Source organism: Frateuria defendens, assembly GCF_001182895.1.
GTDB classification, from domain to species: domain Bacteria; phylum Pseudomonadota; class Gammaproteobacteria; order Xanthomonadales; family Rhodanobacteraceae; genus Frateuria_B; species Frateuria_B defendens.
In genome coordinates this window covers 1-54,359 of the sequence record NZ_LFQR01000030.1, presented here as the reverse complement: position 1 = coordinate 54,359, position 54,359 = coordinate 1, and the positions used below count along the sequence as shown (strand labels likewise).

Below are 54,359 nucleotides of genomic sequence, written 5' to 3'. Positions count from 1 at the left end.
GCCGCCGCGGCCTCGAAATAGCGCCGCGCCCGCCCCGCCGGGCTTTTCCCTACGGAAGCGCATGGCGGCCCGCGCCATTTAGAATGCACGGTTTCATCGCGCAACAAGGGACTCCCCGTGATCATCCATCCCAAGGTTCGTGGCTTCATCTGCATTACGGCGCATCCGGTCGGCTGCGAGAAGAACGTGCTCGAGCAGATCGGCATCACCAAGGCCGGCGGCAACGCGGCCTCGGGCCCCAAGCGCGTGCTGGTGATCGGCGCCTCCACGGGCTATGGGCTGGCCTCGCGCGTCACCGCGGCCTTCGGCTACGGTGCGGCGACGCTGGGCGTGTTCTTCGAGAAGCCCTCCAGCGAGGCCAAGCCCGGCACCGCCGGCTGGTACAACGCCGCCGCCTTCGACAAGCTCGCCAAGCAGGCCGGCCTCTACGCGCGCTCGATCAACGGCGACGCCTTCTCCAACGAGACCCGCGCCCGCGCGATCGAGATGATCAAGCAGGAGATGGGCGGCCCGATCGACCTGGTGGTCTACTCGCTGGCCTCGCCGGTGCGCAAGCTGCCGGACACCGGCGAGGTGGTGCGCTCCTCGCTCAAGACCATCGGCGAGACCTTCACCGCCTCCTCGGTGGACACCAACCGCGACACCGTGATCCAGGCGACGGTGGAGCCGGCGACCGAGCAGGAGATCCAGGACACCGTCACCGTGATGGGCGGCGAGGACTGGGCGCTGTGGATCGACGCACTGAGCCAGGCCGGCGTGCTGGCCGAGAACGCCACCACCATCGCCTACAGCTACGTGGGCACCGAGATCACCTGGCCGATCTACTGGCACGGCACCCTGGGCCAGGCCAAGCAGCACCTGGACAACACCGCCAAGGCCCTGCGCAGCCGCTACGCCGCGCAGGGCCTCCATGCCTACGTGGGCGTGATGAAGTCGGTGGTGACCCAGGCCAGCGCCGCCATCCCGGTGATCCCGCTCTACGTCTCCATGGTGTTCCGCATCATGAAGGAAAAGGGCATCCACGAAGGCACCATCGAGCAGATCAACCGCCTCTTCCGCACCGCCCTCTACCGCGAGGACGGCCAGGCGCCGCAGACCGACGCCGAAGGCCGCCTGCGCCTGGACGACTGGGAGCTGCGCGAGGACGTGCAGAACGCCTGCAAGGCGCTGTGGCCGACGGTGACCACCGAGAACCTGCGCGAGGTCACCGACTACGCGGGCTACAAGCACGAGTTCCTCAAGCTGTTCGGCTTCGACCGCCAGGACGTGGACTACGACGCGGACGTGAGCCCGGACGTGCGCTTCGACGTGGTCGAGTCCTGAACCCCGGCGGGCGGCGCGCCCGCTGCACGATAAAAAGCCCGGCCCTCCACGGCGCCGGGCTTTTTTGTACCCACGCCTTGCCGGCGCGGCGCCTCATGCAAGGGGTCGGTCGCCCTGGCTGCCCGGCGCCCGCCTCGGCCACCTCGCCGCCTGCCACACGATGAGCAACGACAGCACGACCTCGATGGCGCCGAGGAAGAGATAGAACACCCAGGCGCCCGGCATCGAAACCAGCATGACGCCCGCGTAGAGCAGACCCAGCACGATGTTCAGCGCGCGATTGACAGTGGGCCCCAGCGCCAGCGAAAGGAAGATCATCAGGCTGGGCACGGCCATCAGCGCGGCGGTGCCCAGCAACACGCCCTGCGTGGTCGGGCCGAGCGGCCCCATCCGGCCTTGCAGCATGCTCTGCAGGTGGCCGGGCTGGAACAGGCCGAAGTAGTCGCCGTAGACGTAGCAGAACATCAGGCTGGTCCACAGGGCCGCGAGCTTGAGCTTCACGGGAACCGGGACATTCTCCAGAGCCGGCCGAGCCATTTTCTTGGGACTCATGCGCTTCCTCGTCGCCAGCTGCCTCCGCCGGCGCGACCGGAAGCGCGCCGACCTTCCCCGAAGCAGGCCCGATGCCACGTGTGCCGTGGCGCCCGCCCGCGCAGACTGACTATGCATGCAAGAAAGGTCGCCAAATGCGGGCCTTTCTTGGATCAAATTGCTTATGCCTTACGCCGAAAAACATCCATCGCCACTCCCCGAACCCTTAGATAGGAACAATATGGCTCGTGCAGTGCGGTCGTCGGTGCCAACCATACTGGCTTGCAATCTTTCTGCCGACTCCCTAGCTATTTGCTGATATTGACCAGGCATGCGGCAGTAAAGCTGAGCGGCCAGCATCAAGTGAACCCTTAGTGTTTGTTTTGACCTCTCAGCGATAGCCGCAGCGTCCCGCGCGTCGCCATTCTGGTCGACCAACTGATTGGCGAGGTTCTTCAGCTCTGTCGCAGCAATGCCTGGAGCTCCTCCCGTCAGCTCTACGTATTGGCGAAGCGGCGCCCCTCCGACATACAAGCCAATAAAGAAGGAAACCCCAATTGACAGTAAAATCGTTAAGCCAAAAAGCAGATTTCTAGACATAAAGCAACCTCATGGCTGAATATGGGTGACATAGCATCCGCTTAACTGGCCTCCGATGTAGGAGCAAATGAGCCATGCCTCGCCACCTACCGAATAGCTCCCTCCAGCTGGGTTGGCGCCACCACCGGAGCCAACGACGACACTACTGGAACTTCCTCCCCCAACGTTCGGAGTCGTGTCTGGTAGCGCGTTGCCGTAGCGGTCTTTGGCACTTCCCTTTACGTAATCACAAGCGCTGGGAGCAAGTGGGTTGATTTGAAAGGTAGCTACGTCACCATTACCAAACACCGGCGAAACCATGATTCCATGACCAAAGTAAGATTTTAGAGCCAGGGCCATACCGCTCGTGCCGCTCATCATCTTACTTGAAAAGCCTGGATTCACCGCATCTTCTTCTGCCCATACTCTTGGGCATACCTGCTCCATGCCCCCTATGGCGTTCGCATAGGAGGCAAATACCTCGCTTTGGAGGTCGGCGGAAGATACATTAAATAAAACATGATTTCCGTGTGCAGCCACCATGCTTCCAAAGGCAGGCTCTTGCTGCGTGCTTTCGATATAGTCCGAAACAACAGGCTGAACTGCCAATGACTGAGCCATCGCAGCCTCGGCATCCTCGGATGAAATAACCAAAGGGCGCTCAGAAGCGACAATGGCACCACTGGAAGCAATTCGTAGCGGAGTTCCGCCCCCAGAACCCTGAAGCCACATCTGATAAACTTTTCCTGTATTCGGATTTCCAACGTTCACCTGCGTGCGCACTTGCTGCGAGCCATACCACGAGCGTGCTGCCGCCTGGAATTGAGCGTCGGTAGTGCAGGAAGGACAAATCACCCAATTGTCCACGACCGATGCGTGAACTGCCGCGAGACTGCTTAATAGCAAGAGCGCCATAACCGCCAAGTAACGCATCACCCTCTCCTTGTGATTGCAGCCGAAAAAACAATGCACTCACTTTTGTGAGAAAGATACTTCTGGTTTTCTTATCCTGCTGTAGGCACAGGACTACATGTATCCGTAGATCCTTTTTCGGTATCGCGCACGACGGCCACGTTCCTAGCGGATTAAGGTTTGGCCGCGCCGATTCCCCCGTGCGCCCGCACCGCATGCCGCTCCGCCAGCAGCGCCGCCACATCGGCCAGCGACAGGCCGCGGGCACGCAAGGCCACGGTGAGGTGGAAGATCAGGTCGGCGGCTTCGCCCAGCAGCTCGCCATCGCCTTGCGCCACCGCGGCCAGCGCGGTTTCCACGCCCTCCTCGCCCACCTTCTGCGCGATGCGGCGGATGCCGCCGTCGAACAGTTTGGTGGTGTAGCTGCCGGCGGGACGCTCGGCGTGGCGGCGCTCGACCAGGGTGTCGAGTTCGGCGAGGAAGCCGAGCGGTGGGCGCACGGTGTCGCCGAAGCAGCTGGAGGTGCCGGTGTGGCAAGTGGGGCCGTGCGGCTCGGCCTGCACCAGCAGGGTGTCGGCATCGCAGTCGACGCGGATGGATTTCAGCACCAGCACGTGGCCGGAGCTCTCGCCCTTGGTCCACAGGCGCTGCTTGCTGCGGCTGTAGAAGGTGACGCGGCCGCTGGCCTGGGTGGTGGCCAGCGCCTCGGCGTTCATGTAGCCGAGCATCAGCACCTCGCCGCTCTGCCAGTGCTGCACGATGGCCGGCAGCAGGCCCTCGCCCTTGGCCCAGTCGAGCTGCTCGGCGGTGACGATGGGGTCGCTCATGGAAGATCCTTGCAAATCGGGTTACGGGCGCACCACGTCGCCCTGCCCGCGCAGGTAGCGCTTGAGCTCGGGGATGGCGATGGCGCCGGAATGGAACACGCTGGCGGCGAGCGCGCCGTCCACGTCGGCCTCGGCGAAGGCGGCGTGGAAATGCTCGGGCGCGCCGGCGCCGCCGGAGGCGATCAGCGGCACCTGGCACACCGCGCGGGCCACGCCGAGCTGCTCCAGGTCGTAGCCGCGGCGCACGCCGTCGCTGCCCATGCAGTTGAGCACGATCTCGCCGGCGCCGCGGTGCTGCGCCTCGATGATCCAGTCCAGCGTGCGGCGCGCCAGCGCCTGCGTCCTGGACGGGTCGCCGGTGTACTGGCGCACGCGCCACTCGCCGTCGGCGTCGCGCAGGCTGTCGATGCCCACCACCACGCACTGCACGCCGAAGGCCTCGGCCAGCTCGTCGATGAGCCCGGGACGCTCCAGCGCCGGCGAGTTCACCGAGATCTTGTCGGCGCCGGCGTAGAGCACCGCGCGCGCCTCCTCCACCGAGCGGATGCCGCCGGCGACGCAGAACGGGATGTCGATCACGCTCGCCACCCGCTCCACCCAGCCGCGGTCCACGCCGCGCCCTTCGGGGCTCGCGGTGATGTCGTAGAACACCAGCTCGTCGGCGCCCTCGTCGCGGTAGCGCAGCGCGAGATCGACGATCTCGCCCATCACCACGTGGTCGCGGAAGCGCACGCCCTTGACCACCTTGCCCTCGCGCACGTCCAGGCAGGGAATGATGCGGCGACTCAGCATGCGGGGGCTCCCCTTGTCGTCCAAGTGGGTCGCAGTGCCGGCCATGGGCTGGCACCCCGAGGGGCCGGTGCGGTTTGCCTACATGACGTCGTCATCGTTCGAACTTGTACCGACATACGATCACTCACTTCTCATGATCCTGCGGGCAGACCGTACCGGCGCGGCCCGCTTGGGCGACAAGGGGAGCCCCAAGTGCCTCCTCGATGGTGAAGCGACCTTCCAAGAGCGCGCGGCCCAGGATCACGCCGCGGGCCCCGGCTTCGCGGGCGGCGCGGATGTCCTCCAGCGAGCGCACGCCGCCGGAGGCCTGCACGGCCAGCTGCGGCACCGTCTCGGCGAGGTGGCGGTAGAGGTCGAGGTTGAAGCCGGCCAGCATGCCGTCGCGCTCGATGTCGGTGCACAGCAGGTGGCGCGCGCCGCGCGCGGCGTACCACGGCGCCAGCTCGTCCAGCGTGCGCGATTCGGTCTCGGTCCAGCCGGCGCTGGGCAGGGTCCAGCGGCCGTCGAGGCGGCGCGTGTCGAGCGCGATGGTGAGGCGTTCGCTGCCGTACTCGGCCAGCCAGCCAGCCACGCGCTCGGGCTCGCGGATCGCCACGCTGCCCAGCACCACGCGGCACACGCCGGCGTCGTAGAGGCGGCGCAGGTCGTCCTCGGCGCGCACGCCGCCGCCGGCCTGGATCTGCATGCCGCCGCCGGCGATGGCCTCGATCACCGCGAGGTTGTCGAGGTTGCCGGAACGGGCGCCGTCGAGGTCCACCAGGTGCAGCCACTGCGCGCCGGCCGCCGCGTAGCGGGCCGCCTGTTCGCGCGGGTCGGCCCCGTAGGTGGTCTGCTGGGCGTAGTCGCCCTGCTTGAGGCGCACCACGCGGCCACCGCGCAGGTCGATCGCCGGAATCACTTGAAACGTCATAGCGCGAGGAAATTCTTCAGGAGCTTGGCGCCGGTGGAAGCCGAGCGCTCGGGGTGGAACTGCATGCCGTGGAAGTTGCCCGCCGCCACCACGGCCGAGAACGGGCCGCCGAAATCGCAGGTGGCGAGCGTGTAGTCGCCCACCGGCACGGCGTAGCTGTGCACGAAGTAGGCCCAGTCGTCTTCGCCCAGGCCCGCCAGCAGGGGGTGCTCGCGCCGCCCCTGCAGGCGGTTCCAGCCCATGTGCGGCACGCGCAGGCCCGGCGCCTCGGTGAAGCGGCGCACGGTAGCAGGGACCAGGCCGAGGCATGCGGTGTCGGCTTCTTCCGAGTGCGCGCACAGCAGCTGCATCCCCAGGCACACGCCCAGCACCGGCTGGGTCAGAGCGCGGATCACCTCGACCAGTTCCAGTTCGCGCAGGCGCGCCATGCCGGGGCCGGCGGCGCCCACGCCGGGCAGGATCACCTTGTCCGCCGCGCGGATCGCCGCGGCATCGGACGTGAGCGCCGCATCGACGCCGAGCCGCTGCAAGGCATAGCGTACCGAGCCGATGTTGGTGCCGCCCGAATCGACCAGGACCACGGCCATTACAACGTCCCCTTGGTGCTGGGCAGCTCGCTGCCCTCGCGCCGGATCGCCTGGCGCAGGGTGCGGGCCACCACCTTGAAACAGGCCTCCACCATGTGGTGCGCGTTGTCGCCGCGCACCGACAGGTGCAGGTTGGCGCCGAGCGTCTCGCACAGCGAGCGGAAGAAGTGCGGCACCAGCTCGGTGGGCACCTCGCCCACGCGCTCGCGCGGGAAGCTGCCCTCGAACACGAAGTACGGCCGGCCGGAGAGGTCCAGCCGCGCGTCGGCGGCGCTCTCGTCCATTGGCAGCGAGAAGCCGTAGCGGCCGATGCCGCGCTTGTCGCCCAGCGCCTGCTTGAGCGCCTGGCCCAGCGCCAGCGCGCAGTCCTCGATGGTGTGGTGCTCGTCGATGTGGGTGTCGCCCTCGCAGGTCAGCTCCAGCGCGAAGCCGCCGTGCTTGCCGATCTGCTCCAGCATGTGGTCGAAGAAGCCCAGGCCGGTGTGCGCCTTGGGCTCGGCCACGCGGTCCAGGTCCACGCTCACGGTGATGCGCGTCTCCTTGGTGTTGCGCGTGACGGTGGCGGTGCGCGGCGCGTCGAGCAACGCATGCGCCACCGCTTCCCAGCCCAGGCCCTGCGGGCCGACGCGGTAGCCGCGCACGCCCAGGTTGGCGGCGAGCTGCAAATCCGTCTCGCGGTCGCCCACCATCGCCGAGGCGGCGCGGCTCCAGCCGTCGTCGGCGAGGTAGTGGCGCAGCATGCCCACGCCGGGCTTGCGCGTCTCCAGGCCCTCGTGCGGGAAACTCTTGTCGATCAGCACCTCGCGGAAGCGGATGCCCTGCGAGGCGAGGATGCGCATCAGCAGGTCGTGCGGGCCATCGAAATGGGCCTGCGGAAAACTGTCGGTGCCCAGGCCATCCTGGTTGGTCACCATCACCAGTTCGTAGCCGGCGGCCACGCAGCGCTGCAAGGCGGCGATCACGCCGGGCAGCAGGGCCAGCTTCTCGTAGCTGTCGATCTGCTCGTCGGCCGGCTCCTCGATCAGGCAGCCGTCGCGGTCGAGGAAAAGGATCTTGCGGCTCATCAACGTCCACTCACTGCCGAAGAGGCGGCCTGCCCCGCGGCGGCCGTGCGGTTCAATACGTCGAGCACGCGGTCGTTCTCCGCCGGCGTGCCGATGGTCAGGCGCAGCGCGTCGCCCAGGGTCGGGTACTTGCGCACGTCGCGCACCACGATGCCGGCATCCAGCAGTTGCCGGTAGACCGCGCCCGGGTCGTCGAAGCGCACCGCGAGGAAGTTGGCCTGCGAGGGCAGCACTTCGCGCACGCCGGGCAGTTTCGCCAGGGCCGCGGCCATGCGCGTGCGCTCGGCCAGCACGGTCGCCACATGCGCGAGCGCCTCGGCCTGGCCGGCCGGCGCCAGCACCTCCAGCGCCGCGCGCACGCACGGCAGCGGCAGCGGGTACGGCGCCATGATCCGGCGCAGCAGGCCCACCACCTCGGGGTGGGCGATCAGCGTGCCGACGCGCGCGCCGGCCAGCGCCCAGGCCTTGGACAAGGTGCGCAGCACGGCCACGTGGTCATAGCGATCGACCAGGCCGATCGCACTCGGCACGCCCTCGGCGAACTCGAGGTAGGCCTCGTCCACCACCACCACGGCCTTGCCCTGCAAGGCCACGGCGAGGCGCTCGATCTCGGCCGGCTCGACACCCTGCCCGGTCGGGTTGTTGGGCGCGCAGACGAACACCAGCTTCACCGCCGGCGTCCAGGCGGCGAGCACCGCGTCCACGTCGAGGCGGTACTGTGCGTCCAGCGGCACCTCGACCACCGCCGCGTCCTGCACGCGGGCGCTGACGGCGTACATGCCGAAGGTGGGCGGGTTGATCAGGATCGCGTCCTGGCCGGCGCGGCAGAAGGCGCGCACCAGCAGGTCGATGGCCTCGTCGCTGCCGCGGCCCACCAGCACCTGTCCGGCGCGCACACCGTAGAGCGCGGCCAGCGCGGCGACCAGCGCGGCCGGCTGCGGGTCGGGGTAACGATTGCAGCCGAGGGCTTCCTCGCCGACCGGCGGCCAGGCGGATTCGTTGGCGTTGAGCATCACCTGCCCGCCGCTGGCCTCGACGCGGGCCGAGGCGTACGGCTGCATGGCGCGGATTTCGGGGCGGGCGAGGTCGAGCACGCTCATGCCGTCGCCTCCAGCGCCGCCAGCCGCAGCGTCACCGCGCGGCGGTGCGCCTCCAGTTGTTCGGCCGCGGCCAGGGTGGCGGTGCACGGGCCGATGGCGCGCAGGCCGTCGGCGGAGAGTTCCTGCACCGTCACCTGCTTCTGGAAACTCGCCACCGACACGCCGCTGTAGCTGCGCGCATAACCGTAGGTGGGCAGCACGTGGTTGCTGCCGCTGCAATAGTCGCCCACCGACTCGGGCGTCCAGGCACCGAGGAACACGGAGCCGGCGCTCTCGATGCCATCGAGCAGCGCGCGTGGCGCAGCCACCTGCAGGATCAGGTGCTCGGGCGCGTAGCGGTTGCTCACCGCCACGGCCTGTTCGAGCGAATCCACCTCGATCAGCCGGCTCTGCACCAGCGCGCGCTCGGCGATGGCCGCGCGCGGCAATTCGGCGCGCAGCCGCTCCACTTCGAGCGCCGCCGCATCGATCAGCGCGGCCGACGGGCTCACCAGGATCACCTGCGAATCCGGGCCGTGCTCGGCCTGCGAGAGCAGGTCGATGGCGACGAAGCTCGGATCGGCGTCGGCGTCGGCGATCACCAGCACCTCGGACGGGCCCGCTGGCATGTCGATGGCGGCGCCCTCTGGGTCGCCGGAAACCTGCAGCTTGGCCTCGGTGACCCAGGTGTTGCCGGGGCCGAAAAGCTTGTCGCACTTGGGCACGCTGGCGGCGCCGTAGGCCATCGCGGCGATCGCCTGGGCGCCGCCGAGCTTGAACACGCGGTGCACGCCGGTGACGCGCGCGGCGTACAGCACCGCCGGGTCGCAGCGCCCGTCGCGGCGCGCGGGCGAGCACAGCACCACCTCGCGGCAGCCGGCGATGCGTGCCGGCACGCCGAGCATCAAGGCGGTGGAAGGCAGCGGCGCGCTGCCGGCGGGCACGTACAGGCCCACCCGGGCGATCGGGCGCTGCATGCGCTCCACCCGCACGCCCGGCGCCGTCTCCACGCCTACCGGCTGCGGCGCGGCGGCGCGGTGGAAAACCTCGATGCGCGCGGCCGCCTCGCGGATCGCGGCCTTGAGCGCCTCGTCCAGCGAAGCCTCGGCCTCGTCGAACTCGACCGCACTCACCTCGATCTGCGAGAGCTGCGCGCCGTCGTATTTGGCGCTCAGTTCGAGCAGCGCCTCGTCGCCGCGCGCACGCACGTCGGCGACGATCCGCTCCACGCCGCGGCGCAGCTCGTCCGCGCGCGACTGCGCCGGGCGAGCCAGTGCTTCGCGGCGCGCCGCTTCGTCGAGTTCGTTCCAGTTGATGCGTTTCATGCCATCAAGACCTTGCTGCGGCCCGCCGTCAGGCGAGCATCTTCTCCACCGGCAGCACGAACATCTCGCGCGCGCCGGCCTTCTTGATCTCTTCCAGCTCGCGCCAGCTCACCTCGCCGGCGCACAGCGCCTGCAGCATCAGCTGGTCGGGCTGCCCGGCCACCGGCAGCAGGGTCGGCTGCGGGCCGCCCGGCAGCAGGCGCACCACCGCATCCAGCGTGTGGCGCGAGGTCTGCAACAGCAGCAGGCGCGATTCGCGCACCTGGATCACGCCGTCCAGCCGCTTGAGCAACAGCTCGATCAGGTCGCCGCGCTCGTCGGTGGGCAGCGCCTTGGGGCCGGCCAGCACCGCCTCGCTCTCCAGCAGCACATCGGTCTCGCGCAGCTGGTTGGCCACCAGGGTACCGCCACTCTGCACCAGATCGCAGATGAGGTCGGCAGTGCCGAGCTTGGGCGCGATCTCCACCGAGCCGGCCAGGGTCACCACCGAGGCGTCCACGCCGTTCGTGCGCAACCATTCGCCGAGCAGGCCCGGGTAGGAGGTGGCGATGCGCAGGCCGGCCAGCTGCTGCGGGCCCTGGTAGTCCATCTCCTGCTGTACGGCGATGGAGAGCCGGCAGCGACCAAAGCCCAGCTCGCGCCATTCCGCCAGCGGCGCCGCGTCGTCGCGGCCGGCAGTGAGGCGGTATTCGTCCAGCACGTTGCGGCCGACGATGCCGAGGTCGCACACGCCCTGCGCGATCAGCCCCGGGATGTCGTCGTCGCGCACCAGCAGCAGGTCGACCGGCTCGCCCTCGCCGAAGCAGAACAGCTTGTCGCGGCTCTGCCGGAAGGTGAGCCCGCAGCGCTTGAGCAGCTCCAGCGCGGGCTCGGTGAGCCGGCCGGATTTCTGCATCGCAATGCGCAAACGATCGCGCGTCTTCATGTTCTTGTTTTCCTCGTTGCCGCGCGACGCTTGGCGCCGCGTGCCGCCGCGGCCAGGTAGCCGCCGTTGCCTTGGTTCAGATAGCGCGCCACCCGCCCGATGGTGGTGATGCTCACCGCCGTGCGCTCGTGGATCTCCCGGTACGACAGCCCTTCGAGCAGGTACGGCACCACCCGCCAGCGGTCCACCATCACCTCCAGCTCCGCTGGCGTGCACAGGTCGCGCAGGAAGGCCAGCATCTCGTCGGCGCTTTTCAGCGACAGCAGGGCCTCGCAGAGGCTGAGCTCGACCGACTCGGCCGGGGTTTCGGGATCCAGCGAGCGACGCTTCATAATGTACTAACGCGCTAACACAATGGAGCGCATCTTACAGGCCATGACGGGAGCGCGGCAAGCCGGCCTCGGCGGGCGGTTCATGCGGCATCGGGACACAGTGCGCGGATGCCGGCCGGGTTGAACGCCAATTCCAAAACGGCTGGCCACGGCGCAGATGTGGACCGGTGCCGGCAAGCCTTGCAACCAGCTGACAGGCGGGGTTTCCCGGCACTCCGGTCAGGTCCACTCCCAACCCATAGCGCCCCCTTTACATTCCTCCCGGTCGACACGAAGGCTCTACGAGCAGGGACGTTTTTCCGTCCACGTGACCGTCAGATTTTTCCTTTGTACGCCATCAGAACCGCTCCAGGCTGTTGCATACTAATGTAAACAGGAGCGGCCAGATGAAACGGACAATCGCGGCTTTGTTGGGGGTATCTGCATTGTTGGTTTCCTGGGAAGCGCCAAGCAGTCAAATCGCTCCCCGGATGTCCGGCAAGGTGTCGGCGCCAGAATGTGTGGATGCAATGGCCATTGCTAAGCACATGTACGCATCCACCTCTACATACGTTTATGCACCCCTTCAACTGCCAGACCATCTGTCCAGCACGATGATACTTGGCGCTAAGGATGTAGATATCTCGGGTGGTGACGCGCTCGCCGATGAAACCGATCACTTCGAAAGCCCGCGCGGCGGTCAAAATGCCCCATCAAACCCAAAGATTCATTGGGGCAAAGATGCCACCCCTGCCGGGCGCATTGTCCTAACTTCTGATAGCGCTGGCTGGCGTGGGGATATGTACTCGCTCTACGTTCTCCCGAATGACGTAACGCCATCGCAACTCCGTGATGATGTCACTGAAAGTAACTCACAACACCACTACTCACCTTTGGTTGATAGTAGCTGGCGAACGCCACTCGTATTTTGGTCCAAAATCACCCAAAAACCTTGGATCATCGTGGTGGATGAGCCTTACGAACAGCTCGGCCAATGGCAGGTACTTTTGGCCACCAGCAACAGCTATCAATCAACTTGTCTGATCAAGTTCTGGCCGGATCAAGGCAAGGCCAGAGCGCCACGCATTCTGCCCAAAGAAGTCAGAGAATTCGCCAGCCTTCTAGACCAGACACTTGGTTATGAGCCCGAGCAAGGCACGCTGCAGCCCACCGCCAGGCTTCGTATGAACTCCCAGCATATCTGGAGAAATGCTGCATATCGCCCCTGGGCCCTGTCGGAAAGTGATACCTACAACTCCAAGAAACAGGTTGACGACGGACTACTGCAATGGTCACACACGGAGCCTTCGCACGCCCGCATGTATGCACGAATTCAACGCATGTACCCTGCCGCGGAAGCAGCCCTATCAAGATACTACGGATCCAAGTTCAAGCTATCACATAAGCAGGCAAAGCAAGTTGCGCACTGGGTTCTAGATGTGGCCTATCGATCCAATTTCGTATTCAGTGGCGGCAACCCGAGTTTTATGCCGAAAGAGCACGTCGCCTTGAATCCCTGGATTATTCATTGATCTGTTGGCGATAAGCGGATAGCAATGTCCGGCTTCGACCCAAGGCGTAAATGGCCGAAGGCCAGCCGGGAGCAGCCAACCCGCCCGCACGCACCATCACTCAGCCGCGAAACGCCCGCCGCCGCACCAGCTCGCACACGGCCCGCACGTCGCCGTCCATCGCACGGTCGCGGTGCATGAAGGCGATCTGCTCGCGCAGGTTGGCATGGGCGCGCTGCACCGCCTCGCCGGGGTGGAAGTCGCCGACGGCGGCCAGCGCAGCCATCAGTGCCTGCACTTCATCGACGAACTGGGCGTACCTGGGGTGATCCACCCGCGGCGCATTGGCGATCTTGCCCGCCAGCGCCTGCCAGTCGCCGCGCGCGGCCAGGCGGCGGGCTGCGTTGAGCATCTCCTGGCGGAAGTCCAGCGCCTGCGCGGCGGTGTAGAGCTCCAGCGCCAGCACGTGGCCGAGGTCTTCGGTCATCTCCAGCACGTGGCGCGCCTCGTTGGTGCCCATGGAGACGTGGTCCTCGGCGTTGGCGCTAGTGGGCACCGAGTAGACGCTGGCCGGGTGCGCGCGCGTGGCGAGGTCGTTGACCAGGGCCGCGGCGGTGTACTGCACGATCATGAAGCCCGAATCGGTGCCGTCCTCGTTGCCGGTGAGGAAGGCCGGCAGGCCGTCGTTGGTGGCCGGGTCCACCAGCTTGGCGAGCCGCCGCTCCGAGATCGAGGCCAGCACCGGGATGGCCGCCTTCACGTAGCTCATGACCAGCGCCAGCGGCATGCCGTGGAAGTGGCCGGCGGAGATCACCTGGTCCTCGATGAAGCGCGGGTTTTCCGCGTCCGGGAAGATCAGCGGGTTGTCGGTGACAGCGTTCAGCTCGATGTCGATCACCCGGCACGCCTGCGCCCACGCATCGCGCACCGCACCGTGCACCTGCGGCATGCAGCGCAGGCAGTAGGCGTCCTGCGGCTGGTGCTTCTTGCCGCCCTTGAACGGCAGGAAGCGCGCGTAGAACGCCTCGCGCCCGTGGCGCTGGTTGGCCGGCACCCAGTCCCAGCCGATGTCGAAGCTGAGCGCCTGATCCTCCGGCTCGCTCCACGCCTCGGCTGACCACGGCTTGAAGCGCGGCACCAGGTGGTAGGGAATGTCGAGCAGGGTCGAGCCGGCCAGCAGCCCACGCACATGCTCGGCCGTCTCCGCCTGCCCCGGATGCGGGCGCAGCGCGTGCACCTCCGGCCGCAACGCGCCGCTGCGGCCGGCGAAGGCGTCCAGCGTCATCGCCGCGGCGAGGTCGGCGGTGTCGAGCAGGTATTCGAGCGCATCCAGCGCCAGCACCGCGGTGGCGAGCATCTGCGCGGTGCCGTTGTTGAGTGCCAGCCCCTCCTTGAAGGAAAGCCGGATCGGCGCGAGCCCCGCGCGCGCCAGTGCCAAGGCGCCCGGGAGCCGCTCGCCCAAGTGGAACGCCTCGCCGCCGCCCAGCAGCACGATGGCCAGGTGCGAGAGCGGCGCGAGGTCGCCGCTGGCGCCCACCGAGCCCTTCTCCGGCACCACCGGCACCACGCCGGCGTTGAGCAGCGCGGCCAGCGCCTGCAAGGTCTCCACGCGGATGCCCGAGTGGCCGCGCATCAGGGTGTTGATGCGGATGGCGAGCATCGCCCGCACCACCTCTTCGGCCAACGGCTTGCCCACGCACACGGCGTGGGTGGTGATGAGGTTGTGCTGCAACTCCTCCAGCAGCGTGCCCTCGGGCCTGTGCGGATGGCCGCCCGGCAATTCGTCGCGCAGGCGGTGCGCGCCGAGCAGCTTGTCGGCGTTGCTGCCGAAGCCGGTGGTGACGCCGTAGATGGGCTCGCCGCAGCTGACCTTCTCGGCCAGGAAATCCGCCGCACGCCGCACGTGTTCGAGCTGGGCGGGATCGAGCTCCACCGCCGCGCCGCCGCGCGCCACCGCCACCAGTTGCTCACGGGTGAGACTGTTGCCGTCCAGCCATATCGTCTTGGCAGTCATGCGTGCTCCGCGCGTGGCGGTTGGGTTGTGGGGCGGCGGGCGCGGCACCGGGACACCCTGTCCAGGCCGCCGCCCGTGCCGGCTTCGCGCCGCGGGGCCGGCCTTCGCCGGCGCCCGTGCAAGCTCAGGCGCCGATGACCTCGGCCTGCGCCAATTCCACGCGCAGGGTCTTGATCAGCTCGCTGCGTGGCACCTCGAACTGGTCCTCGCGGCGCAGGTCCTTCACCGTGACCACGCCCTTGGCCAGCTCGTCCTCGCCCAGCACCAGCACGAAGCGCACGCCGGCGCGGTCGGCATACTTGAACTGCTTGCCGAGCTTGCCGCCCTCCAGCACCACCTCGGTGGCGATGCCGGCGGCGCGCAGTTCGTTGGCGACGGCAAGGTAGGCCGGCAGCTGTGCCGCGTCCATCTGCGTCACCAGCACGTCCACCGTGCTCTGCGCGGTGTTGACGAGCCCGGCGTCGCGCAGCTGCCAGTAAAGGCGCGTGAGGCCGATGGAGATGCCCACGCCCGGCAGCTTCGACTTGGTGTACTGGCCGGCGAGGTTGTCGTAGCGGCCGCCCGAGCAGATCGAGCCGATCTGCGGGTGCTCGTTGAGCGTGGTCTCGTAGACGGTGCCGGTGTAGTAGTCCAGGCCGCGCGCGATGGAGAGGTTGAGCGCGTAGTGCGTCTCCGGCACGCCGAAGTCGCGGATCAGGCCCAGCACTTCCTTGAGCTCCGCCCGGCCCTGCTCCATCGCCTCGGGGCCGGGGCCCAGCGCGTCGAGCCTGGCGAAGGCGTCGGCCAGCGAGGTCGAGCGCACCTGCACGAAATCGAGGATCTTCTGCGCTACCTGGGCGGAGAGGCCGAAGCCCTCGCCGGTGAGCGTGTCGCGCACGTAGTCGGCGCCGCGCTTGTCCAGCTTGTCCACCTCGCGCAGCACCAGGGTCTGCCGCTCGCCGTCGGCGACTCCCAAGCTCTCGAAGAAGCCGCGCATCAGCTTGCGGTTGTTGAGCTGGATGGTGAACGGGCCGATGTCCAGCTCGCGGAACACGCTGTAGATCACCGCCGGCACCTCGGCGTCGTAGCGCACGGACAGCGAGTCCTTGCCGATCACGTCGATGTCGCACTGGTAGAACTCGCGGAAGCGGCCGCGCTGGGCGCGCTCGCCGCGGTACACGCGCTGCATCTGGTAGCGGCGGAACGGGAAGGAAAGGTCGTGCTCGTGCTCGGCTACGTAGCGCGCCAGCGGCACGGTGAGGTCGAAGCGCAGCGCGAGGTCAGGCTTCTCGCCCCCGCTCTTGTCGGCCGCGCTCAGCGCGCCGGTGGACTGCACGAAATACACCTGGCGCTCGGTCTCGCCGCCGGTCTTGGTCAGCAGCACGTCGGCGTACTCGATCACCGGCGTCTCGACCGGCAGGAAGCCGAAGCGCTCGTAGTTGCGGCGGATCGTGTCCAGCATGCGCTGGAAGGCAATCTGGTCGAGCGGCAAAAGCTCGAGCACACCGGGCATGGTGCGGGCCTGGGTAAGCGCCATGAAATCCTCTGCTGACTATGACGGAGAGCCGTGGGACGGCAGCCCTATAGGTTAGCAGATGGGCGCCGGCAGCCCGGCCGCGCCCGCTGCGAAAAATCTTCGCCGCCCTGTTGCCATGCCGCGAGAAGGCCACTAAGATACGCGGCTCCCACGGGGTGTAGCTCAGCCTGGTAGAGCGCTACGTTCGGGACGTAGAAGTCGCAGGTTCGAATCCTGTCTCCCCGACCAAGATTCAAGCAGTTACAACGCTTGGCGATGAAAGGCCCGCCCTCAAAAGCGGGCCTTTTTCGTGCCCTTTTGGCCGGAAATTGGCCGGGGTATATCTCGGGCATGCTGCGGCTTGTCTGAAGCCCGGGCCGAAATTTGGCCGGACTCGCGCGATGCTCCTGCGCTGACTACCCCTTCGCCGTGAATCGTTCCACCTCCGCATCCCGGCCGAACACGGCCTTCCCGAGCATGCGCCACTCGGACGGTGAAACGCGATCCGCCACGATGGCATGCGGATGGCTGAGCGCTCCAAGCCGCCCGATACGGAACTCACTCTTGAACGGTTGCCTATCGACCTTGACGAAGGCCGTGATGTGAGGGAAGTAGAACCGGTAAGCATTCACCCCTTCCCATTTTTCACGGAACGGGGAGACGATGACTGAGCCATCCAACGTTGGGACAACCCGAAGCACCACCTGATAGTCCGATAGGTCGGTGGGCTCGGCCGACAAGAGTGTTCGTCGCAGGCGCTCCGCATGGTAGTCGCCCACATCCACATGCTTGAACACGTCGTGGGGTGACAAGTGGGCAAACGATTTCGCTGTAGATGCCGCTTTGGTTCCGAACAACCCGCTTATCCTGGTCGGCCAGCATCAGCAACAACGGCGCCTTATCTTCTTTCTGCCGTCCATACAGCATCAACGCTCTCGGAATGATGTGGGAGCGCGAGAGTTTCGGTACATCCTGATGGCAGAGATCACACTTCATTGTGGATGCTCCTTGCTTCAGCAAAGGCCAGGTTCAACTTTGGAAGGGTGCCACGCCGAGGCAACGCCAGCGGCGTGGCTTTCGCATCAACCGGCCTTGGCTACCCTCTTCTTCCGCCTGCCTATGGATGCCAGAAGGCCGGCTAGTTCGCCGCTCCTAGGCATAGCTTCCTTTAACTCCTCCGTGGATATCCGCTGCTCATCCAGAAGACGAGCAATGTCGTCCTCCCACTTGAGGACTCGATGCGCCTTCAAGAAGTCCCCTATAGCCTTGAAGTCCTTGAAGGGTGTCTGCTTGGCTCCGTTCATCACCAGCAAATCATTCGCGCTTACTGGCCCCGTAGTCGTTGAAAATGGCATGACGCCCAAGATGGCAATGATTCGAGCCAGAATCTCATCCTTCGCACTTCCTGATTAGCGTCGAACCTCAGTGGCAAGTCGCGTGATTTGCGACGGCCGCGGAGGATGCTGAAGCCATGTTCACGACGGGAGTGTGAGTCATGGCGTCCTAATTATTGAGCGGCCGGAGGCATCTGCCCCAGACGCGAAGCTACAGCATCTTTGCGTCGAATCCATCAGTGTGGGTGGGGGTAAATAATCCATGGCCAATCCCAATACCCAGCTGCAAGCCGCCATTGCCCTGTTTGCAGCGCAACCCGGCATCACGCCGGATCAGGAAGCGCAGCTGCGCGCCGCCATCACCCAGGATGCGCAACTGCTGCAACAGTTGAATCAAGATGCGGCCAACGGCCAGCTCAAAGGCTTTGCATTGCCGCAAGCCGGAGCGGCCCCCACTCTGGCAGGCACTTACGACATGGCCTCTGGCGTGGTCACACTGCCTGCCACCAGTTTCCAACCGACAGGAACCGCGCCCAGCGCCGACCTTACCGCCACATTGCGCGTGCAGGACATGTCACTGCGCCATCACCCCTTGCCGGCACCCTGTCAGCCGGCATCGGCAAAAAGCGCCGTAGCGATCAATAAGCCCGCGCCGGCTGCGCCTAACCTGGGCATATACGGTGAGCGAGCCGCGCCTCGGCGGGCGGTTCGCCACGGCTGCGCCTGCAAGGAAACCGAAAGGCGAGCGATCCATCCTCCCGCCCACAGGAGAGACCAGGCCATGACCCGAACGCCCCCGAACATCGTCTCGTTCGCAGCGGCCGCGCCCAGGCGGCCCGATACCGCGATGGCCGAGGCCGCCGCACTTGCGCCCCCTGGCGAGCACGCCGAAGCGATGGTCTTCGGCCTGGCGCCCGATGCCCTCACCATCATCCAGGTCGCCGTGGCGATCGAGCCCGACCCCGGCACGGCGCTGGCCTGGTTCCGGCGGGTGTGCATCGAGGAACTGGGCGGCTTCACCGCCGAGCAGCTCGTGCTGCGTGGGCAGAGCGGGCGCGTGATGGCTTTCCTCACCGCGATCCTGCGCGGGGAACGCGGATGAGCGCGCGACGCCCGGAGGCAGGCGCTGCGTCCACGATGGCGCGCGTGGAACGGGACCTCGCCGCGAGCACGCAAGCCTACGCAACCGCCGCCGAGGAGATCGCGCACCTGCAGCGTCTGCTGGAAAAGGCGATACAGAACGCCCTGCTGGTGCTGGAGCATCGCCACCCTTCGATCGCGCAGCTGCTGCTCGAAAGCATCGGCGACCGCCCGCGCGCCGCGCGCTGGATGTGCATGCACCAGCGCGCGCTCGGCGGCAAGAGCGCCTGCGAGGCGCTGGCCGACGGCGACGAGGACGCGGTGTGGGAGCTGGTGGCCGGCCTCGGCGGCGTCGAGGCCGGCAGCGGCTCGATCCGCACGCCGATGGCCTACTGATAGTGATTGGAGGCATGGCGCCCCGGAGAATGGGGCGCCATAGCCGGGCTCGCCTCACCGCACCGAGCGCCGCCCTGCCCCGCTCATCGGGCACGACGCATCGCCGGGCACGCCAAGACGGCCGCGGCTCATGGCCGCGGCCGTGCCCGCCTCGCGCGTCAGGCGGACTGGCGGGTCGCCTCGAACAGGAACCAGGTGCGCCGCTCGGCCTGGTCGATCCAGTTCTCCAGCAGGCTCGCGCTCGCCACGTCGCCGCTCTCGTCGCACAGCGCGTGCGTCTCGCGCATGGAGGCCGCGAGGCGCAGGTTGTCCTCGCGCAGCTCGGCCAGCATGTCGGAGGGCGTGACGAAATCGGCGTCGTTGTCCGACAGGCGCTGCAGGCGCGAAGCGTGGCCGACGGAGCGCACCGTGGTGCCGCCCAGCTTGCGCACGCGCTCGGCGATCTCGTCCACCATGCCGATGATCTCCACGCCCTGCTCGTCCAGCAGCAGGTGGAAGTCGCGGAAGTGCGGGCCGGACATGTGCCAGTGAAAGTTCTTGGTTTTCAGGTAGAGCGCGAGCACGTCCGCCAGCAGGGCGTTGAGCCCGCCGCTCAGGTTGGCCACGGTGTCGTCGGAGAAATTGCTGCGCGTGTGCAGCGGCGCCTTGCGCCGCGCCAGCGTGTCTTGCTTGCCCATGATGGCTCCCGTTGCAGGGGGTGGAAGGCGACGGGGCCGGGCCCGCGCCGCCGGGGAATGACGCGGCGGCGCGCGGCTAGGCCAGCAGCCCCGCGTCCAGGGAAATCTCGGCCTTGAGCAGCTTGGAGACGGGGCAGCCCGCCTCGGCCTCGCGGGCGATGCGCAGGAAGGTCGCCGCGTCCGCGCCCGGCACCGCCGCCCGCACCGTCAGGTGCGAGGCGGTGATGGCGTAGCCGTCGGCGAGCTGCTCCAGCGTCACCGCGCAGCGGGTCTCGATCTTCTCCGGCGCCAGCTTGGCCTGCCCCAGCAGCAGCGACAGCGCCATGGTGAAGCAGCCGGCGTGCGCCGCGGCCACGAGCTCCTCGGGGTTGCTGCCCGCCTTGCCTTCGAAGCGGCTGCCGAAGCCGTAGGGGTAGCCGTCCAGCGCGTGGCTCTCGGTGGTGATGGCGCCCTGGCCGTCGCGGATGCCGCCCTGCCAGGCCACCGATGCGGTGCGGGTGATCTTCATGTCGCTGCTCCTCGGCGGCCGCGCCGCCCCAATGCGCCCGATCCTGGGGTCTTGCGCCCGTGTGCTCTTGTACGCGGCGGAGACGATGCCGCTGCACCACGTACCAGAACGGCCGGCGCCGTCCAAGATTCGCGTCACAGCCTGCCGCGCGCGCATCGCTCGGCACCACCCCCAAACGGGTGAATCGGCATGCCCGGAACGGAGGGCGCGCGCCTGCGCGAAGCACGCGCGCGCCACGTTCCGCTTGATCGCCCCGCCATCGCGGCGGGCGCCACGTTCAAGCCATTCCCGCCCGGAATGACTGATGTTCCCGCCACCCCGGTTCTGCGGCGGCGACGCGCTCCCTAGCATGCCGGCCGTTCTCCTTGATTTGGAATTCGCCATGTCCAGCCATCCCGCACCCTCACCGCACCTGTCCAGGGCAACGCTCTTCGCCATGGCCCTGGCGTCGGGCCTCGCGGTAGCCAACATCTATTACAACCAGCCCATGCTGGGCGTCATGGGCAACAGCCTGGGCGACCCGCGCGTCGGCGGCTGGATCCCCACCCTGACCCAGTTGGGCTATGCGGTCGGCCTGCTGTTCCTGCTGCCGCTCGGCGACATGCTGGAGCGCCGCCGCCTGATCGTCGTGCAGTTCCTGGTGCTGGCCGCGGCCCTGATGGTGGCGGCGCTGGCCCCGGGCCTGGCCGCGCTGGCCGTCGCCTCGGTGCTGGTGGGCGCGGCGTCCACGGTCGCCCAGCAGATCGTGCCGTTCGCCGCGATCCTCGCCGCGCCGGAGAAGCGCGGCGCGGCCATCGGCAGCGTCATGAGCGGCCTGCTCACCGGCATCCTGCTCAGCCGCACCCTGGCGGGCGTGGTGTCCAGCCTGGGCGGATGGCGCACCATGTTCTGGCTGGCCGTGCCGATTGCTCTGATGGGCGCGATCCTGATGGGGCGTTCGCTGCCGGCCCACCACCCGCGCCAGCCCCTGCGCTACGGCCAGCTGCTGGCCTCCCTGGGCAAGCTGTGGGCAGGCGAGCCGGTGCTGCGCCGCGCGGCGGTGACGCAGGCACTGCTGTTCGCCTCGTTCTCGGCCTTCTGGACCACGCTCGCCCTGCGCCTGGCCCAGCCGCCGCTCAACCTCGGCGCCGCCGCCGCGGGCCTGTTCGGCATCGTGGGCGCAGTGGGCGTGGCGATGGCGCCGGTCGCCGGCCGCGTCGCCGATCGCAGGGGGCCGGCGCCGGTCATCGCGCTGGGCGCGGTCGCGACCCTCGCGGCCTGGGCGATCTTCGGCACCTGGTCGAGCCTGTGGGGGCTGGTCGCCGGCGTGGTGGTGCTGGACTTCGGCGTGCAGATCGCCCTGGTCTCCCACCAGCACGTCATCTATGGCCTGCACCCGGAGTACAAGAGCCGCCTCAACGCCCTGTTCATGACGGTGATGTTCGTGGGCGGCGCGCTGGGCTCGCTGCTCTCCTCGGCGGCCTGGCACCACTACGGCTGGGCGGGCGTCTCGATTCTCGGCGGCGTGCTGCCGGTAGGCGCGCTCGCGGTGAGCCTGCTGCGCGGTCGCAGCGGCCGCCTGGCCCACACGGTGCAGTGAGGAGGGCCGAGCCATGAGTCTTCGCATTGGTATGGTAGGGGGTTCGGTGGGCGGCCTGTTCGCGGCCGTCCTCCTGGCACGGCAGGGGCACCGGGTCACCGTGATGGAACGCGCCCGCCATGGTCTGGCCCGGCGGGGCGCCGGCCTGGTGGTGCAGGAGCCGGTAACGCGCATCCTCCGCCAGGTGGGGCTGCCCCGCCTGGCGGAGAAGGGTGTGTGGGCCGCCGAGCGCATCATGCTGGACGCGCACGGCGCGGTGACCTCGCGCGAGGCCAGCCCGCAGATGCAGATGTCCTGGGACCTGCTCTACGACGGCTTCCGCAAGCTGCTGCCCGAGCACCTCTACCTCACCGGCGCCACGGTCGGCGAAGCCGTGCCGTCCCCCGACGGCGTGCAGGTCGTGCTGGAAGACGGCCGCGCGTTCGGGTTCGACCTGCTGATCGGCGCCGACGGCCAGGGCTCCATGGTCCGCGGCCTCGTGGCCGGCAACGGGGCGGAGGAGCGCATCCGCCCCGACTATGTCGGCTACGCGGCATGGCGCGGTCTGGTGCCCGAGGCGGCCATGCCGCCGGACGCCGCGGGCGAGCTCTTTGGGCGCATGGCTTTTCACAATGGCCGCGGGATGCACGCCCTGGGTTACCTGATACCCGGCGCCGAGGGTGAGACCGCCGTAGGCGAGCGACGCTACAACTGGGTGTGGTATCGCCCGTTGTCGCCCGAGGCGTTGCAGGACCTGCTGGCCCATGCAGGGCGCGCCGGCGCGCTGTCGCTCGGCCCCGGCGAGCTGCCCGCGGACATCCGCGCCTCGTTGCAGGCCGATGCCCGCGCGCAGCTCCCGCCCCAGTTCGCGGCCGCCGTGGCGGCACAGGCGCAGCCGTTCGTGCAGCCGATCTACGAGTACGAAACCCCGCGCATGGTGCGCCAGCGGATCGCGCTGCTCGGCGATGCCGCCTTCATCGCGCGGCCGCACACGGCGATGGGCGTGGCCAAGGCCGCCGGCGATGCGATGGCGCTGGCCGCCGCGCTGGACGGCCGCCCCGTGGACGAGGCGCTGGCCGCCTACGAACGCGCCCGCCTGCCGCAGGGCCGGGCCATGGTCGACTACGGGCGCCGTCTTGGCCGCTCGCTGTCGATGTCGCCGTGAGCGACCGCGTCCGGCGCGAGCAACTGCTCCACGTAGTCCGCGAAGGCCCTGGCCTTCGCGGAGGGCAGATGCCCGGACGGGTAGACCGCCCAGGCATCCACCGGCGGCTGGGACCAGTCGCCCAGCACCTCCACCACCTCGCCCCGAGCCAGCTCCTCGGCGAACACCCAGGTCGAGATCGAGGCCATGCCGAGGCCGGCCAATACCGCTTCGCGCAGGCCCTCGGCGGCGCTGACGGTGAGGCGGCCGTCGAGAGGCACCTGCACGCTCTCCTCGCCGCGCCGGAGCTTGAGGCTGCGAGGCGTCCGGGACTGCGTGTAGATCACGAAGGCATGCCGCGCGAGGTCCGCCGGCTCGCGCGGCACGCCGTGGCGTTCGATGTAGCGGGCGGAGGCCAGCACGACCCGCCGCGAGCGGGCCAGGCGGCGCGCCGTCATCGAGGAATCGTCCAGGGAGCCGACGCGCAGCGCCATGTCCACGCCTTCCCGGAGCAGGTCGACGTGCCGGTCGTCGAGCACGATGTCCAGCGCCAGCCCGGGATGCGCGGCGAGAAACGGCCCGAGCCGGGGGATGATCTGCATCCGCGTGAAGGTCACCGGGGAGCTCACCCGCAGCACACCCGCCAGGGCCGCGCCCTCCCCGCGCGCGGCCAGCTCGGCTTCGTCCACGTGCAGCAGCGCCTGGCGCGCGTGCTCGTAGTAGAGGCGCGCCGGCCCGGTGGGGTTGAGGCCCCGCGTGGTGCGCACGAAGAGGCGCGTGCCAAGGTGCCGCTCCAGCTGCGCGACCGATTTCGACACCGCCGGCTGCCCCAGCCCCAAGCGCTTGGCCGCGGCGGAAAAGGACCCCGCCTCCATCACCGCGACCAGAATCTGCAGCGTCGACAAGCGGTCCATCGGAACTCCGAACTCCATACACAACGCAAGACAAGGACTCGCCCGGAAGGCGCATGCGGGCAAGGCGCGCCGTGACGCACGGCGCCGAGCCGAATTACCCATCTTACGCAATGCGCGATGCCTCGAACGGGGGATTCTCCGCGCAGGCGCCGCCCCGTCTACTCACGCCATGTCGATCCTCGTAGTCAGGACGCCTTCCCCCCCGTAGTGCGCGGCTCAGGAGACGCCTATGAACAGACGGCAGAAGATCCTGGCGGGCATCGGCGCGGCCGGCTTCATCGGGATCGGCCTGTTTCTCGCGCTGGCCATCAAGCCGGCCATCGCTCCGGTGGCGCGGCCCGACGTCGCACTGTCGCCGGCGCTGGTCGCCCAGGGTGAGCGCATCGTCGCCCTGGGCGACTGCGTGGTGTGCCACACGGCGCCGGGCGGCCGCGCCTATGCGGGCGGCCTGCCGCTTAAGACGCCCTTCGGCACCCTCTACACCACCAACATCACGCCCGACCGCGGAACGGGCATCGGCGAGTGGTCCTTCGAGGCTTTCCGTCGCGCGATGCGCCAAGGCGTCTCGCGCGACGGCCATCTGCTGTATCCGGCCTTTCCGTACATCCACTACACCAAGGTCACCGACGAGGACCTGCGCGCCGCCTACGCCTTCCTCATGACCCGCACGCCGGTCCATGCGCCGGCGCGCCGCAACGAGCTGCCGCTGCCGTTGCGCTTTCGCCCGTCGCTCGCGTTCTGGAACCTCCTGTACCTGCGGGAAGGTCCGGAGCCGGCCACCGGCGATGCTCCCGCGGAGCGCGGCAGATACCTCGTCGAGGGCCTGGGCCACTGTTCCTCGTGCCACACGCCGCTGGGCGTCATCGGCGGCGAGAAGCACCGCGAATCCATGCAGGGCGGCGTGGTGGACGATTGGTCGGCGCCGGCCCTGGACCAGCTGGCGGCCGCACCGCAGCCCTGGACCGCCGGGCAGATCGTCGACTACCTGCGCACCGGCCTCGCCAGCGAACACGGCGCCGCCGCCGGGCCCATGCGCCCCGTGACCGAGAACCTGGGCCGCGTGCCACGCGAGGACGTGCAGGCCATCGCGGCATACCTGCTCACGCTGCAAAAACCGCTGCGTACCGTCGAGCCCCCCGCGCCGCCGGGCGACCAGGACCAGCGCATCGACCGCGGCAGGCAGGTCTTCGCCGGCGCCTGCGCGGAATGCCACGGCGAGGGCTCGCCGATGCGCGGCGCCATGGGCCGCCCGGCCCTGGCGATGAGCTCGGCCGTCTTCGGCCCCTCGCCGCGCAACGCGGTCATGACGATCCGCGAGGGGCTGGCGTGGCCGTCGCAGCCCGGGAGCACGACCTACATGCCGCCGTTCGCCGATGTCCTGAACGACCGGCAGATCGCCGACGTCGTCGCCTACCTGCGCTCCACCGCGCCGCACGCCGCGCCCTGGTCCGGCCTGGACGAACAGGTGGCCCACCTCCGGGAGAACCGCCCATGATCGAACTCCACGTCAACGGCGAGGCGCACCGCCTGGACGTCGCGCCCGAAACGCCGCTGCTCTACGTGCTCCGCGACGACCTCAAGCTCAACGGCGCGAAGTTCGGCTGCGGCATGGGCCAGTGCGGCGCCTGCACCGTCCTGGTCGACGGGCGGCCGGTGTTCTCGTGCCTGTTCCCGGTGTCCTCGGTCGGCGCCCGCCCGGTGCGCACGGTCGAGAGCCTGGGAACGGTCGAGCGGCCCGGCCCCCTGCAAAAAGCGTTCATCGATCACCAGGCCGTGCAGTGCGGCTACTGCATCGCCGGCATGATCATGCGCGCGCAGGCCCTGCTGGAGACCGTCGCGCACCCGAGCGAGCAGCAGATCCGCGAGCACATGAGCCCGAACCTGTGCCGCTGCGGCACGCACATGCGCATCCTGGCCGCCATCCGCGAGGTGGCGGCGCAAGGACGGCTGCCGGGCGCCGGCCCGCAGAAGGTCTCCGCATGAAACGCAGCGACGCACCGATCGACCAGGGCCGGCGCGCCTTCCTCGCCGGCAGCGGCCTAATGGTCAGCTTCGCGCTGCTCGGCTCGTGGCGTGCCTTCGCGGGGCAGGAGAACACGCTGGGCGCCACCATCCTGGCCCCCGACCTCCCCGGCGACCTGAAGATCGAGCCCGTGCTCGACGCCTGGATCAAGATCGACGCGCGGGGCGTCACCGTTTGCAGCGGCAAGGTGGAGCTGGGCACCGGCGTGCGCACGGCCCTGTGGCAGGTGGCCGCCGACCAGCTGGCGATGCCGCTCGAACGGTTCACCTTCGTCACCGCCGACACGGCGCTGACACCCGACGAAGGCTACACGGCGGGCAGCCACACCATGGCCGACGGCGGCACGGCCATCTACCACGCCGCCGCGCAGGTGCGCCAGATGCTGCTCGACGCCGCCGCGGCCAAGCTGGGCGTGCCGGCCCGGGAACTCGCGCTCCACGACGGCGTGATCGTCGCGGCCGACGGGCGCCAGCTCACCTACGAGCAGGCCGCCGAGGGCGTGGACCTGCACCAGCGGGCCAAGCCGGTCTCGCCCGACAGCGACCCGTCGACCTTCCGCTACATCGGCCACGCCATCCCCCGCGTGGACATTCCCGCCAAGGTCACCGGCGGCGCCGCCTACGTGCAGGACATGCGCCTGGAAGGCATGCTCCACGCCCGCGTGGTGCGCCCGCCCGATGCCTCCGCACAACTGGAGAGCGTGGACACCCGCGCGGTCGAGGCCATGCCGGGCGTGGTGAAGGTGGTGCGCGACGGCAACTACCTCGCCGTGCTCGCCGAGCGCGAATGGCAGGCCGTCCAGGCCATGCGCGCGCTGCGCGAGGCGGCCCGCTGGCGGAGCACCCGCCGCTACCCCGGCAACGACACCATCCATGCGGCGCTCAAGGCATTGCCGCAGCGCATCTACGTCACCACCCGCGAGGGCAACGGGCCGGTGCGGCAGAGCCAGCACGCGGCGCCCGATGCAGCGCCCGCCGCGCCCTCGCCCGCCACGCTGAGCGTGGGGTTCGGCAAGCAGTACGTCATCCACGGCTCCATCGGCCCCTCCTGCGCGGTCGCCGTATACCGCGACGGCATGCTCACCGTGTGGACGCATACGCAGGGCGTGTTCCCGCTACGCGCCGGACTGGCCGAGTGGCTCGGCCTGCCCAAGGACAAGCTGCGCTGCATCCACGTCGAGGGCGCGGGCTGCTACGGCCACAACGGCGCAGACGACGCGGCGGCGGACGCGGCCCTGCTGGCCTTCCGCACGCCCGGCCGCCCGGTAAGAGTGCAATGGATGCGCGACCAGGAGGCCGCCTGGGAGCCGCTCGGCCCCGCCATGCTCACCGAGCTCGAAGCGTTCGCGGACGAGGCCGGGCAGTTGCAGGCATGGCGGCATGCGCTATGGAGCACGCCTCATAACGAGCGCATCGTCAACGCCGGGCGGCTGATCCCCGCCCGCCTGCTGGCCAGGCCGGTGGCCTCGGCGCCCTCCGCGCCCATTCCGCAGCCGGAGGGCGATGCCGACCGCAACGCGGTCCCGCTCTATCGCATTCCTTCGGTGCGGGTGGACATGCACTTCGTCACCGAGATGCCGTTCCGCACCTCGGCGATGCGCTCGCTCGGCGGGCATATCAACGTGGTGACGATCGAGAGCGCCATGGACGAGCTGGCCGAGCGGTTCGGCCAGGACCCGGTGGCGTACCGGCTGCGCCACCTGGACGACGCCCGCGCGCGTGAAGTGATCCAGCGCGCGGCCGACCGTTTCGGCTGGAACGGCGGCCAGGCCCTGCCCGACGGGCACGGCGTGGGGTTCGCCTTTTCCCAGTACAAGAACCTGATGGGTTACTGCGCCATCGCCCTGGAGGTGAAGCTCGACAAGCAGGCGCGCTCGGTCCAGATCGTGCGCGCGGTGGCGGCCGTGGACTGCGGCCAGATCGTCAACCCCGACGGCCTCAGGAACCAGATCGAGGGCGGCATCGTGCAGTCCTCCAGTTGGACGCTCTATGAGCAGGTGCTGATCGGCGAAGGCGGCGTGCGCAGCGTGGACTGGTCCAGCTATCCGATCCTGCGTTTCCCCCAGGCGCCCGTCGCCATCGACGTGCAGATGATCGACCGCCCCGGGCATGCCTTCCTGGGCGCCGCGGAGATCGCCCAGGGGCCGACCGCCGCCGCCCTGGTCAACGCGATCAAGCGCATCACCGGGCACAGGCCACTCCACCTGCCCCTCGCGCGGCAGGATTCGCCATTGTTCGCGTGATCGGGGCCGCCCGCAGAACGGGCCGGCGGCATGCTTGAACAGGTGGCTCTGGCGAGGGGCGTCATCGCCGCGCCCAAGGCACGGCGAAGCCGCCTGCGTGATTGCCCCGGCGCCTCGGCTTCCTGCGCGGACGCGAACGAGCCGAGGGTCGCGCAAGTATCGCCCGTCCGACGCCTCACTTCGCAGGCCCGCATGCCGTACCCCGGCACGAGCGCCCGCCGCACCGGTAACCCGTTTGGGTAATGACGCGCCGGCCCCGGTCGCGCCAAGATGGCCGGTGCAGCGACCGTTTCGGGCAAGGTCCGCGCCATCCGGCCGGCGGATCGGCGACGCCCTTGCATAGGCCGTAGCGTTGCCGGCCACCCTGTCGCCCATTCCATCCTCAATCACCTCACTGCATGCCTGCCGATACCCCGACTCCGCCCAACGCCCCCCAAGCGCCTGCGCCGCAGGCCGAACCCGGCAAGCGGCAACGCTTGTGGATCGCCGTCCGCGTCGCGGTGCTGGTCCTGGCCCTGGCGCTGCTGTGGCTGTTCGCCAACCGCTGGAACGCCTGGGTCGGGCTGGCCGCGCACCAGAGCACGGACGATGCCTACCTGGAGAGCGACGTCACGCCGCTGTCGGCGCACGTGCCCGGCTACGTGCGCCGCGTGCTGGTCGACGACTTCCAGCGCGTGCATCGCGGCCAGCTGCTGGTGGAGCTGGAAGACGGCGACTACGGCGCCCAGGCGGCGCAGGCGCAGGCCGCGCTGGACCAGAACCGCGCCACGCTGGAGGTGCTGGCGCGGCAGGTGGACCAGCAGCAGGCGAACATCGCCGCCTCGCGCGCCGGGGTCAGCGCCGCCACGGCCAGCGCCGACCTGAGCCAGCGCGAGGCGCAGCGCCAGCGCGACCTGTTCCAGGGCGGCTACTACGCCTCGCGCCAGGCGGTGGACCAGGCCGAGAGCGGCAGCCGCCAGGCCGGCGCCCTGCGCAGCCAGCAGGCGGCCGGGCTGCTGGCCACGCAGCGCCAGCTGGACACGCTGCGCGCGCAACAGGGCGCCGCCGCCGCCGCGGTCGAGCAGCAGCAGGCGGCGCTGGCGCTGGCCCGCATCAACCTCGGCTACACCCGCATCGTGGCGCCCGAGAACGGCATGGTCGGCCTGCGCCAGGTACGCGCGGGCCAGTACGTGGCGGCCGGCACCCAGCTCCTGTCCCTGGTCGCGCTGCCGCGGGCGTGGGTGGTGGCCAACTACAAGGAGACCCAGATGACCCGGGTGCGCGCCGGGCAGCCCGCGGAGGTGCACGTGGACGCCTTCCCCGACCTGGTGCTGCACGGGCACGTCGAGAGCTGGTCGCCCGCCTCCGGCTCGCGCTTCGCCCTGCTGCCGCCGGACAACGCCACCGGCAACTTCACCAAGGTGGTGCAGCGCTTCGGCGTGAAGATCCTGCTCGACCCGGCCTCCCCCGCGCAACAGGCGCTGCTGCGCCCGGGCATGTCGGTGGTCGCCACCATCGACACCCGCGCGGGTCGCTGAAGCCATGCCCGCGCTCGGGCCCCTCGCGCGGCGCCTGCACATCCCGGAGGCATGGCAGGTCAGCTCGCCGCGCCCCTGGGTCGGCCTGCTGGCGGTGATGCTGGCGGCGCTGGCCTCCACCCTCACCAACCGGCTGACCGGCTTCGGGCTGGCCGACATCGGCGGCGTGCTGGGCGCCAGCGTGGACGAGCGGGCCTGGATCACCACCGCCTTCAGCTGCGCGCAGATGCTGGTGGGACCACTGGCCGCGTGGGCGGGCTTCGTGCTGGGCGCGCGCCGCGTGCTGCTGGCCGGCACCGTGGTGTTCGGGCTGTCCGAACTGCTGCTGCCGTGGTCGCCCAACCTGCCGGTGTTTCTCGCGCTGCAATGCGCGGCGGGGCTCGGCTCGGGCACCTTCATCCCGCTGACCATCGGCTTCGTGCTGCGCAGCCTGCCCAAGCCGCTGTGGGCCTTCGGCATCGCCGCCTATGCGATGAACTTGGAGCTGTCGCTCAACATCGCCGCCACGCTGGAAGGCTGGTACATCGACCACGCCGGCTGGGCCTGGATCTTCTGGCAGAACGCCCTGCTCGCGATCGCCATCCTGGCCTGCGTCGTGTTCGGTGTGCCGAAGGAGCCGATCAAGTACGCCGAGCACGGGCACGGCGACTACTGGGGCATGGCCTTTGCGGGCCTGGGCTTCACCCTGATCTACGCGGCGCTGGACCAGGGCAACCGCCTGGACTGGCTCAACTCCGGCCTGATCGTGGGGCTCTTCGTCGCCGGCGGCGGGCTGCTGCTGGCCTTCGCGGTGCACGAGTACACCTGCCAGCGACCGGACATCGAGTTCGGCTTCCTGCTCCAGCGCAACGTGATGGAGCTGCTGGGCATCCTGGTGATCGCGCGCCTGCTGGTGCTGGGCAGCAACTTCCTGGTGCCGCAGTTCCTGATCGCGGTGACCGGCTTCCGGCCGCAGCAGATCGGCTCGGTGCTGCTGTGGATCGCCCTGCCGCAGGTGATCATCGGCCCCTGCGTGGGCCTGCTGCTCAAGCGCTGGGACGCGCGCTACCTGCTCGGCGCGGGCATGGTGCTGATCCTCTTCGCCAACCTGGCGGCGGCACGGGTGGATGCGACCTGGACCGAGCCCGACTTCATCGCGCCGCTGCTGGTGCAGGCGGTGGGCCAGACCATGCTGCTGACCTCGCTGGTGTACTTCCTGGTGCAGCACCTGCGGCCGATGCAGGTGCTGACCTTCGGCGCCATCGTGCAGACCGTGCGCCTGTTCGGCGGCGAGGTCGCCTCGGCCATCCTGCAGACCTACACGCGCAAGGCCAGCCAGTTGCACTCCAACTTGATCGGCCAGCACGTCGCCAGCGGCGACGGCACCACCGCCGCGCGGCTGGCCGGCTACACCCGCGAGCTGCTGGAAGGCCACGGCCTGGTCGGCCCCGCCAACGGCGCGCGCAGCCTCGCCCTCCTCGACGGCGCGGTCGAGCGCCAGGCGCAGACGCTGGCCTATGCCGACGGCTTCCTGCTCACCGCCGGCGCCGCGGCCGTCGCCCTCGTCATCATCGCCATGCTGCGCCCGGCGCCGAGCGGTTAGCGCACTACATCCACCTCCCATGCGGATCGCTCCGAGGACCATCCGATAAGAAAATACGCATGGGGCAATTGAGAGAGACCGGCAAACTTTTTTTTCCATACCGCATTGTGTATGTTTACTCAGAAGTGTGGAGGTGGCGGTTAATGCCTTCGACTTCGATGAGAAGTCTAGGGAGCGCCTCATGCCCGGCAGGGTTGGCGCTGTCGTTATTTGTTCTGCTTTTTGCTTTAACTTTCAAGGAGATATTCAATGTTGCAGCAGTTGCTTGAAATCTTTTTTGGCACCAGCTTTTATGCGAAGCCGGCAGATGCCTGCCCAACCTGTCAAAACTGATTGATAAAAAAAGCCCATCCTCTGGATGGGCTTTTTTGGATGTCCTGATCAAGCCGCGTCCTGATTCCCCACGAGTCGCATCCGATGATACGGCGCGGGTAGAGGCTGCAACCTCCTGATGAGACGGAGGAAGTGTCATGGCAGCGAAGAACCAGGTCCAATTTCAGCCCGGCATGAGCCTGATGAGTTCTTGACCGCTACGGCAGCGAAGAGCAGCAGCTTCCCGGTGCCTGCGGCGAAGTACACCGTGCCGTCCGCGGCCGTGGCGATGCTGAAGACCGTGCCGCGCTGCGCCTCGGCCACGGCCACCGGCACGCGCTTGAGCACGCCGTGCGACAGCCGCGCGATGCCGCCGCGCACGAAGCCGATCCACAGGTCGCCGTCGGGCGAGGCGTGCAGGGACTGGATAGGCGGCAGCGGCAGCTCGCCCTGCGGCTCCACCTGCTCGAAGGCGGCGCCATCGAAGCGGTAGAGGCCGGTCTCGGTGCCGAGCCAGAGGTAGTGGTCCTTGGTCTGCGCCAGCGCGTTGACCTGCCCCGGCGCGCCTTCCTTCACCGTCCAGGCCGTGTGGTAGTACTGGCCGATGCTCAAGGCTTGCGCGGTATCCGTTTCCGCCCAGGCATGCGCCACGGACACGCCGAGTGTGGCGCTCCAAAACAGCGCCGTCGCGATGGTGCGGATGAAGCTCATGCCCGGCTTGTTTCCACTTCGAAAAACCATGCCCCTTGCTACCGGCCGCCACCAACCCTGGATATACCCCAAAAGGGTGACGCATAACGCCTCTGTCCAGGGGAATCACGCCGCCGGCGGCAACGCGTACCGTGTAGCGGTGCGCAACATACTGCCAACCTATCCCGCCGGTGTCGCCGGCTGCGGCCTGCTCTTGCTGCGAGCCGCGGTGGCGGCGGGCGTGCTTGCCGGCCTGCTGGAACGGCCGCCGGCCAGCCCGCTCGCCTGGCTGGCCGCATCGCTCGCCATGGCCTGCTGCATGCTGGGCGTGCTGACCCGGCTCGGCTGCCTGCTGGCCGGCGCGCTCGTGCTGCGGCTCGCGCTGCTTCCCGCCGGCATCGACGGACGGCTGCATGCCGCCGTGCTGCTGGGCGCGGCCGCCTCGCTGTGGCTGCTGGGCCCGGGCGCCTACGCCCTCGATGCCAGGCTGTTCGGGCGCAAGGTGCTGCGCATCCGCACGAGACCCTGAAGCTGTCCGCGCGCGGCCGCTTACCCGAATGGGGGTGTCGCACGGCGCGCTAACAGGGAATTCCGCCGGCGCCGGGCGCCCGCCACCATGTCCGGCATGCTGGCCATGGACCCTGCGTCCTTCGCGATGGCCTCCGGCGACAGATGGAACGCACGTGGACGACGATTATCCGCTCGGAGTCGCTCTGGACTCGCCCGCAAGCCTGCACCACGCGGCACCGCAGCCGGCCTCCGCCGCGCCGCCGGCCCGGCCCCGCGGCGCGATGCGGGGGGACGGCCCTCCGCAGCCGCGCACCCATGCCACCGAATGGTTCGGCCTGGATGCCTGCCCCACCCTGGTGGTCCCCGTCGGCGGCGGCTCCTCCATCCACATCGCGCGGCTGCGCTCGGAGGAGCGAGGGACGCGGGTGGACGTGGCGATGCCCTCCCACGTGCCGCTGATGATGAGCCTGGCGCTCGCCGCGATGTCGCCCTGCGAGGTGCGCGTGGGCGCGCACCCGGTCGAGCTGCCGGCCATCCGCCCCGGCCACTCGCTGCTCTACGGGCTGGGCTCGCCGATGCGGTTCGCGCTGGCGGGACCCTTCGACCTGCTCCACTTCGTGATCCCCGCGCCGGCGCTGTTCGCCTTCGTGGCGAAGGGCGCCGCCCAGGCGCCGCAAGGCATCCGCCTAGAACGGGAGCCGGTCTGCGACGACCCGGTGCTCAAGGGCCTGGGCCAGTCCCTGCTCCCCACCCTCGCCGCGACGGAGGCGGTCGAGCCGCTCTACGTCCACCACCTCGTCTGTGCACTGCTCGCGCACATCGGCCATCGCTACCTCGGCATGCCGCTGCCGGCGCCGCCCGCGCGCCGCGCCGCCGCACCCGGACTGGTGCCCTGGCAGGTGCAGCGGGCCAAGGAGCTGATGGCCGCCAGCCTGGACGACAGCCTGGACCTGGAGGCCATTGCCGCCGCATGCCGGCTCTCCACCGGACGCTTCGTGCGCGGCTTCCGCCAGTGCACGGGCATGCCGCCCTACCGCTGGCTGCGCTGGTACCGCGTCGAGCGGGCCAAGGAACTGCTGGCGGATACCGCGATGCCCCTGGCGGACGTGGCCTACGCCTGCGGCTTCGCCGACCAGAGCCATTTCACCCGCGTGTTCTCGGCCTGGGCCGGGATCACACCGGGCGGCTGGCGACGCCAGCATGCCGCGCCTGCGCCATAGGCCGCGCATGTCCGTCGCCGCCCAGCCGGCCCAGCTCGCCGACGAGCTCCTGCGCAACCTTCGCCCGCACCGGCCGGCCACCTGGTCGGCCCGCTCGCTCGGCCTCGACGGCGATGCCTTCGACCGCCTCGCCGCGCGCCTGCTGGAACTCGACGCGCGCGGCGAGATCGCGATCTCGGCCACGGTCAGGGATGCCGCCGCCGCGCACCGCCTGAACTCGGTCAGCTTCACTAGGCTGGCGTAGCGGAGGCTCCGTCCATCACGAGTCGCGATGCGCGACGTTCCAAAACAACCGGCGCGGGCAGACCGGCATCGATCGCAAAACGCTGGCACGGACAAGCGCCGCGCCCATGGGCACGGCGCTTCTTATCCGGCACGAGCGGTAGCGTCGTGGGCGAACCATGGCGGCGCAGACAACGCGCCGCCTGTCGTTGCGACAGGCGGCGCGTATCTAAGAGCCTGTTCAAAGTCTTGCCGTTGACGCGGCTTGGCTCCTCCCCCTGCTGGCAGCTGCTGGCAGGGGGAGGCTGGGAGGGGGTGAACTCTGGCCTCGAGGCAAGGGTTTACCCCTCCCCAACCCTCCCCTGCACGGGAGGGTGCAGGTGGGAGAGACTTTGAACAGGCTCTAAGGCGCGACTCGCCTAGGCCCGTCGCCGGCCTGCGCATGTCAGAGAGCGAGCACCGCAGACCGCGTGCGCCGGGTGGCGATGACGCCCATCACGATGAAGAGGACCAGGACGCACAGCTGCGCGACGGCGAAAGGCGGCTCCTTCTGCGTCGGCGCCAGGGCATGCAGGGCGGGAATCTTCCCGAAGGCCTGGGCGACCGCCACGAACACCAGCAGGTACTCGCTCGCCACCAGGCCGGCCGCATAGACGGCGAAACCGAGGCGCGTGCCGCCCGCGCCCCTGGCGGCGGCCAGCACCGCGCCCAGGATGGCCAGGGCGATGATGCCCACGATGATCGCCGGCGTCACGCCGTGGAACGGGAAGAAGAAACCGGTCACGCTGGTGGCGACCGCCGTGATCCAGAAGCCACGCACCCACGTGCGCGACGCCGAGCCGCCGAGCAGGCCGGCGACGACCACGCCCCCGGACAGCAGGGCCAGGAAGCTGAGCAGGGTATGGATGGCCGTAATCAGGCCGGGTTCGGTAGTCATGGAACACTCCTTTGCAAGTGGCAGGCCCGCCGGCGGGGTGCCGGCGAGCCTGTTATCGACGAACCGCCAAGCCCGACGAGCCTGGCGGTGGGCCGGGCGACGGTTACGCCTTGGCGAAGGCCAGCAGGTCCGCGTTGAGCTGGTCCTGGTGGGTGGTGGCCAGGCCGTGCGGCGCGCCGGGGTAGATCTTCAGCGTGCCGTGCTTGAGCAGCTTCACGCCCGCCTTCGCCGAGGCGTCGATCGGCACGATCTGGTCCGCGTCGCCGTGGATCAGCAGCACCGGCACGTCGATCTTCTTCAGGTCGTCCGAGTAATCCACCTCGGAGAACTGCTTGATGCAGTCGTACTGGCCCTTCAGCCCGCCCTGCATGCCCTGCAGCCAGAACGCCTCGCGCACGCCCTGCGAATCCTTCGCGCCCGGGAGGTTGTAGCCGTAGAACGGCGTGGTCAGGTCCTTGTAGAACTGCGAGCGGTCCTCCCACACACCCTTGCGGATGCCGTCGAACACGCTGAGCGGCAGGCCGCCCGGGTTGGCCTCGGTCTTGACCATCAGCGGCGGCACCGCGCCCACCAGCACCGCTTTCGCCACCCGCTTGGTGCCATGGCGGCCCATGTAGTGCGCGATCTCGCCGCCGCCGGTGGAGTGGCCGACCAGGATGATGTCCTTGAGGTCCAGCTGCTCGATCAGCGCGGCCAGGTCGTCCGCGTAGGTGTCCATGTCGTTGCCGGCGAAGGTCTGCGTCGAGCGGCCGTGGCTGCGCCGGTCATGGGCGATGGCGCGGTAGCCGTGCTCGGCCATGAACATCAGCTGCGGGTCCCACGCATCGGCCGTCAGCGGCCAGCCGTGCGAGAACACCACCGGCTGGCCCTTGCCCCAGTCCTTGTAGAAGATTTCGGTGCCGTCTTGGGTCTTGATGCTGCTCATGGGATGAACTCCTGGTGGGGGAAAGAGGCGCCGCCGGCAACGGGTGCCCTGGCGGCCTCCGAAAGCCACGGCGGGGTGGAGGCGGTTGTCGCGACAACCATTCCGGCAAGAACCCGCCGCCGCGCGCGATCGACGGCGTCGGAAGCATCGAGGGTAGTCATGCGCGTGTCTCCCGGCGGACGGTGTGAGGGCCATCGCGGACGGCGGGCCAGCCGGGCCCGTCGCCAGAGAGCCGACGCGAATCGCAGGTACAAAGCTACCGTTGCGCGCCGGCGTCCGGTATTACTCGAAAGGGGGAATCTGCGCGCCTCCTTAGGGGCCACCCCGCTCCTGCGGCATTCCCCGCATCGCCGGTACCCGTGCAGGCCGATCCGCCCCGGTGCTAGAGTCCGGACCGTCTCCAATGGGAAAGGGGCGGGCCATGAACAAGAGGAATGCCGCGGTACTGGCTGGGTTGTTTTCTTTCGGCATGGTGGGCTTCGCTGTCGCCGCCGGCCAGGCCGCGACGGGCCTGGGACAGGCCTGGCCGAATGCCGCCGATGTATCCGCCAGCCCGCGCTGGCACGTGTACGTCTTCGTGCGCGAAGGCATCCGCTACATCCAGGTCAACGACCTGGGCGGCAAGGTCCGCGGCGCCTTCGCCACCGCTAACAGGCAGTTCCTGGTGCTGCCGGTCGGCGCCGACTCGGCGCTGGTCCGTACGCCGGGCGACGGCGCCGCCGCGCCGGCCGCGCGGGGCGAGGTCGTGTACCAGGACGACAGCATCCAGGTCACGGCCACGCCGCAGCCCATGGGCAAGGTCGTGCTGGAGGCGTCGGACATCGACACCTGCGACCCGATCAAGTGCAACACCCACCTCCAGTCGGTGCCGTCCGCGCCTAGTGATCGTGGAAAATCAGACTGACCCGCCCGCCGTGCGGTAGCCGGCGCTCGCGCACGCGGCCTTCGAACAGCTCCACCTGGTCGTGCACGGACTGCACGCCGGCGTTCATCGCCGCCAGCCGCGGCAGCAGGGTGTTCCACATCACGCGCTCGCTGCGCGCGGGGTCTTCGATCGCGTCCACGCGCAGCACCGCCCAGCGCCGCCCGCCGAAGTAGCCGCCGCGCAGTTCCACCCGCACGTCGGTGGCCTGGTGTCGCTGGCAGGCGGTGTAGACCAGTTCGATCACCACGCGATAGAGCACCAGGTGCAGGCTCGAAGACAGCTGGCTGAGCCCGCGCCCGGAGATGAGGCAGAGATAGCGCACGCCCGATTCATCCAGCGTGCGCGCCATCGCGCCCTCCCGCAGGGAGGCCGGCAGGCCCCGCTCGCCCCAGCTCACCGGATACAGGTTGTCGGCCACCCGGTACAACTGCTCCTGCACTACCGTGCCCTGCCGGAGGTAGAAGCGCTGGTCGAAGTTCGGCAGCATCTGCCTGACCCGCTCCAGCAGCGTGAAATGGTTGACGCGGATCGCGCTGCGGATCTGCTCCAGGCTTTCCGAGGCCCGCTTCGCCCGCAGCTCGCTGAAGAATAGGGCTCGCCTGGCGAGAGCGAGGGTCTGGCGCGTATCCTCGCGCCCGCGCTCGTCGCGCAGATTAAGCGCCGTGATGCGGCCGCCCAGCAGCAGCATGGTGGAGATGGCGAAGCAGATGAACACCTCCGCCTCCAGGCTGTTCGCATCCGGGTCCGCCGGAATCGTGAGCACCACGCCGAGGGAGGCCGCGGCGCCGCCGACCGCCACCGCCTGCCAGCCGTGCCGCAGCACCAGCACCGCCACCGGCAGGAACATGGCCATGCGCGCGGCCTGGCGGATGTCTTCCCCCGCCGCCCCACGGCCGATCCAGGTCAAAAAGACCAGCGCCGGCAGCATCCAGCTGACGCATTCGAGCACGAAGCGGCTGTCGAGCATGGCCCCTAGCCAAGCCCGCGCCGGCAGGCGGCCCATCGCTCCCCTCAGCAGCAGCGCCAGTGGCACCACGGTCAATACGCCGAGATCGTTGCCGAGCATCCAGCGGGCGATGACGTCACCGTAATCCAGCACATAGCCGGGTGGCAGCTGGGTCACTAACAGAGTGGCAACGTTTGCAGCCGTCCAGATAGCAGAAGCGAACAGGGCGCAAAGCAGGAGCCCACCCGTGCGTATGCCGTGGAGTGAGGGAAACAGGCGCCAGCGGTTCTGGCAGAGGCGCACCACGGGCATCGCCAGCGCGACGGGTGGAATGACGATGAGAACGGACCAAGCCCAGCCGAACTCGTCGAGGCAGCGCAAGCTCAAGCAGGCAAGCGGAATCATTTCGCCGACGGCCATGGCCGGCCAATAGCGCCGCGGCATTAGCAGCAGCGCACTCAAGTGGAAGCCCGAGAAGAGCACCCAGTAGGGAAACGAGACTTCACGCAACCCCGCGTAGCAAAGCGCGTAGGCAAGCGCGACACCCAGATGTTTCATCCATGGCTTCACCAGCTCACTCCGTGGCATAGCGGGCTGTCCTCTCCTGCCGACTGGCGACTGCACGCGCGCCGCCCGGGGCCAGGCGGCGCTCACCTGCCCGGCGCGATACTGTGCTTCGTGAATTACTGATGAAGTTCACGAACTTACATGTCCGCCAACCATCGCTCCGGAGCATAACAACAAAGCCGGCGGCCTGTTTTGTCGGCTTGTCGCAAAATTGCCACGGATGCGTCATCGCCCCTGCACGCAGCGCCGGGGCGGTGGAAGGTCCCGTGGCGCGGCCCTCCGCCGCCCACGAAGGCCGGCGGGCAACACTCGCCTGCGGTGCCAGCCCGGCGCCTCATGACAGAACCGTTGCGCCTTCCCTGCGCGGTGCCCGCCGACGCCATTCGCGCCGGCTCCCGAAAAGCTTGGCCTCCCGCCTACCCTCGCCGCGACGGCAAGGCGGCCCCTATTCCGCCGTGACCGGATCGATCAGGCCGCGGATCGGCGCCACCCGGTCGGCCGGGAAGCCGCCGCGCTGGGCGTGCTCGCGCACGGCGGCCTCGTCGGGGGCGATGTAGACGCAATAGACCTTGTCGTCCGTGATGTAGCTCTGCACCCACTGGATGCGCGGCCCCATCGCCTGCAGCACGCCGCAGGAGGTCTGCGAGATGCCCTTGAGCTGCTCGGCCGTGAGCTGGCCGGCGCCGGGGATGGAGCGTTCGATCATGAACTTAGGCATGGCTGTGCCCTCGCTGGGAAAGCGACGTGACGACAGTCCGGACCGTCTCCTGCGCACTGCCTGTACGCTGCCCGCCACGGCCGCCGGCCTACGGCCTGCGCGCCACGACCGCCGCTCCCGCACGGAACCCGCCACGTGCCGACGCTACTCGCCTGCCCGGGCCCGCGAAAGCTGCGACGCAGCGTGGGCCAGTCGCCCGGGCCGTCAACCGGCCACGGCCAGCGCGGCGAGCCGGTCGAGTTCTTCGGCGTCGAAGCCGGCTTCGAGCCGCGCCGGCCGGTTGAACGGGCCACGCAGGTTGCGGCCCATGTAGTCGCGCAGAAGATCGAGGAAGGTTTCGCGCGGATCGAGCCCGTCGCGCTCGCAGCACCAGCGGAACCAGCGCGTACCGGCGGCCACGTGGGCCACTTCCTCGCGCAGGATCACCTCGAGGATCGCCACCGTTTGCTCGTCGCCCGCCGCGCGCAGGCGCGCGATCATGCCCGGCGTCACGTCCAGCCCGCGCGCCTCCAGCACGCGCGGCACCAGCGCCATGCGGGCGGTGTCGGAATGGGCGGTGTTCTCAGCCATCTCCCACAGGCCGTTGTGGGCGTCGAAATCGCCGTAGGCATGGCCAAGCTCGCCCAGCCGCGCCGCCAGCAGTGCGAAGTGGCGCGCCTCGTCGTCGGCGCAGCGGGCCCAGTCGAGGTAATAGTCCGCCGGCATGCCGCGGAAGCGGTACACGGCATCCCAGGCGAGGTCGATGGCGTTGAACTCGATGTGCGCCACCGCGTGCACCAGCGCGGCGCGGCCCTCGGCGCGGCCCAGGCCGCGCTGCGGGAGCTTCTTCGGCGAGACCAGGCGCGGGCGTTCGGGGCGGCCCGGCGCGCCGATCGACGCGGGCGGCGGCGAGGCCGGATCGGGACAGAGCTCGCCGGCCTGGAAGCCCTGCCAGGTCTCGGCGGTCAGGCGCAGCTTCTCGGCCGGGTCGTTGGCGTCGAGGCAGCGCCTGGCGGCTTGGTGCAAATCGGTCATGAGGCGAAGTGTAACTTCACCGCTCCGTACGACGCGCGCGTCGCGCTCGGCTCGGGAATGGCCTTGCCCTGCAATGCCCCCCACGAGGCACTACACACAAAAGCCATTCTGGGCCGAGGCGTCCTGCGCGCTGTGCTCGCTTCGTCATGACCGGCCCGGCGAATCAGAGTTCCGGCCAAGCCGTCATGCCGGCGAAGGCCGGCATCCAGTAGCTCGGCCCAGGATGAGCGGCAAAGCCATTGACCGCCGCCTGCGACAAGCGACGAAGCTGAAGCGACGAAAGCTTCCGTTGAACGCGCGCTTCGTTGAGCGCCTAAAGGAGAACGCCCATGGACAACTTGCAGGCGATCGAGCTCAAGGCTTTCGTCCCGGCGCGCGACTACGCGCTATCGCGCCGGTTCTATACCGACATCGGTTTCGAAGAGAAATCGGAATATGCAGGCGTGGCGTACTTCGCGCTCGACGACTGCAGTTTCCTCCTGCAGGACTTCTACCGGCCCGAGCATGCTCGCAATTTCGTCATGCACTTGTTGGTGGCCGACGTCGACGCCTGGTATCGCAGGCTGCGCGTGGCGGGCATCGCGGAGCACTACGCGGTGCGCCTGGATACCCCTATCGACCAGCCGTGGGGCATGCGCGACTTCTGCCTGCTCGACCCGTCCGGCGTGCTCTGGCGAATTGCCCAGAACATCCGCTGACCGCACGGGCCCCACACACCGGAGAGCCCGAGCAGATCAATACGACTTATACGGCACGCCGCGCCGCCTTGGCGTCGTCCGAGCGCAGCATCTCGATCTGCTTGAGGTAGCGCTGGTCGAGGCCGGTGACGTATTCGCCGGAGAAGCAGGAGGTGTCGAACTGCTTGAGCGCCTCGTTGCCGTCCTGCACCGCCCAGATCAGGTCCTTGAGGTCCTGATAGATCAGCCAGTCGGCGCCGAGGAACTGCTCCACTTCCTGCTCGGTGCGGCCGGCGGCGACCAGTTCGGCGACGGCCGGCATGTCGATGCCGTACACGTTGGGGTAGCGCACCGGCGGCGCGGCGGAGGCGAAGTACACCTGCCGGGCGCCGGCGTCGCGGGCCATCTGGATGATCTGCTTGGAGGTGGTGCCGCGCACGATGGAGTCGTCCACCAGCAGCACGTTCTTCTTGCGGAACTCCAGCTCCACCGGGTTGAGCTTGCGGCGCACGGATTTCACGCGCTCGCCCTGCCCCGGCATGATGAAGGTGCGGCCCACGTAGCGGTTCTTGACGAAGCCCTCGCGGAACGGCACGCCCAGCGCCTCGGCCAGCGCGCTGGCGGCGGTGCGGGCGGTGTCGGGAATGGGGATCACCGCGTCGATGCCGTGGTCGGGGCGCTCGCGCAGGATCTTGGCGGCGAGGCGCTGGCCCATGCGCAGGCGCGCCTTGTACACCGACACGTTCTCGATCATGGAGTCCGGGCGGGCCAGGTACACGTACTCGAAGATGCACGGCGCGTGCACCGCGCTGTCGGCGCAGCGGCGGGTGTGCAGCTGGCCGTCGGCGGTGATGAACACCGCCTCGCCCGGCTCCACGTCGCGCAGGCGCTTGAAGCCGAGCACGTCGAACGCCACCGACTCGGAGGCCACCGCGTACTCGCGGCCCTCGGGTGTGACGCGCTCGCCCAGCACCAGCGGGCGGATGCCGTAGGGGTCGCGGAAGGCGAGCAGGCCGTAGCCGTGGATCAGCGCCAGGCAGGCGTAGCCGCCGCGCGCGCGCGCATGCACGCCGGCCACGGCCTTGAACAGCTCGTCCGGGGTGAGCGCCATGCGGTCGTGGATCTGCAGCTCGTGCGCCAGCACGTTGAGCAGCACCTCGGAGTCCGAATCGGTGTTGATGTGGCGGCGGTCGTCCTCGAACATCTCGCGCCGCAGCGCCTCGGTGTTCACCAGGTTGCCGTTGTGGGCGAAGGCGATGCCGTAGGGTGAGTTGACGTAGAACGGCTGCGCCTCCTCGGCGGCGTTGTCGCTGCCGGCGGTGGGATAGCGGCAGTGGCCGATGCCGATGCGCCCGCGCAGGCGGTTCATCGACGCCTGGTTGAACACGTCGCGCACCAGGCCGTTGCCCTTGTGCAGGCGCAGCCGCGTGCCGTCCACGGTGGCGATGCCGGCCGCGTCCTGGCCGCGGTGCTGCAGCACCGTCAGGCCGTCGTAAAGGGACGAGGCCACCTCGGTGACGCCGACGATGCCGATGATTCCGCACATGGTTGTGATACCTGCTTGAGAAGCGTCTAGAAAACCGTGGCCGCGGGCGCCGGATGCGTGGCGCCCGCGGGTGTATTGTGCGCCGGCGCCGGCGGCTTGCCGCCCGGCAACGGCAGTTGCTGCAGCGACGGGAGCTGCTGCAGCGAGGGCAAGCGGTCCAGCGACGGCAGCTGATCGAGCATCGCCGGCGGGTGCAGGTAGCGGCGCGCCTCGTCCGGCACGTGCTGGCCCATCCATTCCGCCGCCGCCTTGAACTGCGGCAGCAGCGTGGATTGCTGCCACCACGGGTCGCGGGTGAAGGCGGTGAAGTTGAGCAGGAACACCGCCAGCGTCACCAGCAACACGCCGCGCGCCAGGCCGAACAGCATGCCGAGCAGGCGGTCGGTGCCGCCCAGCCCGGTGCCCGCGACCAGCCGCCCGATCACGAAGCGCAGCAGCGCGCCGGCGATCAGCACCACGATGAAGCACAGGCCATAGCCGACGAGGATCCGCGCCGAAGGCAGCGAGATGCTGTGCTCGAAATAGCCCGCCACCGCCGGCCCGAACAGCCACGCCACCCAGAACGCCGCCACCCACACCACCAGGGCCAGCACCTCGGAGATGAGGCCGCGCCACAGTCCGATCAAGACCGACAGGCCCAGCACGCCGAGAATGATGTAGTCGGCCCAGTTCACCGGATCTGCCACGTCTTAGGGTCAGCGCGTCAGGGGACGGTGACGATGTTGCCGGACAGGCCCAGCTTGGCCTTGATCTGGTCGCGCAGGCGCTCGGCGTCGGCGCGCTGGGTCTGCGGGCCGGCGCGCACGCGCCACAGGCGCTTGCCGCCTACGTTCACCGTGTCCACGAACCCGTCGAAGCCGCCGCCGCGCAGGCGGTCGCGCAGCGCGTGGGCGTCCGCCTCGCTGCCCATCGCCGCCACCTGCACCGCGAAGCCACCGGCGCGCGAGGCCGGCTTGGCCGCGGCAGGCGCCGCCGCGTTGGCGGCGGACGGCGCGGGGGCCGCGTCGCCGCGCTGGTCGCTGGCGCCGCTCTCCAGCCGGACGGGCACGCCGTGGACGGCCTGGGTGATCTTCAGCCGCGCGGCCTCGGCGGCGGCGCGGGTCGCGAACGGGCCGGCCGTGACCAGGGTGAGCTGGCGGCCGGCCTGGTTGATGGCGCGCCCGGCAACCGGATAGCCCAGCGCCCGCACGCGCTGCACCAGGCTCTGCGCGCTGGCCGCCGAGGCGTAGGCGCTGAGGTTGAGGGTGTAGCTGCCGCGCGCCGCGGTGCCGGCGGTGTCCTCCGGCGCGCCCACGGCCGGCGGCTGCTTGGCCGCCGGTTCGCTGGCGGCGGGCTTGCTCTGCGCCTTGGCGGCCTGCTCGCTGGCGGCCGAGCGCGGTGCCTGCGCAGGGATCACCGGCTGCGGCTGCGCAGGCGGCGTGGCCGCCTGCTGCGCGGCGGCGGCCGGGTCGGTCTCCACGTCGCGCGGACGGTTGGAGGCGATGTTCACCGTCGGCAGGCGGTCGGACGACGCGGCGGCGCTCGCCGCCGGCTGGGGCGCGTTGGCGCCCTGCCCCGGCGCCGGCGGGGTGAGGCTCATGGTCTTGGTCTGCAGGTCGCGGTCGGGCGCGGGCGGGATGTCCAGGCTGACCGTCTGCTCGCCGCCGCTGCTCGGCGGGCTGCTGGAGAAGAACATCGGCACGAAGATCACCGCCAAGGCGATGAGGACGAAGGCTCCCAGCAGGCGCGTTTTCAAGACAGGCTCCAAAGTCGTCGGGCACGACGCGAATCATGCGGATTATAACCGGCCGCGCCGCGGCGCTGGCTTTCGGCGCGGCACGCCGGTTCAGCCGCGCGCTTCGGTGCCGGCCTCCTCCAGCACCGCGGCGGCCACGAAGAACGAACCGAAGGCGAGGATGCGCTCGCCCGGCCGCGCCGCCGCGCGCGCGGCACGCAAGGCCTCGTGCACGCTCGCGTGGGCGTCGAAGCGCGCCGCCGGCAGGGTGCGGCGCAGCGTGTCGCCCAGCGCCTCCGCCGGCAGGCCGCGCGGCGTATCGGCGGCCAGGCCGGCGAGGTGCCAGTGGCCGATGCGCGCGCCCAGCGCGGCGATCACCCCGGCCACGTCCTTGTCCGACAGCGCCCCGTACACCGCGTGCACGCGCCCGCCCGGGCGGCTGTCCAGCCATTCGGCCAGCGCGCGCGCGGCCTGCGGGTTGTGGCCCACGTCCACGATCAAGGCGGGATCGCCGCCGAGATGCTGCAGGCGCGCGGCCACGCGGGTGTGCAGCAGGCCCCGGGCGACGGCTTCGGCGAAGCCGGCATGCGCGCCTTCGTGGACGGCCGGCTCGGCGGCGCCGGCGAAGGGCCGGTGCCCGGCGTCGCGCAGCCCGGGCCGCGACCGCGGCCCGGGCTCGCCTGGTGCGGCGAACAGCGCGCCGTCCCCGGCGGCCAAGGCATGCAGGGCGGCGATCGCGGTGGCCGCGTTGGCGTATTGCACCGGCGCGGCCAGCGGCGGGTCCGGCAGGTCGAGCGCGGTGCCGTCGCGGTGGCGCCAGCGCCAGCCTGCGACATGGCGCTCGACGTGGAAGTCCACGCCGGCGCGCTCGGTGCGCGCGCCACGCTCGGCCAGCGCATCCAGCAGGCCCGCCGGCGGTGCCGGCTCGCCCACGATGGCCGGCCGCCCGGCGCGCGCGATGCCGGCCTTCTCGCGGCCGATGCTGTCGCGGTCGGCGCCCAGCCAGTCCATGTGGTCGAGGTCGATGGTAGTGATCACGGCGATGTCGGCATCGACGATGTTCACCGCGTCCAGCCGCCCGCCCAGGCCCACTTCCAGCACCGCCACGTCGAGCCCGGCGCGGGCGAAGAGATCCAGCGCGGCCAGCGTGCCGAATTCGAAATAGGTGAGCGGGATGGCATCCGTCGCGTCGCCGCCGCGCGCGGCCTCGATGCGTTCGAAGGCACCGACCAGGGCCGCGTCGCCGGCATCGCGGCCATCGATGCGGATGCGCTCGTTGTAGCGCAGCAGGTGCGGCGAGGTGTAGCAGCCCACGCGCCGGCCCGCGGCCTGCAGCATGGCCTCCAGCATCGCCACAGTGGAGCCCTTGCCGTTGGTGCCGCCCACGGTGATCACGCGCCGCGCCGGCGCCTTCGCGCCCAGGCGCTGCCAGACCTCGCGCACGCGGTCGAGGCCGAGTTCGATGCTGCGCGGGTTGATGCCTTCCTGGTAGGCCAGCCAGTCGGCCAGGGAACGCTGGGTCATGGCGCCACGAACGCCCCGCGCCGCGCGCGCAGCAGGTCCGGCCGCAGCTGGCCGTCCCAGTCCGCGGCCACGCCCACCTGCCCCTCGGCGCGCACCGCGCGCATGGCGGCGACGTCCAGCTCGGCGAACAGCCAGCCCGGATGCTCGCCGTGCCGGGCCAGCACGCCGTCGGCCGGCAGGCCGTGGTCGGGCTGCACGTACACCGCGGCGCGGCCGGTGTTGGTGTCCAGCAGCGGGCTCCAGTCGCTCTCGCCCGCAGTCACCGCGCACAGCACCGGCAGCTGGTTCTCCAGCGCGCGCGCCTGGCAGCCGATGCGCACGCGGCTGGCGCCGGCCTCCGTGTCGGTGCAGCTCGGCACCAGCAGCAGCGCCGCGCCGGCCTCGGCCTGGGCGCGGGCGTAGAGGGGGAACTCGCTGTCGTAGCAGATGTTGATGCCGACGCGGCCGAGCTCGGTGTCGAACACGCGCAGCACCTCGCCGGGCGCGATCACCGCCGCGTCCTTCTCGTAGCCGGTGAGGCAGAGCTTGTCCTGCTCGGCCACCGTGCCGTCGGGTGCGCACAGCAGCGCGCGGTTGCGGTAGCGGCCGTCCGCCTCGCGCTTCAGGAACGTGCCGGCCACGAGATACAGCGCGTGCCGGCGCGCCTGCTCGGCGAACAGCGCGCGCCAGGCCGGGTACAGCGCGTCCACCGCCTCCAGCGAGCGCGGCACGTCGGCGTACACCGCGGGGCCGAACAGGTGGGCCAGCTCCATCGCCAGGTACTCGGGCAGCACCAGCAGGCGCGCGCCGTGCGCGGCGGCCTGCGCCACCGCCTCTTCCACGCGCGCGGCGAAATCGTCGAAACGGGCCGGCGAGCCGATCTGCCACTGCGCCAGCGCAACCTTCAATGTCATCGTCTCAATGCTCCAGCGGCCGCAGCCAGAAACGCAGGCGGTGGCGGCTCGCCGCGTCGGCGCCGGCCTCCTTCCAGTCCAACTGGCAGAACAGGTCGTCCTGCCGCCGGTAGCCGCGCTTGGTCCAGAACGCATCGTTGGGGCGGTAGCCGGGCGGGCGGCGCGGGTCGTCGTCCGCGCGCTCCACCGCGCAGAAGGCGGTCATGGCATAGCCGCCGAGCCCGCGCGCGTGCGCCTCGCGCTCGTCGAAGAAGCGGTGCCCCAGACCCTGCCCGCGGTAGGCCGGCAGCAGCACCGACTCGCCGCAGTAGAACACCCCGGCCGGGTCGATGCCGCGCGCCAGGAACGGCTGGCGAAAGGCCGCGTCGTCGTCCGACAGCGGGATGCCGGTGGAGGCGCCGACCACCGCCTCGCCGTCCAGCGCCAGCACGAACACGCTGCGCGACGAGCGCGCGTAGGCTTCGAGGTAGCGCTGCTCGTAGGCGTCCTCGCCCTCGTACAGATACGGCCAGTCGCGGAACACCGCGATGCGCAGGCGCGCCACGTCGGGCAGGTACGGCGCCACCTCGGCGCCGTGGCGGCACAATACGCGAAGGCTCACGTCAGGCGCTCACCTGGGCGATCCAGTCGCCGAGGTTGTAGTAGTTGGTGACGCGGGCGATGCGGCCCTCACGCAACTCGAAGAAGGCCCCGCCCGGCAGCACGTAGCGCTGGCCGCGCGCCGGCGGCAGGCCCTCGTCGTCGGCGAGGTATTCGCCGTGCACCACGTATTCGGCGGCGGCGCGCCGGCCGTCGTCGGCCACCATCACCCGGATATCGCGCAGCTGCTCGCGGTAGCTGCGCTGCATGCGCGCGAGGAAGTCGCGGAACGCCTCACGCCCCGTCTCGCGGCCGCCCTGGTTGATGTCGTGCGCGACGTCGTCGGCGAGGCAGCCGAGCATCGCCTCCCAGTCGCCGCGGTTGAAGGCCGCGTAGTAGTGCTCGATCAGGGCGCGGGTGTCGGACATGGAGCGGGCGTTCCGGCAAGGGACAAGCGCCAAGCTTAAAACATCCTCTACTCGAAGGCCGCCGGCCGCGGCGCCTGCTCACGCCGAAGCCTGCCGGCGACGATGCAGTCGCGGCTTGCGCGCGGCCAGCCTGCGAAACGGAACGCCGCGGCGTCGCGGTCGCGCGCGAAGCGCGCCTACAGCCGCACGCGGCGCAGGCGCAGCGCGTTGCTCACCACCGACACCGAGGACAGGCTCATCGCCAGCGCGGCCACCATCGGCGAGAGCGTGATGCCGAGCAGCGGATACAGCGCGCCCGCCGCCAGCGGCACGCCCAGCACGTTGTAGACGAAGGCCAGGAACAGGTTGAGGCGGATGTTGCGCACGGTGGCGCGCGACAGCGCCCGCGCGCGCAGGATGGCGCCCAGCTCGCCCTTCACCAGGGTCACCGCCGCGCTCTCCATCGCCACGTCGGTGCCGCCGCCCATGGCGATGCCGACGTCGGCCGCGGCCAGCGCCGGCGCGTCGTTGATGCCGTCGCCGGCCATCGCCACGCGGCGGCCGGCGGCCTTGAGGCGCGCCACCCACGCGGCCTTGTCCTCCGGCGAGACCTCGGCCTGCACCACGTCGATGCCCAACTCGCGCGCCACCGCCTGCGCGGTGACGGCGTTGTCGCCGGTGAGCATGACCAGGCGCACGCCTTCGCGGTGCAGCGCCGCCACCGCCTGCGCCGCGTCGGCCTTGATGCGGTCGGCCACCGCGACCAGGCCGGCCAGTGCGCCGTCCACCGCGAGCAGCATCACCGTGGCGCCCTCGCGGCGAAGCTGCTCGGCCTGCGCGGCGGCCTCCGCCGGCAGCGCCACGCCCAGTTCCTCCAGCAGGCGCGCGTTGCCGAGGACCAGCGCATGGCCCTCGACCGAGCCGAGCACGCCGCGGCCGGTGCGGGTGCGGAAGTCCGTCGCCGCCGGCACGGCGAGCCCGGCCGCCTCGGCACCGGCCACGATGGCGCGCGCCAGCGGGTGTTCGCTCGGCCGCTCCAGCGCCGCCGCCCAGGCCAGCAGCCGCGGCGCCGGCCAGGCGCCGACCGGCGCCAGCTCGCGCAGGCTCGGCCGGCCTTCGGTGAGCGTGCCGGTCTTGTCCACCACCAGGGTGTCGATGGCCTCCATGGCCTCGATCGCGGCGGCGTCCTTGAACAGCACGCCGGCCTGCGCGCCGCGCCCGCTCGCCACCATGATCGAGATCGGCGTGGCCAGCCCCAGCGCGCACGGGCAGGCGATGATCAGCACCGACACCGCCGCCACCACCGCATGCGCCAGCCGCGGCGCCGGCCCCCACGCCAGCCAGCCGACGAAGGCCAGCAGCGCCACCGCCACCACCGCCGGCACGAACCACGCGGCCACGCGGTCGGCCACCCGCTGCAACGGTGCGCGGCTGCGCTGGGCCTGCGCCACCAGCGCCACGATGCGCGCAAGCATCGTCTCGGCGCCGACCTTCTCCGCGCGCATGGTGAGCGCGCCGTCCTGGTTCACCGTGCCGCCGGTGAGCGGATCGCCCGGCGTCTTCGCCGCCGGCAGCGGTTCGCCGGTGAGCATCGACTCGTCCACGTGGCTTTCGCCCGCCAGCACCACGCCGTCCACCGGCACCTTCTCGCCGGGCCGCACGCGCAGCACGTCGCCCGCCACGACCGCTTCGAGCGGCACATCCTGCTCGCCGCCGTCCGCGTCGAGGCGGCGCGCGGTCTTGGGCGCCAGCCCGAGCAAGGCCTTGAGCGCGGCGCTGGTGCGCCGTCGCGCGCGCAGTTCGAGGAAATCGCCCAGCGTGACCAGGGTGACGATCACCGCCGCCGACTCGAAGTACACCGCCACGCGGCCGTGCAGGTCGCGCAGCCCCGGCGGGAACAGCCCCGGCGCGAGGAAGGCCACCGCGCTGTAGGCCCAGGCCACCCCGGTGCCCAGCGCGATCAGCGTGTACATGTTGGGCGACCACGGCCACAGCGAGCGCCAGCCGCGCACGAAGAACGTGGCCCCACCCCACAGCACCACCGCGCTGCCGAGCAGCGCCTCGATCCAGCCGGCCGCGGCGTCCCAGGGCGCAGACGGATGGCCAAGGCCCAGGTGCGGGCCCATCGCCACCGCCAGCACCGGCACGGTCAGCGCGACCAGCCAGCCAAAGCGCCGCCCGAGACGGCGCAGCTCGCCGTCGTCCTCCGCCGCCGCGCTCGGCAGCAGCGGCTCCAGCACCATGCCGCACTTGGGGCAGTAGCCGGGCCCGAGCTGGCGGATCTCCGGGTGCATCGGGCAGGTGTAGACGGTGCCGGCCGGCGCGGGCCGGGGCGGCGGGGCGGCCGCCGTGCCGCCATGGTCGTGGTGATGGGGATGATGATGCTCGTGCATGCCTCGCCTTCTTTCGTCGTCCAGCCTCTGCGCCTGGCATCGTTGCGATCACGAGTCTAGGCCCTGGAGGCGACACCAGGGTCAAGGCGCCTGTGCGCGTGGAGGCGACGGGGCGGCGCGGGCCGCGCCGCCCCGGTCCGCATCAGTGCTGGCCCTGGCCGTCGGACGAGGAAGGCGCCTGCGACGTGGACACCTTCACGTTGCCCTGGATCGACCACGAGAAATCCAGCTTCAGGTAACCCTTGAAGGCCGGGCTATTGAGGTCGATGTAGCGGTCCGCCGTGTACGGCAGCGGCTTGCCGTTGCCCTTCGCGTAGGTCGCCTGGATATGGCAGTCCATGCAGTTGGTCTGCACGCCCACGTTGAGGTTGTAGAGCCTCCCCTGGTAGGTCCAGGGCCGGGAGTCCGGCAGGTCGCTGGGCGCGAAAGGCGCTTCCAGGTAGGGGTTGTAGCAGAGGTAGGGCATCGTCCCCCGGCCGCCGGTGATGGGCTGGTTGGGCGCCACCATCTGGTAGGCCGCGCACATCGCGTAGTGCGCCGGCGCCCCGCGCAGCTGCGCGGGGCGGGCGGCGACGTCGGCCGCGGTCGCCGGCGCGACGGCCCGCCTGGGATCGGGCTGCCACCAGTACGACTGCCACGTCCATTCGGTCATCTCGCGCGTGCCCACGTGCATCGCCGCCAGAATCACCACCTCGCCGGCCTTGGGCTGGTAGGTGGTCTTGCCGATCTGCACGTTGATGCCCTCCTCCGCCCACTGCTTGGCTTCCTGCGCGGTCAGCTTGAAATGGATGAAGCTGCCCAGCCCGTAGGTGCTGGCCGGCGTGCGCGAACGGCCGTCGGGGCTGCAGGTGGCGTCGGTGCCGCCGGCGCCGGCCCCGTTGCCGGGGTCCTGCGTGTCCACCCATACGCACTGCCCCCACCGGCTCGACGGGAAAGGCGCGGCCGGGCTGGGCGGCCCGGGCCAGGTACTCATGCGGTAATAGCGCCCCTGCGCCAGCAGCGGCGCGCCCATCCACAGATAGGTGGGCTTGAGGCTCACCGAGTAGTTGTTGAGCGTGATGCCCTGCTGGCCCGCGGCGAGCAGCTTGTCCAGCGTGGCCGACGACAACCAGTTGTTCTGCACCACCTGTCTGGCCATCTGCGGTGACCAGTTGACCGTGACCAGCACCTGGTCGCTGGTGCTCGGGATGGGCGTCGCCTCGGTCAGCGCCACGAACTGGCGGCCGTGAAACTGATGCGGGCGCTGCGCCCGGTGCAGCAGCGTGGATTCGCCGCCGGGGCCGACGAACTGGGTCCGGCCGCCGGCATCGAGCCCGGAGGACAGCACCTGGCCGTTGTAGGGCGACTGCCAGGTCTCGTAGACGCTCAAGCCAGGCAGCACCTTGGTCGTCAACGCCACCCACAGCCCCCAGGCATGCGTGGCGATCCAGGCCCGGTCGCCCTGGTTGACGTGCCTGAGAAGGGTGTCCTGCGACTCCGGGTAAGCGTAGCCGGGCACCCGCGGGTTGGGCAGTGGAACGGGGCCGACCACGATGTCCGGCGCGGCGCTCCCCGCGGTCGAGGCGGCGGCGGGCGAGGCAGCCTGCGCCGGCGCCGCCACGATCGCGGCGGCGATGCCCAACGGCAGCAGGGCGCGCGCGAGCGCGCCCGATCCGGTTGCGTGCACTTCCTGTGTAACGAACCTAGACATGACGAATACTCCCATCAGATCGGATGAAGAGAATCGAGAGAGAGGGAAGGCATGACGCCTTCCGCACCGTTTACCCCTGCAGCCACAGCGCGCGGGACGATGTTCTGGATCAGTTTTCCCCTGTGCCCCGCCGTGCCGGGGGCGCCCCGATGCTAGCCGCATTGCCGGCGCGGAAAGGGCGAAGGGTTTCGCGAATTCCGGGGATGCCGCGCGGCGGTTCGCCGGGATCACGGCCGGTGTCCGCCGGCCCGCACCGGCTCAGGCCTGCGCCGCCACGCCCAGGAAGTCGATCAGGGCCCGCGAGGCCGCCGACAGGCGCCGGTGCGGCGCGTAGATCAGCGAGAACGGCCGCGAGCGCCCGCGCGCCTGCGGCAGCAGCTCGACCAGCCGCCCCCGCTCCAGGCGGTCGCGCGCGATGAAGTCGTAGGTCTGGCAGATGCCCAGGCCATGCTCGGCCAGGGACACCACGCCGAGCACGTCGTCCGACACCTCCACGTGCGCCGTAGGCGTCCATTCCACCTCGCGCCCCTCGTCGCGGAACAGCCACGGCGCCGTGCGCCCGGTGCTCGGCATTACGAAGGGCAGGCACAGGTGCCGCGCCAGTTCCTCCAGCGTGCGCGGCGTGCCGGCGCGTTCGAGGTAGGCGGGCGCGGCGACCAGGCACAGCACGGCGTCCTCCAGCTTGCGCGCCACCAGGCCGCTGTCCGGCAGCGGGCCGAGGCGGATGGCGAGGTCGTAGCCCTCGGCCACCAGGTCGACGTTGCGGTTGGTGATGTTGAGTTCGAGCTGCACCTGCGGGTATTGCCGCGCGAACCGCTCCAGCAGCGGCGGCAGCCGGTAGTGGCCGTAGGTGGTGGGCACGCTGAGCCGCACGCGGCCGGCCAGTTCGCCGCCCTGCCCCTGGATCGCGCGCTCGGCGTCGTCGATCAGGGCGAAGGCGGCGCGCGCCTGCTCCAGGTACAGGCGCCCCGCCTCGGTGAGGCTCAAGCGCCGCGTGGTACGGCGCAGCAGCTGCACGCCCAGGCGCGCCTCCAGCCGCCCGATGGCGCGGCTGACCACCGAGGGCGTGGTCGAGAGCACCACCGCCGCCGCCGTCAACGAGCCCTGCGCCACCACGGTGGTGAAGGCTTCCACGTCGCCCAGGTAGTCGAATCGGCGGCCCATCTTTGCCCTTCAAGAACAAATTATTTGCTCGCCGCCAAATTTATCGCCGTCGGCGGCCTCAATGAAAGTGCGCGCATCCTTTCCTCCCAGGAGACTGCCCCATGAAACTCGTATCCAAGCTCGCCGCCGCGCTCGCCAACGGCCTCGCCGCGTTCGGTGCCCACGCCGGCAACGTGCTGGTCGTGCTCTCCGACACCGACCACCTCGACCTCAAGGACGGCAAGGTCTACCCCACCGGCTTCTACCTCAACGAGCTGATGCAGCCGGTCAAGCTGTTCCTCGACGCCGGCCACACGGTGACCTTCGCCCCCCCCCGCGCGGCGACGCGCCGTCGGTGGACAAGTCCTCGCTGGACAAGATGTATTTCGGCGGCAGCGAGGCCGACCTCAAGGCCTACCGGGCGCTGATGGAGAAGCTCAAGCTCACCTCGCCCACGGATTCACCGGTGATCAGCCTCGACCGCGTGGCGCAGATCGGCTACGGCCACTTCGACGCCGTCTACGTCCCCGGCGACCACGCGCCGATGCAGGACCTGCTGCACAGCGCGGAACTCGGCAAGCTACTGGCCAACTTCCACGGCGCGGCGCGGGCAAGACCACCGCCCTCGTCTGCCACGGCCCGATCGCCCTGCTTTCCACCCTCGGCGACGCGCAGGACTTCACCCGCCAGCTGGAGGCCAAGGGCAGCGCCAAGGCGCAGCAGCCCTGGATCTACGCCGGCTACCGCGTCACCGTGATCAGCAACCAGGAAGAAGAACAGGCCAAGGCCCTGCTCAAGGGCGGCGCCATGAAGTTCTACCCGCAGACCGCCCTGGAACAGGCCGGCGTGCGCTACAGCAGCAACACCGCGCCGTGGACCCCGAACATGGTGGTGGACCGCGAGCTGATCACCGGCCAGAACCCGGCCTCGGCGCTGGAAGTGGGCCAGGAAGTGCTCAAGCACCTGAAGTGATCCGGCCGCTATCAACATGAAACAAGGGCTAGATCATGAAAGCTGTCCAGCCCTTTTTCATTGCTCTGAATGCAAATTCACATCTTCACGTCATCCTGGCTGGCGCGACCGATGCCCATCTGCAGATCCAGTGGTGCCCCCACGTGGAGCTGGTAGCCGCCCGACCCCGCCTGCAGCCCTGTCACCTCGTTCACGCTCTGGTAGTGGCTGTTTTGCCGTGCGTGATTCGCGTGGACAACGAGGCGTGCTTCAACAGCCGCCTGGTGAAAACCACGCTCACCCTGCTCGGCATTCGTCTGCAAACCATCGATCTGCACGCCCCGTGGCAGAACGGACGCATCGAGCGCTTCTTCGGCACGTTCAAGCGCCATCTGGACCGCATCGCCATCGTGGACAAAGACGAACTGCGGACCAAGCTGGTGGAGTTCCGGGCTTGGTACAACCACGCGCGACCGCATCAGCACCTGCATGGGAAAACACCGGCCGAGGTGTGGCGTGGCACCACCAAATCCACGCGGGCACCTCGCTTCGTCAGCGTGTGGGAGGGGCGGATCACAGGCTGGTTCTTTCCGCCGTAGCAACACGGCGCAGGATGCCAGCCAACAGTGATAAACAAAGGACGTGTGTCCACGGGCAGGCTGCGCGATGACGGCGCGAAACGGTGTCGAGGCGTGC

58 protein-coding genes and 1 tRNA gene (1 of these 59 running past the window's edge) are annotated in these 54,359 nt (G+C 69.7%); 22 read left to right on the top strand and 37 right to left on the bottom strand.

Annotated features, from left to right (window positions below):
- Positions 1-21, top strand: the end of a protein-coding gene (locus tag ACH65_RS04740) for a C13 family peptidase (RefSeq protein ID WP_049621438.1). The gene continues 1,005 nt to the left of window position 1, outside the view; the window shows 21 of its 1,026 coding nt (coding positions 1,006-1,026); the start codon falls outside the window, past its left edge; the stop codon is at positions 19-21.
- A gap of 96 nt (positions 22-117) precedes the next feature.
- A complete protein-coding gene (gene fabV / locus ACH65_RS04735) occupies positions 118-1,323 on the top strand; it encodes an enoyl-ACP reductase FabV (protein WP_049621437.1) in 1,206 nt (401 codons plus the stop codon).
- A gap of 93 nt (positions 1,324-1,416) precedes the next feature.
- Here fabV and ACH65_RS04730 read toward each other — a convergent pair whose 3' ends face one another.
- From ACH65_RS04730 to ACH65_RS04685, 12 genes are all read right to left on the bottom strand, one after another.
- On the bottom strand, positions 1,417-1,824 hold the full coding sequence (locus tag ACH65_RS04730) for a DUF6326 family protein (protein WP_237561444.1): 408 nt from the start codon (positions 1,822-1,824) through the stop codon (positions 1,417-1,419).
- 219 nt (positions 1,825-2,043) lie between these two features.
- Positions 2,044-2,454: a hypothetical protein gene (locus ACH65_RS19685; RefSeq protein ID WP_153242487.1), complete on the bottom strand. Its 411-nt coding sequence runs from the start codon at positions 2,452-2,454 to the stop codon at positions 2,044-2,046.
- Positions 2,455-2,463: 9 nt separating this feature from the next.
- On the bottom strand, positions 2,464-3,366 hold the full coding sequence (locus tag ACH65_RS19680) for a hypothetical protein (protein WP_153242486.1): 903 nt from the start codon (positions 3,364-3,366) through the stop codon (positions 2,464-2,466).
- Positions 3,367-3,518: 152 nt separating this feature from the next.
- Positions 3,519-4,172 (bottom strand): bifunctional phosphoribosyl-AMP cyclohydrolase/phosphoribosyl-ATP diphosphatase HisIE, encoded by a 654-nt coding sequence (gene hisIE / locus ACH65_RS04725; protein WP_049621435.1) that lies wholly within the window; start codon positions 4,170-4,172, stop codon positions 3,519-3,521.
- Between the two features lie 21 nt (positions 4,173-4,193).
- The gene (gene hisF / locus ACH65_RS04720) at positions 4,194-4,964 is read right to left on the bottom strand and encodes an imidazole glycerol phosphate synthase subunit HisF (RefSeq protein ID WP_049621434.1); all 771 of its coding nucleotides are present in this window, start codon (positions 4,962-4,964) and stop codon (positions 4,194-4,196) included.
- A 124-nt stretch (positions 4,965-5,088) separates the two neighbouring features.
- The gene (gene hisA / locus ACH65_RS04715) at positions 5,089-5,874 is read right to left on the bottom strand and encodes a 1-(5-phosphoribosyl)-5-[(5-phosphoribosylamino)methylideneamino]imidazole-4-carboxamide isomerase (RefSeq protein ID WP_049621433.1); all 786 of its coding nucleotides are present in this window, start codon (positions 5,872-5,874) and stop codon (positions 5,089-5,091) included.
- Positions 5,871-6,461, bottom strand: a complete 591-nt coding sequence (gene hisH, locus ACH65_RS04710; RefSeq protein WP_049621432.1) for an imidazole glycerol phosphate synthase subunit HisH — start codon at positions 6,459-6,461, stop codon at positions 5,871-5,873. Before hisH ends, hisA begins: the two co-directional genes overlap by 4 nt.
- A complete protein-coding gene (gene hisB / locus ACH65_RS04705) occupies positions 6,461-7,525 on the bottom strand; it encodes a bifunctional histidinol-phosphatase/imidazoleglycerol-phosphate dehydratase HisB (protein ID WP_049621431.1) in 1,065 nt (354 codons plus the stop codon). The genes hisH and hisB overlap by 1 nt, the downstream gene beginning before the upstream one ends.
- Positions 7,525-8,625 carry a histidinol-phosphate transaminase gene (gene hisC, locus ACH65_RS04700; protein ID WP_049621430.1) on the bottom strand — a complete coding sequence of 367 codons (1,101 nt, stop codon included), beginning with the start codon at positions 8,623-8,625 and terminating at the stop codon, positions 7,525-7,527. The genes hisB and hisC overlap by 1 nt, the downstream gene beginning before the upstream one ends.
- Entirely contained in the window at positions 8,622-9,929 is a 1,308-nt protein-coding gene (hisD, locus tag ACH65_RS04695; protein ID WP_049621429.1) for a histidinol dehydrogenase, read from the bottom strand. Before hisD ends, hisC begins: the two co-directional genes overlap by 4 nt.
- A gap of 28 nt (positions 9,930-9,957) precedes the next feature.
- Positions 9,958-10,854, bottom strand: coding sequence for an ATP phosphoribosyltransferase (gene hisG / locus ACH65_RS04690; RefSeq protein WP_049621428.1), 897 nt, complete (start codon positions 10,852-10,854; stop codon positions 9,958-9,960).
- Entirely contained in the window at positions 10,851-11,186 is a 336-nt protein-coding gene (locus ACH65_RS04685; protein WP_049621427.1) for a YerC/YecD family TrpR-related protein, read from the bottom strand. Before ACH65_RS04685 ends, hisG begins: the two co-directional genes overlap by 4 nt.
- Positions 11,187-11,572: 386 nt before the next feature.
- Between ACH65_RS04685 and ACH65_RS19675 the strand changes: the two genes are divergently transcribed.
- Positions 11,573-12,697, top strand: coding sequence for a hypothetical protein (locus tag ACH65_RS19675; protein WP_153242485.1), 1,125 nt, complete (start codon positions 11,573-11,575; stop codon positions 12,695-12,697).
- 100 nt (positions 12,698-12,797) lie between these two features.
- Here ACH65_RS19675 and ACH65_RS04680 read toward each other — a convergent pair whose 3' ends face one another.
- Together ACH65_RS04680 and hisS are read right to left on the bottom strand one after the other, a co-directional pair.
- A complete protein-coding gene (locus ACH65_RS04680; protein ID WP_049621426.1) occupies positions 12,798-14,690 on the bottom strand; it encodes an HAL/PAL/TAL family ammonia-lyase in 1,893 nt (630 codons plus the stop codon).
- Positions 14,691-14,814: 124 nt separating this feature from the next.
- Positions 14,815-16,206 carry a histidine--tRNA ligase gene (gene hisS, locus ACH65_RS04675; protein ID WP_049621425.1) on the bottom strand — a complete coding sequence of 464 codons (1,392 nt, stop codon included), beginning with the start codon at positions 16,204-16,206 and terminating at the stop codon, positions 14,815-14,817.
- Positions 16,207-16,357: 151 nt separating this feature from the next.
- On the opposite strand from hisS, the gene ACH65_RS04670 reads away from it, so the two are divergent.
- A tRNA-Pro gene (locus ACH65_RS04670) sits at positions 16,358-16,434 on the top strand.
- 167 nt (positions 16,435-16,601) lie between these two features.
- Here ACH65_RS04670 and ACH65_RS04665 read toward each other — a convergent pair.
- On the bottom strand, positions 16,602-17,042 hold the full coding sequence (locus ACH65_RS04665) for a hypothetical protein (protein ID WP_153242484.1): 441 nt from the start codon (positions 17,040-17,042) through the stop codon (positions 16,602-16,604).
- Between the two features lie 225 nt (positions 17,043-17,267).
- The gene (locus ACH65_RS04660; protein ID WP_049621423.1) at positions 17,268-17,489 is read right to left on the bottom strand and encodes a hypothetical protein; all 222 of its coding nucleotides are present in this window, start codon (positions 17,487-17,489) and stop codon (positions 17,268-17,270) included.
- Positions 17,490-17,781: 292 nt separating this feature from the next.
- Between ACH65_RS04660 and ACH65_RS19670 the strand changes: the two genes are divergently transcribed.
- On the top strand, positions 17,782-18,621 hold the full coding sequence (locus ACH65_RS19670) for a hypothetical protein (protein ID WP_153242483.1): 840 nt from the start codon (positions 17,782-17,784) through the stop codon (positions 18,619-18,621).
- Positions 18,622-18,665: 44 nt separating this feature from the next.
- The gene (locus tag ACH65_RS04650; protein ID WP_237561443.1) at positions 18,666-18,995 is read left to right on the top strand and encodes an antitoxin Xre/MbcA/ParS toxin-binding domain-containing protein; all 330 of its coding nucleotides are present in this window, start codon (positions 18,666-18,668) and stop codon (positions 18,993-18,995) included.
- Positions 18,996-19,153: 158 nt separating this feature from the next.
- On the opposite strand, the gene ACH65_RS04645 is transcribed toward ACH65_RS04650, so the two are convergent.
- The gene (locus ACH65_RS04645; RefSeq protein WP_049621420.1) at positions 19,154-19,672 is read right to left on the bottom strand and encodes a Dps family protein; all 519 of its coding nucleotides are present in this window, start codon (positions 19,670-19,672) and stop codon (positions 19,154-19,156) included.
- Between the two features lie 76 nt (positions 19,673-19,748).
- Entirely contained in the window at positions 19,749-20,180 is a 432-nt protein-coding gene (locus ACH65_RS04640) for an OsmC family protein (RefSeq protein WP_049621419.1), read from the bottom strand.
- A 382-nt stretch (positions 20,181-20,562) separates the two neighbouring features.
- Between ACH65_RS04640 and ACH65_RS04635 the strand changes: the two genes are divergently transcribed.
- Both ACH65_RS04635 and ACH65_RS04630 read left to right on the top strand, forming a co-directional pair.
- Entirely contained in the window at positions 20,563-21,759 is a 1,197-nt protein-coding gene (locus tag ACH65_RS04635) for an MFS transporter (RefSeq protein WP_049621418.1), read from the top strand.
- A gap of 13 nt (positions 21,760-21,772) precedes the next feature.
- The gene (locus tag ACH65_RS04630; protein WP_049621417.1) at positions 21,773-22,903 is read left to right on the top strand and encodes an FAD binding domain-containing protein; all 1,131 of its coding nucleotides are present in this window, start codon (positions 21,773-21,775) and stop codon (positions 22,901-22,903) included.
- On the opposite strand, the gene ACH65_RS04625 is transcribed toward ACH65_RS04630, so the two are convergent.
- Positions 22,861-23,796 (bottom strand): LysR family transcriptional regulator, encoded by a 936-nt coding sequence (locus tag ACH65_RS04625; RefSeq protein WP_049621416.1) that lies wholly within the window; start codon positions 23,794-23,796, stop codon positions 22,861-22,863. The genes ACH65_RS04630 and ACH65_RS04625 overlap by 43 nt on opposite strands.
- Before the next feature lie 229 nt (positions 23,797-24,025).
- Between ACH65_RS04625 and ACH65_RS04620 the strand changes: the two genes are divergently transcribed.
- The 5 genes from ACH65_RS04620 (at position 24,026) to ACH65_RS04600 (ending at position 31,160) form a co-directional block, all read left to right on the top strand.
- Entirely contained in the window at positions 24,026-25,291 is a 1,266-nt protein-coding gene (locus ACH65_RS04620; protein ID WP_049621415.1) for a c-type cytochrome, read from the top strand.
- A complete protein-coding gene (locus ACH65_RS04615; RefSeq protein WP_049621414.1) occupies positions 25,288-25,779 on the top strand; it encodes a (2Fe-2S)-binding protein in 492 nt (163 codons plus the stop codon). Before ACH65_RS04620 ends, ACH65_RS04615 begins: the two co-directional genes overlap by 4 nt.
- Complete coding sequence (locus ACH65_RS04610) at positions 25,776-28,061, top strand: xanthine dehydrogenase family protein molybdopterin-binding subunit (RefSeq protein ID WP_049621413.1); 2,286 nt, start codon at positions 25,776-25,778, stop codon at positions 28,059-28,061. Before ACH65_RS04615 ends, ACH65_RS04610 begins: the two co-directional genes overlap by 4 nt.
- 476 nt (positions 28,062-28,537) lie before the next feature.
- The gene (locus ACH65_RS04605; protein ID WP_202594144.1) at positions 28,538-29,578 is read left to right on the top strand and encodes an HlyD family secretion protein; all 1,041 of its coding nucleotides are present in this window, start codon (positions 28,538-28,540) and stop codon (positions 29,576-29,578) included.
- Positions 29,579-29,582: 4 nt separating this feature from the next.
- A complete protein-coding gene (locus tag ACH65_RS04600) occupies positions 29,583-31,160 on the top strand; it encodes an MFS transporter (protein WP_049621412.1) in 1,578 nt (525 codons plus the stop codon).
- A 115-nt stretch (positions 31,161-31,275) separates the two neighbouring features.
- On the opposite strand, the gene ACH65_RS19665 is transcribed toward ACH65_RS04600, so the two are convergent.
- Positions 31,276-31,545, bottom strand: a complete 270-nt coding sequence (locus ACH65_RS19665) for a hypothetical protein (protein WP_161805588.1) — start codon at positions 31,543-31,545, stop codon at positions 31,276-31,278.
- A gap of 83 nt (positions 31,546-31,628) precedes the next feature.
- On the bottom strand, positions 31,629-32,183 hold the full coding sequence (locus ACH65_RS04595) for a two-component regulator propeller domain-containing protein (protein WP_049621411.1): 555 nt from the start codon (positions 32,181-32,183) through the stop codon (positions 31,629-31,631).
- A 139-nt stretch (positions 32,184-32,322) separates the two neighbouring features.
- Here ACH65_RS04595 and ACH65_RS04590 point away from each other — a divergent pair, with 139 nt between their 5' ends.
- From ACH65_RS04590 to ACH65_RS04580, 3 genes are all read left to right on the top strand, one after another.
- Positions 32,323-32,691 carry a hypothetical protein gene (locus ACH65_RS04590; RefSeq protein WP_049621410.1) on the top strand — a complete coding sequence of 123 codons (369 nt, stop codon included), beginning with the start codon at positions 32,323-32,325 and terminating at the stop codon, positions 32,689-32,691.
- A 154-nt stretch (positions 32,692-32,845) separates the two neighbouring features.
- Positions 32,846-33,892, top strand: coding sequence for a helix-turn-helix domain-containing protein (locus tag ACH65_RS04585; protein ID WP_049621409.1), 1,047 nt, complete (start codon positions 32,846-32,848; stop codon positions 33,890-33,892).
- A gap of 7 nt (positions 33,893-33,899) precedes the next feature.
- The gene (locus ACH65_RS04580) at positions 33,900-34,136 is read left to right on the top strand and encodes a hypothetical protein (RefSeq protein ID WP_153242480.1); all 237 of its coding nucleotides are present in this window, start codon (positions 33,900-33,902) and stop codon (positions 34,134-34,136) included.
- Positions 34,137-34,559: 423 nt separating this feature from the next.
- Here the strand turns inward: ACH65_RS04580 and ACH65_RS04575 are convergent, their stop codons facing one another.
- The 3 genes from ACH65_RS04575 to ACH65_RS19660 all read right to left on the bottom strand — a co-directional run bounded on the left by ACH65_RS04575 (position 34,560) and on the right by ACH65_RS19660 (position 36,137).
- Positions 34,560-35,051 carry a hypothetical protein gene (locus tag ACH65_RS04575; RefSeq protein ID WP_053096152.1) on the bottom strand — a complete coding sequence of 164 codons (492 nt, stop codon included), beginning with the start codon at positions 35,049-35,051 and terminating at the stop codon, positions 34,560-34,562.
- A gap of 103 nt (positions 35,052-35,154) precedes the next feature.
- Positions 35,155-35,976, bottom strand: coding sequence for an alpha/beta fold hydrolase (locus ACH65_RS04570; protein WP_049621406.1), 822 nt, complete (start codon positions 35,974-35,976; stop codon positions 35,155-35,157).
- Positions 35,973-36,137, bottom strand: a complete 165-nt coding sequence (locus ACH65_RS19660; RefSeq protein WP_153242479.1) for a hypothetical protein — start codon at positions 36,135-36,137, stop codon at positions 35,973-35,975. Before ACH65_RS19660 ends, ACH65_RS04570 begins: the two co-directional genes overlap by 4 nt.
- A gap of 260 nt (positions 36,138-36,397) precedes the next feature.
- On the opposite strand from ACH65_RS19660, the gene ACH65_RS04565 reads away from it, so the two are divergent.
- Positions 36,398-36,880 (top strand): hypothetical protein, encoded by a 483-nt coding sequence (locus ACH65_RS04565; RefSeq protein ID WP_237561442.1) that lies wholly within the window; start codon positions 36,398-36,400, stop codon positions 36,878-36,880.
- Here the strand turns inward: ACH65_RS04565 and ACH65_RS04560 are convergent.
- The 3 genes from ACH65_RS04560 to ACH65_RS04545 form a co-directional block, all read right to left on the bottom strand.
- Complete coding sequence (locus ACH65_RS04560) at positions 36,855-38,405, bottom strand: MASE1 domain-containing protein (protein WP_161805587.1); 1,551 nt, start codon at positions 38,403-38,405, stop codon at positions 36,855-36,857. The genes ACH65_RS04565 and ACH65_RS04560 overlap by 26 nt on opposite strands.
- Before the next feature lie 454 nt (positions 38,406-38,859).
- A complete protein-coding gene (locus ACH65_RS04550; RefSeq protein WP_049621402.1) occupies positions 38,860-39,132 on the bottom strand; it encodes a DUF4242 domain-containing protein in 273 nt (90 codons plus the stop codon).
- Between the two features lie 204 nt (positions 39,133-39,336).
- The gene (locus ACH65_RS04545; RefSeq protein ID WP_049621401.1) at positions 39,337-40,146 is read right to left on the bottom strand and encodes a ferritin-like domain-containing protein; all 810 of its coding nucleotides are present in this window, start codon (positions 40,144-40,146) and stop codon (positions 39,337-39,339) included.
- 329 nt (positions 40,147-40,475) lie between these two features.
- Between ACH65_RS04545 and ACH65_RS04540 the strand changes: the two genes are divergently transcribed.
- The gene (locus tag ACH65_RS04540; RefSeq protein ID WP_049621400.1) at positions 40,476-40,844 is read left to right on the top strand and encodes a VOC family protein; all 369 of its coding nucleotides are present in this window, start codon (positions 40,476-40,478) and stop codon (positions 40,842-40,844) included.
- Positions 40,845-40,890: 46 nt separating this feature from the next.
- On the opposite strand, the gene purF is transcribed toward ACH65_RS04540, so the two are convergent.
- The 10 genes from purF to ACH65_RS04490 all read right to left on the bottom strand — a co-directional run bounded on the left by purF (position 40,891) and on the right by ACH65_RS04490 (position 52,733).
- Entirely contained in the window at positions 40,891-42,369 is a 1,479-nt protein-coding gene (gene purF, locus ACH65_RS04535; RefSeq protein ID WP_049621399.1) for an amidophosphoribosyltransferase, read from the bottom strand.
- A 26-nt stretch (positions 42,370-42,395) separates the two neighbouring features.
- Positions 42,396-43,043, bottom strand: coding sequence for a CvpA family protein (locus ACH65_RS04530; RefSeq protein ID WP_049621398.1), 648 nt, complete (start codon positions 43,041-43,043; stop codon positions 42,396-42,398).
- A gap of 29 nt (positions 43,044-43,072) precedes the next feature.
- Positions 43,073-44,104 (bottom strand): SPOR domain-containing protein, encoded by a 1,032-nt coding sequence (locus ACH65_RS04525; protein WP_049621397.1) that lies wholly within the window; start codon positions 44,102-44,104, stop codon positions 43,073-43,075.
- A gap of 90 nt (positions 44,105-44,194) precedes the next feature.
- Positions 44,195-45,607, bottom strand: a complete 1,413-nt coding sequence (locus ACH65_RS04520) for a bifunctional folylpolyglutamate synthase/dihydrofolate synthase (protein ID WP_049621396.1) — start codon at positions 45,605-45,607, stop codon at positions 44,195-44,197.
- Positions 45,604-46,494: a carbon-nitrogen hydrolase family protein gene (locus ACH65_RS04515; RefSeq protein WP_049621395.1), complete on the bottom strand. Its 891-nt coding sequence runs from the start codon at positions 46,492-46,494 to the stop codon at positions 45,604-45,606. Before ACH65_RS04515 ends, ACH65_RS04520 begins: the two co-directional genes overlap by 4 nt.
- A 10-nt stretch (positions 46,495-46,504) precedes the next feature.
- On the bottom strand, positions 46,505-47,101 hold the full coding sequence (locus ACH65_RS04510; protein WP_049621394.1) for a GNAT family N-acetyltransferase: 597 nt from the start codon (positions 47,099-47,101) through the stop codon (positions 46,505-46,507).
- 1 nt (position 47,102) lies between these two features.
- Complete coding sequence (locus tag ACH65_RS04505) at positions 47,103-47,507, bottom strand: ketosteroid isomerase-related protein (protein WP_049621393.1); 405 nt, start codon at positions 47,505-47,507, stop codon at positions 47,103-47,105.
- Between the two features lie 176 nt (positions 47,508-47,683).
- Positions 47,684-49,879 (bottom strand): copper-transporting P-type ATPase, encoded by a 2,196-nt coding sequence (locus ACH65_RS04500; protein WP_082190139.1) that lies wholly within the window; start codon positions 49,877-49,879, stop codon positions 47,684-47,686.
- Between the two features lie 142 nt (positions 49,880-50,021).
- Positions 50,022-51,569, bottom strand: a complete 1,548-nt coding sequence (locus ACH65_RS04495) for a lysozyme family protein (protein ID WP_153242477.1) — start codon at positions 51,567-51,569, stop codon at positions 50,022-50,024.
- A 258-nt stretch (positions 51,570-51,827) separates the two neighbouring features.
- Complete coding sequence (locus tag ACH65_RS04490) at positions 51,828-52,733, bottom strand: LysR family transcriptional regulator (RefSeq protein WP_049621391.1); 906 nt, start codon at positions 52,731-52,733, stop codon at positions 51,828-51,830.
- Positions 52,734-52,834: 101 nt separating this feature from the next.
- Here ACH65_RS04490 and ACH65_RS20755 point away from each other — a divergent pair, with 101 nt between their 5' ends.
- Genes ACH65_RS20755 through ACH65_RS18795 form a run of 4 tightly spaced genes read left to right on the top strand, consistent with a single transcriptional unit; the run spans position 52,835 to position 54,262 of the window.
- On the top strand, positions 52,835-53,140 hold the full coding sequence (locus ACH65_RS20755; RefSeq protein ID WP_237561441.1) for a type 1 glutamine amidotransferase family protein: 306 nt from the start codon (positions 52,835-52,837) through the stop codon (positions 53,138-53,140).
- The gene (locus ACH65_RS20750) at positions 53,068-53,469 is read left to right on the top strand and encodes a type 1 glutamine amidotransferase family protein (RefSeq protein ID WP_237561440.1); all 402 of its coding nucleotides are present in this window, start codon (positions 53,068-53,070) and stop codon (positions 53,467-53,469) included. Before ACH65_RS20755 ends, ACH65_RS20750 begins: the two co-directional genes overlap by 73 nt.
- Positions 53,466-53,684 (top strand): type 1 glutamine amidotransferase family protein, encoded by a 219-nt coding sequence (locus ACH65_RS20745; protein WP_237561439.1) that lies wholly within the window; start codon positions 53,466-53,468, stop codon positions 53,682-53,684. Before ACH65_RS20750 ends, ACH65_RS20745 begins: the two co-directional genes overlap by 4 nt.
- Positions 53,685-53,719: 35 nt before the next feature.
- Positions 53,720-54,262 (top strand): integrase core domain-containing protein, encoded by a 543-nt coding sequence (locus ACH65_RS18795; RefSeq protein ID WP_082190138.1) that lies wholly within the window; start codon positions 53,720-53,722, stop codon positions 54,260-54,262.
- Positions 54,263-54,359 lie beyond the last annotated feature (97 nt).

Bases quoted from the DNA above. Each gene is read 5' to 3' on its own strand.
- ACH65_RS19685 (WP_153242487.1), bottom strand. From the start codon at position 2,454: ATGTCTAGAAATCTGCTTTTTGGCTTAACGATTTTACTGTCAATTGGG.
- ACH65_RS19680 (WP_153242486.1), bottom strand. From the start codon at position 3,366: ATGCGTTACTTGGCGGTTATGGCGCTCTTGCTATTAAGCAGTCTCGCG.
- hisIE (WP_049621435.1), bottom strand. From the start codon at position 4,172: ATGAGCGACCCCATCGTCACCGCCGAGCAGCTCGACTGGGCCAAGGGC.
- hisF (WP_049621434.1), bottom strand. From the start codon at position 4,964: ATGCTGAGTCGCCGCATCATTCCCTGCCTGGACGTGCGCGAGGGCAAG.
- hisA (WP_049621433.1), bottom strand. From the start codon at position 5,874: ATGACGTTTCAAGTGATTCCGGCGATCGACCTGCGCGGTGGCCGCGTG.
- hisH (WP_049621432.1), bottom strand. From the start codon at position 6,461: ATGGCCGTGGTCCTGGTCGATTCGGGCGGCACCAACATCGGCTCGGTA.
- hisB (WP_049621431.1), bottom strand. From the start codon at position 7,525: ATGAGCCGCAAGATCCTTTTCCTCGACCGCGACGGCTGCCTGATCGAG.
- hisC (WP_049621430.1), bottom strand. From the start codon at position 8,625: ATGAGCGTGCTCGACCTCGCCCGCCCCGAAATCCGCGCCATGCAGCCG.
- hisD (WP_049621429.1), bottom strand. From the start codon at position 9,929: ATGAAACGCATCAACTGGAACGAACTCGACGAAGCGGCGCGCCGCGAA.
- hisG (WP_049621428.1), bottom strand. From the start codon at position 10,854: ATGAAGACGCGCGATCGTTTGCGCATTGCGATGCAGAAATCCGGCCGG.
- ACH65_RS04685 (WP_049621427.1), bottom strand. From the start codon at position 11,186: ATGAAGCGTCGCTCGCTGGATCCCGAAACCCCGGCCGAGTCGGTCGAG.
- ACH65_RS19675 (WP_153242485.1), top strand. From the start codon at position 11,573: ATGAAACGGACAATCGCGGCTTTGTTGGGGGTATCTGCATTGTTGGTT.
- ACH65_RS04680 (WP_049621426.1), bottom strand. From the start codon at position 14,690: ATGACTGCCAAGACGATATGGCTGGACGGCAACAGTCTCACCCGTGAG.
- hisS (WP_049621425.1), bottom strand. From the start codon at position 16,206: ATGGCGCTTACCCAGGCCCGCACCATGCCCGGTGTGCTCGAGCTTTTG.
- ACH65_RS04660 (WP_049621423.1), bottom strand. From the start codon at position 17,489: ATGAACGGAGCCAAGCAGACACCCTTCAAGGACTTCAAGGCTATAGGG.
- ACH65_RS19670 (WP_153242483.1), top strand. From the start codon at position 17,782: ATGGCCAATCCCAATACCCAGCTGCAAGCCGCCATTGCCCTGTTTGCA.
- ACH65_RS04645 (WP_049621420.1), bottom strand. From the start codon at position 19,672: ATGGGCAAGCAAGACACGCTGGCGCGGCGCAAGGCGCCGCTGCACACG.
- ACH65_RS04640 (WP_049621419.1), bottom strand. From the start codon at position 20,180: ATGAAGATCACCCGCACCGCATCGGTGGCCTGGCAGGGCGGCATCCGC.
- ACH65_RS04635 (WP_049621418.1), top strand. From the start codon at position 20,563: ATGTCCAGCCATCCCGCACCCTCACCGCACCTGTCCAGGGCAACGCTC.
- ACH65_RS04630 (WP_049621417.1), top strand. From the start codon at position 21,773: ATGAGTCTTCGCATTGGTATGGTAGGGGGTTCGGTGGGCGGCCTGTTC.
- ACH65_RS04625 (WP_049621416.1), bottom strand. From the start codon at position 23,796: ATGGACCGCTTGTCGACGCTGCAGATTCTGGTCGCGGTGATGGAGGCG.
- ACH65_RS04620 (WP_049621415.1), top strand. From the start codon at position 24,026: ATGAACAGACGGCAGAAGATCCTGGCGGGCATCGGCGCGGCCGGCTTC.
- ACH65_RS04615 (WP_049621414.1), top strand. From the start codon at position 25,288: ATGATCGAACTCCACGTCAACGGCGAGGCGCACCGCCTGGACGTCGCG.
- ACH65_RS04610 (WP_049621413.1), top strand. From the start codon at position 25,776: ATGAAACGCAGCGACGCACCGATCGACCAGGGCCGGCGCGCCTTCCTC.
- ACH65_RS04600 (WP_049621412.1), top strand. From the start codon at position 29,583: ATGCCCGCGCTCGGGCCCCTCGCGCGGCGCCTGCACATCCCGGAGGCA.
- ACH65_RS04595 (WP_049621411.1), bottom strand. From the start codon at position 32,183: ATGAGCTTCATCCGCACCATCGCGACGGCGCTGTTTTGGAGCGCCACA.
- ACH65_RS04580 (WP_153242480.1), top strand. From the start codon at position 33,900: ATGTCCGTCGCCGCCCAGCCGGCCCAGCTCGCCGACGAGCTCCTGCGC.
- ACH65_RS04575 (WP_053096152.1), bottom strand. From the start codon at position 35,051: ATGACTACCGAACCCGGCCTGATTACGGCCATCCATACCCTGCTCAGC.
- ACH65_RS04570 (WP_049621406.1), bottom strand. From the start codon at position 35,976: ATGAGCAGCATCAAGACCCAAGACGGCACCGAAATCTTCTACAAGGAC.
- ACH65_RS19660 (WP_153242479.1), bottom strand. From the start codon at position 36,137: ATGACTACCCTCGATGCTTCCGACGCCGTCGATCGCGCGCGGCGGCGG.
- ACH65_RS04565 (WP_237561442.1), top strand. From the start codon at position 36,398: ATGAACAAGAGGAATGCCGCGGTACTGGCTGGGTTGTTTTCTTTCGGC.
- ACH65_RS04560 (WP_161805587.1), bottom strand. From the start codon at position 38,405: ATGAAACATCTGGGTGTCGCGCTTGCCTACGCGCTTTGCTACGCGGGG.
- ACH65_RS04550 (WP_049621402.1), bottom strand. From the start codon at position 39,132: ATGCCTAAGTTCATGATCGAACGCTCCATCCCCGGCGCCGGCCAGCTC.
- ACH65_RS04545 (WP_049621401.1), bottom strand. From the start codon at position 40,146: ATGACCGATTTGCACCAAGCCGCCAGGCGCTGCCTCGACGCCAACGAC.
- ACH65_RS04540 (WP_049621400.1), top strand. From the start codon at position 40,476: ATGGACAACTTGCAGGCGATCGAGCTCAAGGCTTTCGTCCCGGCGCGC.
- purF (WP_049621399.1), bottom strand. From the start codon at position 42,369: ATGTGCGGAATCATCGGCATCGTCGGCGTCACCGAGGTGGCCTCGTCC.
- ACH65_RS04520 (WP_049621396.1), bottom strand. From the start codon at position 45,607: ATGACCCAGCGTTCCCTGGCCGACTGGCTGGCCTACCAGGAAGGCATC.
- ACH65_RS04505 (WP_049621393.1), bottom strand. From the start codon at position 47,507: ATGTCCGACACCCGCGCCCTGATCGAGCACTACTACGCGGCCTTCAAC.
- ACH65_RS04500 (WP_082190139.1), bottom strand. From the start codon at position 49,879: ATGCACGAGCATCATCATCCCCATCACCACGACCATGGCGGCACGGCG.
- ACH65_RS04495 (WP_153242477.1), bottom strand. From the start codon at position 51,569: ATGTCTAGGTTCGTTACACAGGAAGTGCACGCAACCGGATCGGGCGCG.
- ACH65_RS04490 (WP_049621391.1), bottom strand. From the start codon at position 52,733: ATGGGCCGCCGATTCGACTACCTGGGCGACGTGGAAGCCTTCACCACC.
- ACH65_RS20755 (WP_237561441.1), top strand. From the start codon at position 52,835: ATGAAACTCGTATCCAAGCTCGCCGCCGCGCTCGCCAACGGCCTCGCC.
- ACH65_RS18795 (WP_082190138.1), top strand. From the start codon at position 53,720: ATGAAAGCTGTCCAGCCCTTTTTCATTGCTCTGAATGCAAATTCACAT.